Genomic DNA, 55,221 nt, shown 5'->3' with positions numbered 1-55,221 from the left:
GTCCGTGCATTGGAAACGAACGGCTATTGTAAAGCTCGGCTCAACGGTAGAGCAGAAGTGCCACCAGACCCAGCGAGCCGACGACGATGCGCCACCAGGCAAAGGGTGCAAAACCGCGTCGCGAGACGAAGTCTAGCAGCGAGCGTACGACGAACAGGCCGGAGACGAAAGCGGCGATGAAGCCTACGGCAATCAGCGCACTGTCATCGAAGCTCAGGGCATCTCGGTTCTTGTAGAGATCGAGCACAAACGCGCCGAGCATGGTCGGCATCGCCAGGAAAAACGAGAATTCGGCAGCGGAGCGCTTGTCCGTGCCCATCAACAGCGCGCCGACAATGGTGGCGCCGGACCGGGAGGTGCCCGGAACCATCGCAAGGCACTGGAACAGACCGATCTTGAAGGCAAGCGACGGCGGATAATCCATGATGTCGGTATATCTGGGCTTCAGCGGCATCCGGTCGACGGCCAGCAATATGACGCCGCCGATAACCAGCACGATACAGATGAGGACAGGTGTTTCGAACAGCACCGTCTTGATGAAGTCATGCGCCAGAGCGCCGATCACCGCCGCTGGCAGGAAGGCGACAGCGACGGCCAGCACGAAGCGGCGCGCCTTGGCACTTGTTGGCATCGCCATGGCGATCGACACAAGCTTCTGAAAATAAACAAGAAGGATAGCAACGATCGCGCCGAGCTGAATGAGAACGGCAAAGGTGTTGCCCGGCGATTTGAAGCCGAGAAAATGCCCGGCCAGCAGCACATGCGCCGTTGAGGAAACGGGAATGAACTCCGTAAGACCCTCGATAATGCCCAGCAAAAGCGCGCTGATGATCGATTGGTCACCCATGAGGTATCCTTTTTTCAGGGGGAAGCGGGAATGGAAAGCAATTGCGTTAAACTTGTTTTAAAGTAGCCAAGCTCTTATAGCGTCTTGATGAAGCGAAACTGAAAAAGTTTTCCGTCAATTGTCGATCATGACAACCAATCGTAAAAATTGAGTACCGATGCCAACTCTCTATCACTCTCCCATGTCGACCGCATCGCGGTTCGTTCGTCTGATCCTTTCGGAATACGGGTTCCAGACCGATCTCGTGGAGGAGCAGCCGTGGGAAAGAAGGCGGGAGTTTCTGGCCCTGAATCCGGCGGGCACCCTGCCGGTCTATCTCGATGACAATATGCGCTCTCTCAGCGGTCCCTACGTGCTCGCCGAGTTTCTCGACGAAACGCACGGGGTTTTGAAGCGTGACCGGCGATTGCTGGCGGAAGACCCGTTTCAGCGGGCGGAAATCCGCCGCTTGACCGAGTGGTTCCTGCAGAAGATGGAAAACGATGTGACCCGACCGCTGGTGCGGGAGCGGGTTTATAAATTGCAGATGACGGCGGCGCAGGGTGGTGGCCCCCCGGATTCCAAGCTTCTGCGCACCGCGCGTAACAATGTTCGTCAGCACATCAAATATCTGGAATGGCTGGCGGGTTCGCGGACGTGGCTCGCCGGCGACCGATTGAGTTATGCCGATCTGGCCGCGGCTGCTTCTGTTTCGGTGCTGGATTATCTCGGCGAAATCAACTGGCTTGAAGCGCCCATTGCCAAGGAGTGGTATCAGCGGCTGAAATCGCGCCCGTCCTTCCGGCCGTTCCTCAGCGAGCGCATTCCGCGCCTTGCCCCCTCCTCCCACTACGCCGATCTGGATTTCTAAGTTTCGGCCTCCCGGTTATTTGCTGCGGCGTGTAGCTACGCATATATATGTCGCAGAGTAACCCGCAGGAGAAACGACCATCGACGTTGCCAGCGACAAGCAGCGGATACGCGCTCGCAAACTGACGGACTTCGTTCGTCAGGAGGCGCTTTCGCTCGGCTTCGATCTCTGTCGTATCACCGCGCCGGACAGCATTCCGCTGGCACCAGGACGGCTGAGGCAGTTTCTGGATAAGGGCTATCATGGCACGATGGCGTGGATGGAGGAGACCGAGGCCCGTCGCGCCGAGCCGAAAACGCTGTGGGGCGACGTGCGCTCCATTGTCATGTTCGGGCTGAATTACGGGCCTGAAGAAGATCCTCGCGGCGTTCTGTCCAAAGCCGACAAGGCAGCCATTTCGGTCTATGCCCGCAACCGCGACTATCACGACGTCATAAAAGGGCGACTGAAAGAAATCGCCACCCGTTTTGCCGCGCGCGCCGGCGAGGACGTGAAGGTCTTCGTTGACACTGCGCCGGTGATGGAAAAACCGCTTGCCGCAGCCGCGGGGCTCGGCTGGCAGGGCAAACACACCAATCTGGTCAGCCGCACCCATGGTTCCTGGCTGTTTCTCGGCAGCATGTTCACCACCGCCGAGCTTTTTCTTGATGAGGCCGAGAAGGACCATTGCGGCTCCTGTCGCGCCTGTCTCGATGCCTGTCCGACGGCCGCCTTCCCCGCCCCCTACCAGCTGGACGCCCGCCGCTGCATCTCCTACCTCACCATTGAGCACAAAGGCGTCATCCCGCACGAGTTCCGGCCGATGATAGGCAACCGCATCTATGGCTGCGACGATTGCCTTGCCGCCTGTCCCTGGAACAAATTCGCGGCCAGCGCCTCCGAGATGAAGCTGCAGGCGCGCGAGGATTTGAAGGAACCTTCCATCGCCTTCCTGCTGACGCTGGATGACGCTGCCTTCCGCAGCTTCTTCAGCGGCTCACCGGTCAAGCGCATCGGGCGTAACCGCTTCATCCGCAACGTTCTGATAGCTGCTGGAAACTCGCGCGACCGGCAATTCGTGCAGCAATGCAAGTCTCTCGCCGAAAAAGACCCGGCACCGGAGGTGCGCGGCATGGCCGCATGGGCTTTGTCGCAGCTTATGGACAGCGAGGAATTCCGTGCATACTCTGCCGGCCGCGCCCCGGAGCCTGATCCGGAGGCTGAAATGGAATGGCAACTGGCAGAGGCGTGACCCATGCATGTGATGATTTTCGGCGCAGGATATTCGGGCAAGGCCATCGCAAACGCGCTGAAAACCGAAGCTGCAACGATATCGGGCACCACGCGCAGCACGGACAAGTTCGCAAGCCTTGCTGCAACTGGCATGACACCCTTCCTGTTCGACGGTGCCCATCTTAATGACGATCTCATCGCCACAATGGCCAATGTCACCCATCTCGTGCAGTCCATCGCGCCGGGGAAGGATGGAGATCCACTGCTTGCGCTTTTGGGCGACGACCTGAAACGGCTTCTGCCCAAGCTTGAATGGATCGCTTATCTTTCCACCGTTGGCGTCTATGGCGACCATGACGGCGCATGGGTGGATGAGGAAACCCCGTGCCGCCCGGTGTCCGCCCGGTCAGTGGAACGCGTTGCTGCCGAAACCGCCTGGGCTGCGGCTGCTGAAAAAGCGGGGGTGCCGCTTGCCATCTTGCGCCTTTCGGGAATTTACGGCCCCGGACGCAATAGTTTCATGAATTTCGAAAAGGGAACGGCGCGCAGGCTGGTAAAGAAAGACCAGGTGTTCAACCGCATCCGGGTTGAGGATATTGGTGCGGCCCACGCCTTTCTGGCGCGGAGAAATGAACGCGGCGTCTTCAACGTGACGGATGATGAACCCGCCCCGCCGCAGGATGTGGTGAGCTTCGCCGCCACGTTGATGGGCGTCGAGCCGCCTCCCGAACAGGCATTCGAGACCGCCGATCTGACGCCGATGGCACGCTCCTTCTACGGCGAGAACAAGCGCGTTTCCAACGCCAGGATACGTGGCCTCGGTTTCGATTTCAGCTTCCCGGAGTACACAATCTCCCTGACACAATTGTGGGAAAGCGGCCTCTGGCGGGGCTAAAAATCCCCCATTTAAAAGCGATGAAAAATCCTTCCAAACCCGTTTTTGAGGATGGTTTTGGTGGTTTTTCAGTCAATTAAGCTTTTATTAACCATGCAAAAATCGCTAAAATCATAGCCATTAGAAAAATATTTCACTCACATTTCGTGAACTGGATTCACGAAGGCGTGACTTGTAACAGCATTTCCATTGAGCATTGATTCTGCGTCATTTTTTCCACTTTTCAACAATAAGGCACCGACGACACCTTTCCGGCTAACGATCACGAATGTTACGACCTGTAACACTTCGTGATTTGAGATCAGCTTTTTTTCGCCATTTTTCCCTCGCCCTACAATCTCGCATTCAAACGCGTTCAGGCCAGACAATGGCCGTTTAGCAAGGGCACAATCAATCGGCGCGGGGCCGATTTTCAGGGAAGCACAGTTTGTTGAATATCCGTCGTATAACTTTCACCGTCGCAACTATAGCCGCCTGTTCCATCATTGCGCCTCTTCAGGCGAATGCGGCAAATGGTTGTGGAGGGGCATCGTGGTATGCGTTGAGCTCCAAGACTGCTTCGGGCGAGCGTATGAACGCCGCCAACATGACCGCCGCTCACCGCTCGCTGCGGTTCGGCACCAAGGTCAAGGTTACCAATGCCCGTAACGGCAAGGCCGTTGTGGTACGCATCAATGACCGCGGTCCGTTCATCAAGGGTCGCGTTCTCGATCTTTCCAAGGCCGCTGCCAAAAACATCGGCATGATCAGTTCCGGCACCGCCAAGGTCTGCTACGAGGTCGTCAGCGCCGATTGAGCCTTGCCCTTGCCGCCATTCGCGTCTACCAACCGGGCTAATCAGCAAAATGAGGTAGACAATGCGTTTGGGCGGGCGTTTGGCCGGAGCAATCGAAGTTTTGGCGGATATTGAGGGACGCAGGCGTCCCGTTGCCGATGCTCTGAAGGACTGGGGACTTGCCCATCGTTTCGCAGGTTCGGGTGACAGGGCCGCGATCGGCAACATCGTCTATGACGCGTTGCGCATGAAACTGTCACACGCCTGGCTGATGGATGACGACAGCGCCGCCTCGCTTGGTTATGCAGTTCTGCTGCGCCAATGGGGCAAGAGCTTTTCGGAACTTGCGGCGGAATTCGACGGCGACAAATTTGCCCCTGCCGCGCCTGATGAAGAAAAGCAGAAGGCCTTTCTCTCCCGTTCTCTCGCCGATGCACCAGCCCATATTCAGGGCGACATTCCCGAATGGGTTCAAGCATCCTTCGAGACGGCGTTCGGAGAGGGCTGGCTTGCCGAGGCACAGGCGCTGAACCAGCGCCCGACACTTGATCTGCGGGCCAACACGCTGAAGGCCACTCGCGACAAGGTGCTGAAGGCGCTGGAAGAGAGCGGTGCGGAAGCAACGCATATCGCCCGTCAGGGTGTCCGCATCCCCGCCGGCGAAGGCCCTTCCCGCCTGCCGAATGTGACCGCAGAACTGTCCTTCCAGAAAGGCTGGTTCGAAGTTCAGGACGAGGGATCACAGATCGTTGCCGATCTTGCCGGCGCGCATGAAGGCGAACAGATACTCGATTATTGCGCCGGTGGCGGCGGCAAGACGCTGGCCATGGCCGCCAGCATGAACAACAAGGGTCAGGTTCACGCCTTCGACGCGGATCGCAAGCGGCTCGCGCCGATTATCGAGCGGCTGAAACGAGCCGGCACGCGCAATGTACAGGTTCATGACCGCGCAGCCGGACTTGTCCCGTTTCATGAAAAATTCGATCGCGTTCTGGTGGACGCCCCCTGCACTGGCACCGGAACATGGCGCCGGCGGCCCGACACCAAATGGCGGCTGACGACACGCAATCTGGAAGAACGGGTACAGCAGCAGGGCGAGGCCCTTTCGCAGGCCAAGGGTTTTGTACGCCCCGGCGGCGAGCTGCTTTATGTCACTTGCTCGGTTCTGCCCGAGGAAAACGAGCAGCAGGTCACGCGCTTCTGCGAAGAAAATCCGCAATTCTATATCGGTTCGGCACTGGATCGCTGGCAGACGACTTTTGGCGGCAATGCAAACAAACCGCATTCCTCTGACGGCAAGACAGTGACGCTGACGCCTGCAACTACAGATACGGATGGTTTCTTCTTCTGCGTAATGAAACGCAAAGCGTGAAACAGGTTTTGCACGCGCTGATTTTACTTCGAAAAATACCGAGTAGCTTGTTTCAAAGCATTCTAAACTAGAATATTTGACACAAGTTTGCGATTGGGTCAGAACTCGCTTGCCGCAGCGTGAGGTTATTTCACGCCTGCCCAAGGAGAGGGATCATGATCCGCAAAACCATTCTCAGCGCGTCTTTCGCGCTTCTGGCCGCATCCGCGACCTTCACCGCGCTTCCCGCCAGCGCTGCGACCGACGCCGCCGCTGTCGTCAAGCATTACGCCGACGTCGCGCATGCGAAATACGAGGATTCGCTGACCACGGCGAAGGCGCTGGACAAGGCAATCGATGCGCTGATCGCAACACCGAGCGAAGGAACGCTGAAAGCTGCACGTGAAGCGTGGATCAAGGCGCGCGTTCCCTACCAGCAATCGGAAGTCTACCGGTTCGGCAACCCTGTGGTCGACGCCTGGGAAGGCAAGGTAAACGCCTGGCCGCTGGATGAAGGCCTGATCGACTATGTCGACGGTTCCTACGGCACCGAGAGCGACGAGAACGAGCTTTACGTCGCAAACATCATCGCCAATCCGAAGATCAAGATCAGTGGCGAAGATGTCGATACCTCGAAGATCGCCCCCGAACTGATCGAAAGCCTGCACGAGGCGGGCGATGTCGAAGCCAATGTGACGACCGGTTACCACGCCATCGAATTCCTGCTCTGGGGCCAGGACCTGAACGGCACCGGACCGGGTGCGGGCAACCGCCCCTATACCGACTACGACAAGAAGAATTGCACGAACGGCAATTGCGACCGCCGCGGCGATTACCTGAAGTCCGCCTCCACCCTGCTGATCAAGGATCTTCAGGAAATGGTGGACGCCTGGGCGCCGGAAGGCGAAGCCACCAAGACAGTGGAAGCCGACCCGAAAGCCGGCCTGACCGCCATTCTCACCGGCATGGGCTCTCTTTCCTATGGCGAGCTGGCAGGGGAGCGCATGAAGCTCGGCCTTCTGCTGCACGATCCGGAGGAGGAGCATGATTGCTTCTCAGACAATACCTATAATTCGCATCTTAACGACGCCATCGGCATCGCATCTGCCTATACCGGCGAATATACCCGTGTGGATGGAACGAAGATGACCGGCGCCTCGCTGTCGGAGCTGGTCGGCGCCAAGGACAAGGCGCTGAACGACGAGATGACGGCGAAGCTGAACAAGACGCTCGACGCCATGCATGCCATGGAAAAGCGTGCCCAGACGGTCGAGGCCTACGACCAGATGATCGGCGAAGGCAACAAGGAAGGCAACGCCGTGGTTCAGGCTGCCATCGACGGCCTTCTCGACCAGACGAAAACCGTCGAACGCGTGATTGCGGCACTCGATCTCGGCAAGATCGAACTTGAGGGTTCCGCCAGCCTCGATAATCCGAACGCCGTCTTCAAATAAGAGCCAATGCGGGCCGCAGATCGCTGCGGCCCGCCATTCCCATGCTTTCCATGAAGTCATCGCTGCCGCGGATCCGCAAGCCGTTCTACTTCGCCGGGGCAGCCTGCCTTGTGGCATCGATGGTGCTTGCCGCGCCGCTTCGTGACGATCTGACGGAAAAAGACCAAAGCCGCGTTCAGGTTGTCACCGCGCCGACGATGGATTTTACCATGCCGGAGCCCTTCGAGGCCATGTCCGGCGGGGCAACGACCAGCACCCATAAAGCCGATAGCGGCGCGTTTTCGCATCCATCCGCAACAATGCCGTTTGAGCGAAAACAGGATTTCAAGCTCGGCAATGCGCTGTTCCAGAAGCTCTGGGTGTCTTCCCCCTCCTCCACGCAAGCCTCAGACGGGTTGGGGCCGCTCTATAACGCCCGATCCTGCCAGGCCTGCCATGTGAAGGACGGCAGAGGCCGACCGCCACTTGTCGGCGAAGATGCCGTCTCCCTGTTTTTGCGGCTGGCCCGGCCTGCCCGCAACGAGGCGGAACGGGCAGCGATTGCGCGCCACGAGGTGTTGAATTTTCCCGACGAGACCTATGGCCGGCAGCTTCAGAACGTTGCCATTCCCGGCCTCGCCGCAGAGGGCAAACCTGTCGTCACCTATATCGAAAAGCCCGTGCGGCTGGCCGACGGCGAGGTGGTGATGCTGCGCAAGCCAGACTATGCCGTGGCAGGCCTGCACTATGGCCCCCTGGGCGTCGATACGACTTTGTCGGCGCGGATTGCAATGCCAACCCTTGGGCTTGGGCTGATCGAGGCCATTGCCGATGCCGATATTCTGGCCGGCGCCGATCCGGATGACAAAAATGGCGACGGCATTTCCGGGCGCCCTGCTTTTGTACGGGATCACCGGACCGGCGAAGTGAAGCTCGGCCGATTTGGCTGGAAAGCCCAGAACGCCAGCGTCCGCGACCAGAGCGCCAGCGCCTTCTCCCACGATATCGGCATTTCCACGCCGGATACACCGAACGCCTATGGCGATTGCACCGACGTTCAGAAAGACTGTCTTGCCATGCCGACCGGCGTGCAGCCACGGCTTGGGCCAGTGGAAGCGCCGGACCCCATCCTCGATCTCGTGACCTTTTACACCGAAAACCTTGCAGTGCCGCAGCGCCGCGATGTGGGTGATCCCACCGTGTTGCGGGGAAAGCAGCTTTTTTACGCATCTGGCTGCACATCCTGCCATACACCGAAATTCGTCACCCGCCGTGACGCTGCCGACCCCATGCAGTCTTTCCAGCTGATCTGGCCCCATTCGGATTTTCTGCTGCACGACATGGGAGAGGAGCTTGCCGATGGCCAGCAGGTGGGCGAAGCAAACGGGCAGGAATGGCGAACCCAGCCGCTCTGGGGTATCGGTCTGACGCAAAGCGTGAATGGCAACGGCTTTTACCTGCATGACGGGCGGGCGCGCAGCCTGACAGAAGCGATATTATGGCACGGCGGCGAAGCGCAAAAAGCGCGCGATGCCTTTGCCGCCTTGCAAAAATCCGACCGGCAGGCTTTGCTGGCTTTTCTGGAGTCCCTTTGATGAAAAATGCCATGCGAAAAATACCCGGTCTCATCTCCGTGCTGCTGCTTTTGGGCATGCGGCCCGCAATGGCGCAGGATGTGGAGCTGATGCCGCCGCCACCACTCGACCCCGTACAGGTCCGGGGCGTGATGGAAAAAGCGGTGAACGGTTTCATCCGTCCCGGCTATGAGCACTTCCGGCAATCAGCAGAGAAGCTGGAAGGCAGCATGAAGGCGTTCTGCGCCGCCCCTTCCAAGACGACGGATGAGGCGGCCAAAGCGGCCTTTGCCGATACGGTCTCCAGTTGGTCAACCATCGAGATCGTTCGGGTCGGTCCGGTGATCGAGCACAACCGCTTCGAACGTGTGCTCTATTACCCAGACAAGAAGGGTCTTGGCCTGAAACAGGTACAGCGTTACCTTGCGGAAAAGGACGAAAGCGTCACCAGCGCCGAGAGCCTGAAGGGCAAGAGTGTCGCAGCGCAGGGCCTCGGCGCGCTGGAATTCGTGCTCTATGGCACCGACGCGGGTGACCTGTTCGACAAGAAGGGCGATTTCCGTTGCCGCTATGGCGCGGCGATTGCCGGCAACGTTGCCAATGTGGCGGCGGAGCTTTCCGACAGCTGGAACGCACCTGACGGCGCGCAGAAAAACTGGACGCAGCCCGGCGCGGATAATCCCGTCTTTCGCGATGAGCGTGAGGCGCTGGTTGCGCTGCTTGGCATTCTCGTACACGGCGCCGAAGCAATCCGCGACCAGCGCATAGAGACGTTCTACAAGGGGCCGGACAAGGCGAAGTTTCCCCGCACGGCGATCTACTGGCGGTCCGGCCTGACGTGGAAAAGCATTGCCGCAAACATCAAGGCCGTTCAGACCCTCCTGCACACGGCCGATATGGTAGAACTCGTGCCACCCGACCAGCGCTCCATCGTCAACTCCATCGATTTCATCGCCAAATCGATGATCCGCATTGCCGGAACGATTGATACCAACGTGGAAAAGGCGCTTGATGACGACCAGCAACGCGCCAAGGTGGATTACCTGCTGCTGAACGGCAAAGACCTGATCTACCGCCTCAACGACCAGTATGGCGGCGCAATCGGTCTCAGCTCCGGCTTTTCCTTCGCCGACGGAGACTGAGGCGGTGACATCAGGCAAAAAGCCGACGCTCATAGACCGGCGCAGCTTCATCAAGGCGGCGGGCATTCCGTTCCTTGCGACGCTCGCTCCCGGCTCGCTGCATGCGCTTGAACGCGCCGACGCTGTCTTCGCTTCCGCTTTTCGCGCCCATGACGGTTCCTACGGCATTGCGACTGTGAGCGAACGCGGCGAGATCATCGACCGTGTTGCGCTCCCAGCCCGCGCCCATGGAATGGCAACGAGCCATGCGACCGGCATGACAGTGGCCTTTGCGCGCCGGCCCGGCACCTTCTTCATGGCCTTTGACCCCGCGCGACGCCGCGAACCTGTCGTGATGCACACGCCGGAAAACCGCCACTTCTACGGCCACGGACAATTTTCTCCCGACGGTGCGATCCTCTACGCCAGCGAAAACGACTTCGATGGCAATCGCGGTGTTATCGGGCTTTACGATGCCCGCAACGGATTTGCCCGCATCGGTGAATACGACGCCCACGGCATTGGCACCCATGACATGACCGTGAGCGACGATGGCAGGCTGATCGTGATCGCCAATGGCGGCATCGAGACCCACCCGGATTTCGGCCGAACCAAACTCAATGTCGACAGCATGCAGCCGTCGCTCGTGCTTCTGGACGCCGCCAGCGGCCAGTTGATCCAGAAACATACGATGCCAGACCAATTGCGACAGCTTTCCACCCGCCATGTCGATCTCGGCGATGACGGGCGTGTCTGGTTCGCCTGCCAATATGAGGGACCACGCAACGATCTTCCGCCGCTTGTTGGCCATTTCTCGAAGGGCGAGGACCTTGCCTTCGTCGATCTACCAGAGCAAACGACGGTGCGCCTTGCCAATTATGTCGGTGCCATCGCGGTCAACCGGCGCGATGGCCTGGTGGGCCTGAACTCACCCAATGGCAACGCGGCCGTGACGCTGGATGCGAAAACCGGGCGTGTTGTATCCGAGACGACCGTGCGGGAGGCTGCGGGCGTTGCCCCCGCCATAAAGGGCATTGCGGTTTCTTCCTATGACGGATTTTTCGAGGCTATTCGCAGCGACGTGGCGTGGGACCAGCATATCGTGCGTATTTCAAGCTAAAATACTGAAAATGCACCGGAACAAAAAAGACCAAAAAGCATTTGAGGCGTCATGAAAAACCTGTCCGTGTATATCATTTTCGTGGTTGTGGTTGTTGCGCTGGGTGCGCTCATCGGCATCAACAACGTGCCGGGCGAATGGTACCAGTCGCTTCAGAAGCCGCCCTTCAACCCGCCCAACTGGATATTCGGCCCCGTTTGGACGACGCTCTACGTGATGATCGGCATTGCAGGCGCGCGAACATGGATCGTGAGACCGGCGGGCACGCGCATGCGTCTCTGGTTCACGCAGCTGGTGCTGAATTTCCTGTGGTCGCCCATCTTTTTCGGCATGCAAAGCCCGACAGGCGCGCTCGTCATCATCGTGCCTATGCTGATCTGCATTCTGGCTTTCATTGCGCTCACCTATAGTCGCGACCGCATCTCCATGTGGCTTTTCGTGCCCTACGCCCTTTGGGTCGCCTTTGCCACGCTGCTGAATGCCAGCATCGCCGTGCTGAACTAATTGCTCCTGCGGCACTTGCCTTGCCTGCCGCCACACGCCATGTCAGTTTGCGGTGAGGACAAAAGCAGGCAGGTAAGCCAATGGAGATCACGGATCCCGGCGATTTTCGTCAGCGGATAGAAACAAGCTTTGCGCGGCAGGGTGTGGTGCAGGCAATCGGTGCGCAGATAAGCCGCATCGAACACCGTCTGGTGGAAATCGAGCTGCCGTTTCATGAAAAGCTGACACAGCAGCACGGCATATTGCATGCCGGTGTCATTGCCGCCGGCCTGGATACCGCGTGCACCTATGCCGCCTATACGATCATCGAGCCGGAAGCCTCGCTGCTGACAATCGAGTTCAAGGTCAACCTCATGTCGCCCGGGCGCGGCGAGCGGTTCCTGTTTCGTGGCGAAATCATCAAGCCGGGCAACAACCTGATCGTTGCCGATGGCCGCGCTTACGCCCTTTCCGACGGGCCGGCGAAGCTCATCGCCTCCATGACAGGCACGATGATGGTGGTAAAGGGCCGCGAGGATATTACCGGATGAGCTACCGGCTTTTGCATGTTGCAGACAAATCCATACTTTTCGTCATGGCGGCTTCCGCCGAATACGGCCCCCACCTGCAGGCGCGCATCGCGCCCTTGATGACCGGCGTCGGCCCGGTCGAGGCAGCGATTTCGGTCACGGCAATTCTTGCCGGTCTCGATGCGGCGGACCATCTGCCTGACCTTGTCGTTTCGCTCGGCTCCGCCGGCTCGCGGACGCTCGACCAGACTGGCATCTATCAGGCGATTTCTGTTGCCTATCGCGACATGGATGCCTCAGCCTTCGGTTTTGAAAAGGGTCGCACGCCGTTTCTCGATCTGCCGGCCGAGGTGGCCTTGCCCCTGCGCATACCCGATATTGCCGAGGCGCGGCTTTCCACGGGCGCCAACGTCGTCTCTGGTGCCGCCTATGGGTCGATCGATGCCGATATGGTGGAAATGGAAACCTATGCCGTGCTACGGGCCTGCCAGCGCTTCGGCGTGCCGCTCATCGGCCTGCGCGGTATTTCCGATGGCAGGGAAGATGTGAACCATGTGGACGACTGGACGGAATACCTGCATATCATCGATGAAAAGCTCGCAGACGCCGTCGACAGGCTTTGCCGCGCTATCGAAGACGGTGCGATCACCCTTTGAACCTCGCGATTTTAGTAAATTTCCGCTGTTAGATGCCCGCTTCCGGGTTGCCTAAAGCCGCCATTTTCTTTAAAGGCTCGCCATGACCCAGATAGCCCATCCCGACAGCATTCTCATCATCGATTTCGGCAGCCAGGTGACGCAGCTGATTGCGCGCCGCATCCGCGAAGCCGGGGTCTATTGCGAAATCCACCCGTTTCAGAATGCCGCAGAGGCGTTTGAGAAGCTCCAGCCCAAGGGCGTGATCTTCTCCGGCGGCCCCGCATCTGTAACGGCGGAAGGCAGCCCGCGTGCGCCGCAGGCGGTGTTCGACAGCAAGGTTCCGATCCTCGGCATCTGCTACGGCCAGCAGACGCTCTGCACCCAGCTTGGCGGCGTTGTCGAGGGCGGTCACGCGGCGGAATTCGGGCGCGCCGATATCGACATCAAAAAGGCAAGCCCTCTGTTCGACGGTTTCTGGGAACAGGGCAAGAGCTATCCCGTCTGGATGAGCCACGGCGACCGCGTGACGAAACTGCCGGAGGGTTTCGAGGTTATCGCAACCTCTGAGAACGCACCCTTCGCCATAGCTGCCGACGAGACACGCCACTATTACACCACCATGTTCCACCCGGAAGTGGTGCATACGCCAGATGGTGGCAAGCTGCTCTCCAACTTCGTGCACAAGATCGTCGGTCTTAAATCCGATTGGACGATGGCAGCCTATCGCGCCGAGATGATCCGCAAGATCCGCGATCAGGTCGGCACCGGGCGCGTGCTCTGCGCACTCTCCGGCGGCGTCGATTCCTCGGTTGCGGCGATCCTCATCCATGAGGCGATCGGTGACCAGCTGACCTGCGTTTACGTTGATCATGGCCTGATGCGGCTTGGCGAAAGCGAGCAGGTCGTCGGCATGTTCCGCGATCATTACAATATTCCGCTGGTACATGTGGATGCCGCAGACATGTTCCTGGGCCAGCTTTCTGGCGTCTCCGACCCGGAAGTGAAGCGCAAGACTATCGGCCGTTTGTTCATCGAGGTCTTCGAGGCGGAAGCTGCCAAGATCGCAGCAGACGGCAAGGGTGCTCCGAATTTCCTCGCGCAGGGCACGCTTTACCCTGACGTCATCGAGAGCGTTTCTTTCTCCGGCGGTCCTTCCGTCACCATCAAGAGCCACCACAATGTCGGTGGCCTTCCCGAGCGCATGAACATGCAACTGGTGGAGCCGCTGCGCGAGCTCTTCAAGGACGAGGTGCGTGCGCTTGGCCGTGAACTTGGCCTGCCGGATAGCTTCATCGGGCGCCATCCCTTCCCCGGCCCGGGTCTGGCGATCCGTTGCCCCGGTGCGGTCACCCGCGAGAAGCTCGATATTCTGCGCAAGGCAGATGCGATCTATCTCGACGAAATCCGCAAGGCGGGTCTTTACGACACCATCTGGCAGGCCTTCGCAGTGCTCCTGCCGGTGCAGACCGTGGGCGTCATGGGTGACTACCGCACCTATGACTTCGTCTGTGCGCTCCGCGCTGTGACCTCCGTGGATGGCATGACGGCGGATTTCTACCCCTACGACATGAATTTCCTCGGCCGCGCCGCGACCCGCATCATCAACGAAGTCCGCGGCATCAACCGTGTCGTCTATGACGTGACGAGCAAGCCGCCCGGCACGATCGAGTGGGAATAAAACGAAGGCGGAGCAATTCCGCCTTTTGTTCCTCTTTTGTTCTTTATTTTATCACCGCGCAATGATAGGTTTCCGGCCTTGGTATAAGGCTGTGGAGCATCGTCATGGAGTGCGAGTTGGCGGACGAAAGAGCCTTAAGGCAGCTTTGTTTTGATGGGCTGGAGCCGCAGAAAATACGGCGCATCAATCCGCGCTTTCGAAACAAGCTCCTGCTACTGCTGAAGCCACCACGGCAATTGGCGGAAAGAATTTTTGTCGATGCGTCGCATCATGCCATGGGTCGGACAACCCGCGAGGCATATCCCGCCGAGCTTCTGCACATAACCCTGCTGTGTTTGGGATGTTTCGAGACAATCCCTCACGGACTGACAAGCAGGCTGAAGGCAGCAATGGGTGCTGTAAACGCGCGGCCTGTTCCGGTCACCCTGGACGGAAGCGCGCTTTTCGGCAGTCGCAATAGTCTGGTGCTGCGAAACGGTGGTGATCTGCCGGAGATCAACGCTCTGGTGAAGCTGCTGCAACGCGCGCTTCGACAGGCAAACCTTCCCTATATCGCGGCACCATCCTTCACGCCGCATATCACGATGATTTATGGCTGTGGGAAGATAGAGCCGATGCCGGCCGGAAAACCCTATAGCTGGCTTGCGGGTAATTTCGAGCTTGTTTTCAGCCATAATGGCGAAACGCGACATGAGTCCCTTGGACGCTTCGCACTCTCCGCAAAAGCAGATCGTTATGAGCCGCTCGAAAGCCAGCTGCATTTACCGGATAAACTGATCGGTCCGAGAAAACGGCCGAACCGAAAGCAGGCGGAACGCTAAGGCCCGCCAACATATACGCACGAGCGAGGCGATGTCGCCTCGCTGCAAACGATAATCAGCTTAGAGCTGAACCTTGTCGAAAGCCTTGCCGTCGATGCCAAGCGCTTCGAGGTCGGCGCGGGCCGGCTTGCGATGCGCGCGAACAGCGGCCGAAACCGAAAGTGCGGCACCGAGAACGGCGAAAGTTTCGCCAAAGAAGTTACGCGATGTCTTTGCAACCTGACGCATTTTTCTCTCCATCTTTGATGCCCAGATAATGGGCATTTTTGGCCGCTGCTACAACTCATGATGTAGCAGGGAAGCCATGCAGCTTTGCTCGCGCTCGTTTGAATGTCAGACACTGCATTTTTGCATGGCTAGAATTCCGTGCTTCAGGCTGCGGGTTGAATACGGCGCATTATTTGTTATGCCGGAAGTTCAAGACAAAGAGGCGGCAACATGACGGTCACCATTTACGGCATCAAGAACTGCGACACGATGAAAAAGGCCAGAAGCTGGCTGGAAGCCAACGGTGTCGACTATTCTTTCCATGACTACAAGACGGCCGGCATCGACCAGGCTCATCTCGAAACATGGTGCGATGCCGCGGGCTGGGAAACGGTTCTGAACCGGGCCGGCACCACCTTCAAAAAACTGGACGATAGCCAGAAAGCCGATCTTACCCGCGAAAAGGCCATTGGCCTGATGCTGGAGCAGCCCTCCATGATCAAGCGACCGGTACTGGAGGTAAAGGAGACGATAACCGTCGGTTTCAAGCCGGAAACCTATCAGTCCCTCTTTGCGTGAGCGCAGGCCACCATGTCCAAGACAACCCGCGCTACGCAGATGCTAACCAAGGCCGGTGTGAACTTCACCACAGTTACCTATGACTACGACCCGAATGCCGACCGGATCGGCCTGCAGGCGGCCGAAGCTATCGGCGAACCGCCACATCTGGTTCTGAAAACACTGATGGCCGAGCTGGATGGCAAGCCGGTCTGCGTCGTCGTCCCGTCCGACCGGGAAGTGAGTATGAAGAAGCTCGCCTCTGCCTTCGGGGGGAAATCTGCCAGCATGATGAAGCCCGCCGATGCGGAGCGGGCAACCGGTTATCATGTGGGCGGCATCAGCCCTTTTGGACAGAAGAAACAGGTTCCGACCGCCATAGAGGCTGGGGCCATGACCCATTCCTATGTCTACATGAATGGTGGCCAGCGCGGTTTGCAGGTAAGGCTTTCCCCCGGCGACGCGCAGGCGGCGCTGAAAGCCGTTGTCGCACCTTTGGTGGCCGATTGACATCTCGACACAGCTTTGAAAGCATTTGGCTTTCGAAGCGAATGGGCTATGGTCGGCGCCTCCGATTGAAATATACGAAGGCAGATCATGACTGTTTCCCCCATCGATCCCGTCAAACTCGAGAAACTGGCTGAAGTCGCCGTCAAGGTCGGCCTGCAATTGCAGAAGGATCAGGATCTGGTGATCACCGCTCCGCTGGCGGCGTTGCCGCTGGTGCGGTTTTTGACCAAACACGCCTATCTTGCCGGCGGCGGGCTGGTCACCACCTTCTATTCCGACGAAGAAACCACGCTTTCCCGCTACCGCCACGCCAGCGACGCCAATTTCGACCGGGCTTCCGGCTGGCTCTATGACGGCATGGCCAAGGCCTATGCCAATGGCGCGGCGCGGCTTGCGATTGCCGGCGACAACCCCATGCTGCTGGCCGAACAGGATCCCGCCAAGGTGGCGCGCGCCAACAAGGCCAATTCCACGGCCTATAAGCCGGCGCTTGAGAAGATTTCCAACTTCGATATCAACTGGAACATCATCTCCTATCCAAACCCGTCCTGGGCAAAACAGGTCTTTCCCGGCGTGACGGAAGACGAAGCGGTTCGCAAGCTCGCGGACGCCATCTTCGCCGCTTCGCGTGTAGATCTCGCCGATCCGGTCGCGGCATGGGCGGAGCATAACGCCAATCTCGCCAAGCGTTCGGCATGGCTGAACGGTGAACGTTTCCCGTCGCTGCATTTCACCGGTCCCGGCACGGACGTGAAAATCGGCCTGGCGGACGGCCACGAATGGCATGGGGGCGCCTCCACCGCCAAGAACGGTGTCACCTGCAACCCGAACATTCCGACGGAAGAAGTGTTTACCACGCCGCATGCGCTGCGCGTGGATGGCTACGTGTCCAGCACCAAGCCGCTTTCACATCAGGGAACGCTGATCGACGATATCCAGGTGAAGTTCGAAGGCGGCCGCATCGTGGAAGCCAAGGCTTCGAAGGGCGAAGCCGTGCTGAACAAGGTGCTCGATACCGACGAGGGTGCGCGGCGTCTGGGTGAAGTGGCGCTGGTGCCGCATTCCTCGCCGATTTCGGCAAGTGGCATCCTGTTCTACAACACGCTGTTCGACGAAAACGCCTCCTGCCACATCGCGCTCGGCCAATGCTATTCGAAATGCTTCGTTGATGGTGCTTCGTTGTCGCAGGACCAGATCAAGGCGCAAGGCGGCAATTCCAGCCTGATCCACATCGACTGGATGATCGGTTCCGACAAGGTGGATATCGATGGCGTGAAGCCGGATGGCTCCACAGTTCCGGTGATGCGCAAGGGCGAATGGGCCTGAGCTATTTCGGCAGCTGGCTCCGCTGACTGAGCCAGATGCTGAAAAGCACTGCAACGAAGCCGACGATTTGCGCTGGCGTGAGGCTTTGGCCGAGCGCCAGCCAGCCGAGCAGGGTCGCAACGACGGGGCTTAGGAAACCGAGCGAGGCTGCAGCCGAGGGTTCGATGCGGGCGAGACCCCGGAACCACAGGAAATAGGTCAAGGCGGCACCAATAATGCCGAGATAGGCCATACCGAGAATATTGGCCGCGGTAGGTGCAGGCTGGGCCGGTTCCAGTAAATATGCGACCGGCAGAAGCAGAATGCCTCCAGCCGTCAATTGCCAGGCCGTAAAGGTGAGGTTCGACACCGGCGGTCGCCATTTGCGGGTGAGCACGGTTCCAAAGGCCATGGATACGGCGCCTGCAAGACCCGCAGCCACGCCGACGGCATCCAGCGCGGCAGCACCCGGCGCCAAAACCAGAAGTGCGACGCCTAAAATACCCAGAAGACCAGCGACAATGGCCAGCGGCCGGACCGGAGCGGCGAGAAACAGCCGCGAAAGGCCGATGACGATCAGGGGTTGGATCGCACCCACAGTCGCAGCCACTCCACCCGGCAGCCGGTAAGCCGAAACGAAAAGCATCGCCCAGAAAAACGAGAAATTCAGCGCACCTAGAATAAGGCTGCGAGACCACCAGATGCCCTCCGGTAGTTTTCTGACCAGAAGCAGCAGCAATATGCCGGCCGGCAAGGCGCGCAGCATCGCAACATGGAATGGATATCCATGCGGCAGGAATTCGGTGGTGACGAAGTAGGTCGTCCCCCAGATGGCGGGGGCAAGTGCCGTCACCAGCACATCGGCGGCATAGGTGGTGTTTTTCTTCATTTCAAGAATCTCTACATCAAGATAAATACAACTTAGCCAATTTTATCTTGACGTCAAGATATCAGTTGTTATGCCTTGGTGATGAACAAAGAACCGATTGATCACGTCGATCACATTCTAGCGCAATGGCACAAGGAGAGGCCCGATCTCGATGTCGAGCCCATGGGGCTGCTTGGGCGCTTGAAACGGCTAACCACGCATCTCGGCCGCGAGGTGGAGGCGGTGCTGCTGAAACACGGCCTCTCCTCTTCCGCTTTTGATGTGCTGGCGACATTACGGCGCGCGGGCGCGCCCTACCGGCTTTCGCCCGGTGATCTGCTGGCCATGACAATGGTAAGCTCCGGCACGATGACCAACCGGATCGACCAGCTGGAAAAAGCGGGTCTGGTGGAGCGCATCCACAACCCGCAGGATCGTCGCAGCGTGTTGATATCATTGACGGAGCGGGGATTTGCCATTGTCGAGGACGCGGTCAGCGCCCATGTCGAGAACCAGCAACGGCTGGTCGCACAGCTCAGCGAAGAAGAGCGCAACGCGCTGAACAAGCTTGTGAAGCGGTTTCTACAGGGATTTGAAGCTTAGGTTCCCTAAAAAGCGGACAGGAACCAGCAATCGCGCAGGCTATGGCGCTTGTTTCGGCGATAAAAATCCTATAAGCAATTTTCCGTTAACCTGTCCTACAGGTTGGAGGAACGATTGTATAAGCCCATTTCGCAGGAAACCGATCTCGTCAGCAGCGCGATTGGCGCAATCACGCGCCACATTCGCGAAAACGAACTTGCCCCCGGAGCGAAGCTGCCCAGCGAGCTTTCGCTCTCGCAGCAGCTCGGTGTCTCGCGCACCGTGGTTCGCGAGGCTTTCCGGTCCTTGTCGGCCATGCGGCTGATCGATGTCAGCGTCGGCAAGCGCGCCACGGTGGCGACGCTGGATCATGGCGCGATGTCGCTGATGTTCGAACATGGCATTCACACCGAGCAGATCAACATCCAGCAGATTTACGACGTGCGCCGCACCATCGAAGTCAGAACCGTGACGTTGGCGGCGCTGCGGCGAACGGATGCGGAGGCGCTCACCGTTCTCGACCACGCCAACAATATGGAGCGGGACTTTGGTAATAGTGACAGGGTCATGGAACACGACCTTGCCTTTCACCTTGCCGTTGCCAGAGCCTCCAAGAACCCGGTTTTCGAACTCATTCTCGGCGCCTTTCAGAATGTGACGCGCCAGACATGGCCGATCGGCTGGAAGAGCCGCAAATCCGACGCGCAGCGTCATGCCGCGACTGAACTTCATATCGCCATCGGACAGGCCATTGCCGCGGGCGACCCGCAAACGGCCTCAACACTTATGGCGCGGCATTTCGATGAAAGCGTGCATGCGCTTCTGGCCGCCGGCATCGCCTGATTTTTCAAACGCAGTTCCAGACCGAAAACTGCCTGCCTCTGGAGGAGACACTTCATGAAAATTACGAAACTCGAAACCGTCCGCGTGGCGGAACGGGCAAACCTGCTCTGGGTTCTGGTCCACACGGATGAGGGCATTACCGGACTTGGTGAAACCTTCTACGGCGCCGAGACGGTTGAAACCTATGTGCACGAATATATCGCACCCCGCGTGATCGGCCGCGATCCGCTGCAGATCGACCTTCTGGCACAGGACCTTGTCGGTTATCTCGGCTTCCGTTCATCGGGTGCGGAAGTACGCGGCAATTCGGCCTTCGATATCGCGCTTTGGGATATTTTTGGCAAGGCCACCAACCAGCCTATTGCGCAATTGCTTGGCGGCTTCAGCCGCAGGGAAATCCGCACGTACAATACCTGCGCGGGCACGGAATATATCAAGAAGGCGACCGGCCAGCAGACGGCCAATTACGGCCTGTCCGGCGGCAAGGATTATGACGATCTGAACGGCTTCCTGCACCGGGCGGACGAGCTTGCCCATTCGCTGCTGGAAGACGGCATCACGGCCATGAAGATCTGGCCTTTCGATGCGGCGGCGGAAAAGACGCGCGGCCAATATATCTCGATGCCTGACCTGAAAAGCGCGCTCGAGCCGTTCGAGAAAATTCGCAAGGCAGTCGGCGACAAGATGGATATCATGGTGGAGTTTCACTCCATGTGGCAGCTTCTGCCCGCCATGCAGATCGCCAAGGCGCTCACCCCTTACCAGACCTTCTGGCACGAAGATCCGATCAAGATGGACAGCCTTTCCAGCCTGACGCGTTATGCCGCCGTTTCACCCGCGCCGATTTCCGCATCGGAGACGCTCGGCTCACGATGGGCTTTCCGAGATCTCCTGGAAACTGGCGCCGCCGGCGTGGTGATGCTTGACATCAGCTGGTGTGGTGGACTTTCCGAAGCGCGCAAGATCGCTTCGATGGCCGAAGCCTGGCATCTGCCGATTGCGCCGCATGATTGCACCGGCCCGGTGGTACTCTGCGCCTCCACGCATCTGTCGCTCAACGCACCGAATGCGCTGGTTCAGGAAAGCGTGCGCGCCTTCTACAAGACCTGGTACCGCGATCTCGTTACCGCATTGCCGGAAGTTAAAAACGGCATGATCACCGTGCCGCCGGGTGCCGGCCTTGGCATGGAGCTGCATCCCGATATTGAAAAGACCTTCACCGTCAGCCGTCGTTTTTCAGACGCGGCGTCGATCTGATCAGAACAGACTGCCCTGATTTCCCGGGTCCGAAGAGGCCGGTTTCACCGGCTTCTTTTTGGGAGCGGCAGGCGTGGGAACGTCAGATGTTGGAGTAGCCTCGCCTGTCGTCAGGGCGGCCACGCGACCGTCGGCGAACTCCATAGACACCATAGCGCCGGACGCGATGGCAGCAGCCCGGGTCAGGGGCCGGTTCTCCTCGTCGCGGATGACAGCATAACCGCGGTTCAACACATTCTTATAGGACAGCGACTGCAGGATGCGGTCATGGGCAGCAAGGCCCGAGCGGTTCTGCGCCATGCGGTGAAGCACGGCGGTATCGGCACGTCGCGTTGCGGTGACGACCCGTTCCTTCTGCCTCTCCAACTGGCCGAGCAAGCGGGCTGGCAACGAACGCAGCGCGGAATCGGTCGAGGAAATTCTCGACTGTGCCTGCAACAGGCGGCGCTCCACAAGCGCCTCGGCCCTCTGCATGCGTTCCGTAACACGCTGGCGATGCTGCCGCAGACCATTCAGCAGGATTTCCGGCCTCAGACCCGAAGCAGAGCGTTCGAACGCGCGGCGCTTGTTCAGCGTCGTCATTTCAAGCCCGCGACCCAAACCGCTTGCGGCCTCGTCGAAACGACGGCGCGGCAGAGCCAGAAGCTGGTCAAGCGATGGCAGCGCACGCACCAGAGCACGCACGCCCTGTCGGCGATTGTCCATTTGGCGTGATACCGAGCCGGAAAGGCGCGCTGCAAGGCCGGAGAGCTGCGCCTCCAGTTCCGCACGCACCGGCACGGCCATTTCGGCGGCACCCGTCGGTGTCGGTGCGCGCACGTCGGCGGCGTAGTCGATCAGGGTCGTATCCGTCTCATGCCCCACAGCGGAAATCAGCGGGATTTCGCTCTCTGCAGCGGCGCGCACGACGATTTCGTCGTTGAAGCTCCAGAGATCTTCTAGACTGCCGCCACCACGGGCGACGATCAGCACGTCGGGGCGTGCAATCTCACCGCCGGGCTGAAGCGCATTGAAACCGCGAATGGCGTTCGCCACTTCCTCACCCGAGCCTTCCCCCTGCACCTTGACCGGCCAGACGACGACATGGACCGGAAAACGATCCGAAATGCGGTGGAGGATATCGCGAATGACTGCGCCCGTGGGCGATGTGACAACACCGATGACACGCGGCATGAACGGCAGGCGGCGTTTGCGTTCCGCATCGAACAGTCCTTCCGCCGCCAGACGCCGGCGGCGGTCCTCCAGCAAAGCCATCAGCGCGCCCGCTCCGGCCGGTTCCAGGCTTTCTATGACGATCTGATATTTCGAGGAGCCGGGAAAGGTGGTGACCTTGCCGGTGGCGATGACCTCCATGCCCTCTTCCGGGCGGAACTTCAGCCGCGAGAAAGTACCCTTCCAGATAACCGCATCGATGCGGGCGCGATCGTCCTTCAGGGAGAAATAGGCGTGACCCGACGAATGCGGACCCCGGTAGCCGGAAATCTCGCCGCGCACCCTCACCTGATCGAAAGCCGTCTCCACCGTTCGCTTGATGGAACCCGAAAGTTCGGAAACCGAGAACTCGGCAAGATTGCTCAATGCGGCATTGGAGAAAATATCGCTCATGCCCGTTTGTAACCAAAACCCGTCGATTCGGAAATGCCGGTACTGGCCGGGTCTATTTTAACGGCGGTGAAACCATATCCTCAACTAACGAGTTAGGAAAATGGGTGAGGGAGGAGAAAACAAGGGTTCGTTAGGGAAGAGGACGCTACGTCTTATCCCAGACCCGGCAACCAAAGAGGAGGCGGCATTCATGATTTTTCTTACCGCCACATTGCTCGGCGTAACCGCAGTTGCGTTGCGTTCGGTATTCAGCATCATTTTCATCTGCCTGATGGTTATCGGCGCCTATGGTGTCGCACTGGCGATTTCTGCAACAGCCGTGCCGCTGATGTCGCTGCTCCTGGCGCTTGCCGGTTATAATTTCGGCGTTGTGAGTGTGGTCATCGGCCTTCTCGTGCTGCAACGTCCGCGCTCCACCCAGCCGACGCTTTAAAGCACACGGCCTTGCGGCTTCGCCACTTCGCCCTGAGCGAGGTTTACGGACTGGCTGTAGACCTTTCCATCTCTTTTCTGCTGATTTTTTATATCGGCATCGACCCGCTTGCCGCCCGTCTTCCGGGCGCTTTGGCAGGGCTTGCGACGAGTTGGAGGCTAAACCATTCGAATGGCGATGGCCGCAATGAGCTGAACGGCTTTCTGTTGAACGCCGTCACGCTTATCTCCCGCATGGTTGGCGTCGGGCTGTTCGCCCTGCTGCAATGGCGCAATCCACTCGTGCAGCCGCTGGTCCCGCTTGCTTTTTCGGCACTCGCGGCATTGGTGCTGGCGCTTTACGGCTATAGGCGGCTTCAAAAGCAGCGTGCGGATCAGGATTAAACCGTCTCCCAACCGTCCTTTTCCGCCGCACGGTAGATGGCATCGATGAAAAGCTGGTTCTTCCTCGAGCTTTCCAGGGTGACGACCTCGCCCTCACCTTTCACCGCGCGGGCAAAGGCCTCCGCCTCCAGCTTGTACTGGCGACTATCCTGAAACCGGAAGACTTGCGACTGGTTATGGCCCTGGTTGGTCAACTCGATTTCCTCCGCGCCCCAGCGATTTGCATTGAAGGGAGATTTGATCTCGATGTACCCGTCCGTGCCATGGAAAACCATCAGCTGGCGGGCGGCAAGCTGGGTTGCCAGATAAAAGCTCAGTTCGAAGCCGCCGAAATCGGCCCTGACGCTGGAATAGATATCGGTGCCGAATTCCTTATCACGCTCGACGCTCGCCTGTACGCGCTTCGGCTCGGCACCCGTGGCAAAACGGGTGACGATGGTCGGGTAGACGCCGATATCCGGCAAGGCCCCGCCGCCCAGTTCGGGAATATTGCGCATATTGCCGGGATCGCGGTTGAAGTAGCTGAAAGCGCCCTGCACATGCTTCAGCGTTCCGATTGCACCTGATGCCAGCAATTCCTTCACCTTGGCCCAAACAGGAGAATAGGTGACCATGAAAGCCTCCGACACGACAACGCCATTGTCGTCCCGCGCCGCGATGATGGCGTCGATCTCTTCAGCCTTGAGTGCGATCGGCTTTTCACACAGCACGTGTTTGCCGGCATTGGCAGCTTTTATGGTCCATTCCACATGTTGCGAGGTGGGAAGCGGAATATAGACGGCATCGATGACATCGGACGCAAGCATTTCCTCATAGGAGCCGAAGGCATGCGGGACGGAAAAACGATCTGCAACCGCGCGCGCCTTGGCATGATCGCGGCTGGCGATGGCGCTGACCACACAGTTCCGCGCATCCTGTATCGCCGGAATGACGTGATCCTGAGCGATTTTCGCCGTTGAAATTATTCCGAAGCGCAGCATCTCATTCTCCCACTCTGTAATTCCGGGAAACTTACCATTGTCGCGACGCCTGGCAAGTCGCACGAAACGTAACTGCAAACGCTATGGCCGGATTCGTCCTTCCTTTGTCGGTTTCCATGCTTTTATCCAGCCTTTCAAAGGTGAATTATGCTATGCATGAACCCAATGGAGAATCATGAAATGTCCTCCTCTCACACAGCACTCCTTGTCATCGACGTTCAGGAATCCTTCCGGCACACCCCCTATTTCGAGGAAAGCGAACTTCCCGCCTATCTGGAAAAACAGCAGGCACTGATCGACGGCGCCAAGGCATCTGGCATTCCAATCGTGCAAATCTTTCATGTCGATGGCGACCGGGCCTTTGCAGAGGAGAGCGGCTATATTCGCGCGCTGGAAGGTGTGCGCATTACCCCTGACGTCACCTTTCGCAAGAACCGCCACTCTGCTTTCGCCGGCACCGGCCTCGATATCTGGCTGACGCAAAAGGGTATCAACCGGCTGATCGTATCCGGCATCCGCACCGAACAGTGCTGCGAAACGACCACACGGCATGCATCGGACCTCGGTTACACAGTCGATTACGTCACCGAGGCGACGCTTACCTTTCCAATGACGCACGCCTCGGGCACCGTGTTCAGCCCTGATGATATTCGCACCCGAACCGAGCTGGTGCTGGCCGGTCGCTTTGCGCGTATCGCAACCGTCGGCGACGTTCTCGAAACGGTACGAAAGGCCGCCTGATGGACAATGGCGGCACGCGGACCATTCCCTTTTTTACGCTTGTGCCGCCACACGCGCTGTTGCTCGACATTGCCGGCCCGCTGGAGGTGATCCGTTATGCCAACGCGGAACAGCGGGACATCCATTTCGACTGCCGTTACATCGCGGAACATGACCAGCAGCAATCCTCCATCGGCCTTGGGCTTTGCGGGCTGGAGGCCTTGCCCGAGAGCCTGCCGGACAATGCTTTCCTGCTGATTTCCGGCAGCATCTCCCGATTCGACAACGCGCCCGAGATGCGACGGGAGCGGCAGGCGCTGGTGGCATGGTTGCGCCGCGCAGTGCGCGCGGACACCACAGTCATTTCCATTTGCTCCGGCGCACTGCTGGCGGGCGAAGCCGGACTTTTCGACGGGCGGAGCTGTACGACACATGCGGATTGCGTCGAAGCGCTGCGCCGCACCGCACCGCTGTCGCAGGTGGCCGAAAACCGTCTTTTCGTAGAGGATGGCAACCGCTTCTCCAGCGCTGGTATTTCCACCGGCACCGACCTCATGCTGCATGTCGTTTCCCGACTGACATCGCCTGCGGTCGCGGCGCGCATTGCCAAAAACATGGTCGTTTATCTCAGGCGCAGCGGCAATGATCCGCAAATCTCCCCCTGGCTTACCGGCCGCAACCACATTCACCCCGCCATTCACCGGGTGCAGGACCGGGTGATGACTGAGCCGGCTCAGGACTGGTCGCTGGAACGGCTGGCCGATATTGCCGCACTCAGCGAGAGGCACCTGTCCCGCCTGTTTCGCGAGCATACCGGCATCAGCGTCATCGACTACGTCAACCTGATGCGGGTCAATCTCGCCCGCGACATCCTTGCAAACAGCCGTCTGGATATGGAGACAATTGCGGAGCGGGCGGGCTTTGCCTCCGCCCGGCATTTGCGGCGCGTGTGGCAACAGCACAATCACCTCCCGCCCAGCCACTATCGCGGCTTTCAGGCCTGATCTCACCCGCTTTTGCCCGTTGCCTGATGAATGCCATCAAAGGAATTGAATGGTTATGCCGGCAAGCAGTTGATAACCTTGCCGCCAAAGACAGCAACAGGAGCATTCCCCGTGGAAAAACGAAGCCTTGGCCGCACCGGCCTCTCCATCGCCCCGATCGTCTTCGGCGGCAACGTGTTCGGCTGGACAGCGGACGAGAAGACTTCCTTTGCCCTGCTCGATGCATTTTTCGACGCCGGGTTCAACGCCATCGACACGGCAGACGTCTATTCCGCCTGGGTGGACGGGCATGAGGGCGGAGAGTCGGAAGCCATCATCGGAAAATGGCTGAAACAGTCGAGCGTCAAGCGTGAGGACGCGGTGATCGTTACCAAGGTTGGTTTCGACAATCGCGGTCAGAAGACAGGCCTCAGCGCCAAATGGATCGCAGAGGCTGTCGACGCCTCGCTGAAGCGGCTGCAAACCGACTATATCGATCTCTACCTCGCCCATAAGCCGGACGCGGATGTGCCGCTGGAGGAAACGCTTGCAGCCTTTGCAAAGCTGAAGGAACAGGGAAAGATACGCGCCATCGGGTGCTCCAACTATTCGGTGAGCCAGCTTCAGGAAGCGCTGGACACGGCCGCGAAGAACGATCTGCCCCGTTACGATGTGCTGCAGCCCGAATATAATCTCTACAACCGTGCGGATTTCGAAGGCCCGCTTGCCGATCTTTGCGTCGCCCAGGAAATTGGTGTCATCAATTATTATAGCCTCGCGGCCGGGTTCCTCACCGGGAAATATCGCGCCAAGGCGGATACCGAAGGCGTCGCCCGCAGCTACCGGGTGGGTGAATATGTCAACGCCCGTGGCCTTGCCGTTCTGGGCGCCATGGATGCGGTTGCCGTGGAAACCGGAGCCAGGCTTGCCGATATCGCGCTGGCGTGGCTATTGCGGAAGAAGGCCGTGACGGCACCGATTGCCAGCGCCACCAGCCTGTCGCAACTCGAAAGCTTCAAACGCGCCGTCAATCTCAAGCTGACGGATGAGATGATGACGCTGCTCGACAAGGCGGGCGCGTGACATGGATCTTGTAATTCGCGACGCGGAGCCGGAAGACCGGGCAGAATGGCTGCGCCTGTGGAACGACTATCTCGCCTTCTATAACGTACACCTTGCCGAGGAAGTTACGGACCATACATGGGCGCGTATCCTCGATCCGGCATCACGCGTTTCCATGCGCGTGGCTCTTCTGGGCGACAGGATGGCCGGTTTCGCCATCCATCACTTCCATGATTCCACCTGGGTGAAAACGCCCGACTGCTATCTGGAAGACCTGTTCGTTGACGGCGCGATCCGTGGCAAGGGAACAGGCCGGGCGCTGATGGATGACCTCATTGCCATATGCAAGGAAAAGGGCTGGTCCCGGCTTTACTGGAACACTGACGAGCACAATCACCGTGCCCAGAAGCTTTACGACAGCTACGTCAAAAGCGACGGCCATATCCGCTATCGCATCAAGTTCTGATCACCCTCTGAAGCGGAAGAAATCCACGAAAGCCCTTAGCGCCGGGCGCATCTGCCGGCGCGAGGGGTAATAGATATAAAAACCATCAAAGGGCGCGCACCAGTCCTCCAGCACCCGGACCAGCCTGCCTTCCTTGATGTCGTCTTCTACGCGCTGTTCGAAAACGAAAGCCAGACCCGCGCCGTCAATCGCCGCCCGGCGAATAAGGCTCTGGTCCGACAGGATGAGCGGCCCCTGCACATCGACCACCAAAGGTCTGCCGTCCTTTTCCAGCTCCCAGCGGTAGAGCAGACCACTGGAGAAGCGACGGAGAATACAGCGATGCCCCATCAAATCCCTCGGCTCACGGGGCGGGGGATTTTCTTCGAAATAGGTGGGGGCGCCGACGATCGCGCCACGCCATGGGCCGCTCGCCTTCACGGCAATCATATCCGCTTCAAGATTCTCGCCGAGCCGCAGACCGGCATCGAAACCTTTTGCGACAATATCCTCGAAGCGGTCATCGGTCGAAATCTCCAGCGAGATATCTGGATATAGCCGCAGGAACTCGCCAAGCCGGGGCATGATCAGGTCCTCCGCCGCAAGTCTCGGCAGGGTTATCCGCAACGGTCCGGCCGGCCTTCCGCCATGCTCGGCAAGCGTATCGATGACGGCATCGATTTCAGCAAGGGCCGGCCCAAGCGTCTCGAGAAGCCGCCTGCCCTCCTCTGTCGGCGAAACGCTGCGGGTGGTACGATGCAGCAGGCGCAGGCCAAGGCTTGCTTCGAGCGACGATACTGCATGGCTGACGGCGGAAGGCGCAATGGCAAGTTCGGCGGCAGCTTTACGAAAGCTGCGGCCTTCGGCAACGGCAGCGAGGACAGCGAGTTGGGAGAGTTGCACACGGTTCATTGTTCTAAATAATAGAACAACCCGCAACGATTTGCAGCGATTATTTTTGCCGTCTTAGGGCGCTATCTTCTCATCACGCCCCTGACAACGGGCGGTTCCTCATGGAAGGACGAACAGATGAAAAAAAGAACTCTCGGAAACAACCTTTCCGTTTCGGCGCTTGGCCTCGGCTGCATGGGCATGACCCATGCCTATAGCCCGACCGGCGACGAAAATAGTGCAATAGCGACGCTGCACCGCGCCGTCGAACTCGGTGTCACTTTTTTTGACACGGCAGAGGTCTATGGGCCTTACAACAACGAAATCCTCGTCGGCAAGGGTTTGAAGCCCTATCGCGACAAGGTGGTCATTGCTACCAAGTTCGGTTTCAAAATCGACGCTAGCAAACCCGCAGGCCAGATGATGGTGGGCACCGACAGCCGCCCGGAAAATGTGCGCGCCGTCGCCGAAGCCTCTCTCAAACGCCTAGGCGTCGACACCATCGACTTGTTCTATCAGCATCGCGTCGATCCGGATGTTCCAATCGAAGATACGGTCGGCGCCATGGCGGAACTGGTGCGGCAGGGCAAGGTGAAACATCTAGGCCTTTCGGAAGCGAGTGCCGAAACACTTCGCAAGGCGCATTCCACTCACCCGATCGCTGCCATACAGAGCGAATATTCGTTGTGGACCCGCGATGTGGAGGAAAACGGCGTGCTGGAAACCTGCCGGGAACTCGGTATCGGTTTCGTCCCCTTCAGCCCGCTCGGGCGTGGTGCCCTGACGGGCGCGCTGAAGTCGCTCGACGGACTTGCATCCGACGATTTCCGCCGCGGCCTGCCGCGCTTCCAAAGTGAAAACTTCGATGCCAATCTGGCGCTCATCAAGCTTCTGGAAGATATGGCTGCCGAAAAGGGTGTTACCGCCGGGCAACTGGCGCTGGCCTGGGTGCTGGCGCAGGGTGACTTTATCGTTCCGATCCCCGGTACGACGAAAATCGCCAATCTTGAGACAAACGTGGCGGCAGCGGATGTATCGCTGACGGCAGAAGAAGTCGCCAGCCTTGGCGCGTTGCTTTCTCCAGCAAAGGTTGCCGGCCAACGATATCCCGAGCGTATGTCCCAGATGGCGAACCGCTAAAAACAAAAAAGCCGAGGCGACTGCCTCGGCTTTTTCAATTCATGGAAACAGAGCTTTACGCTCTCAGCACGCCGCCCGTCGATTTCTCGACATTACCGACGATCTTTGCGGTCAGCGCCTCGAAATCCTCGTCCGTCAGCGTCTTGTCGACCGGCTGGATCTGAACTTCAATGGCGATGGACTTTCGGCTTTCGCCAAGCGATGCCCCTTCGAAGACGTCAAAGACATTGACGCCGGTGATCAGCTTCCGATCAGCGCTTGTTGCAGCCTTGATGATGGCGCCTGCCTCGACCGACTTGTCGACCACGAAGGCGAAGTCGCGCTTGACCGCCTGGAAGGGCGAAAGCTCAAGGGCCGGCTTTGTGCGGGTCGCCTTCTTCTTCGGCTCCGGCATGGCGTCGAGATAGATCTCGAAACCGCTATAGACACCGGAAACATCCAGCTCTGACAGAGTCTTCGGGTGGAATTCACCGAAATAGCCGAGCACGACCTTCGGACCCATCTTGATGGTGCCGGAGCGGCCAGGGTGATACCAGCCGGGAGCGCCGGCCTCGATCTGCACATTGGCCATCGGCAGGCCGCAGGCTTCGAGCACCGAAAGCGCATCGGCCTTGGCGTCATAGACATCCACCGGCTTGCCGCCGCCCTTTGTGGCATTGGACCACATGCGGCCGCTTCCTGCGAGCGAGGCCGTGCCACGGCGTACACCGCCGGCAACACGGCGCTGGGTGTCTGGCGTGTCACCCTCATAGGTGCCGGAGACCTCGAAGATTGCCACATCGCCATGGCCCTTGTCGGCATTGCGCTGTGCTGCGGTCAGAAGGCCCGGCAGAAGCGAAGGACGCATATCCGACATATCGGCCGCGATGGGGTTGGCCAGTTTCAGAGCGGGCGAACCGCCACCGAAAAGCTTCGCGTGAGCTTCCGGGATGAAGGACCACGTGACGGCCTCCAGCATGCCACGGCTGGCAAGCGCACGGCGCGCGGTGCGGGTGCGCACCTGCAGCGTCGTCAAGATGCGGCCGTTGACGGCACCGAAGCTCTCCAGCGGTTCCGGCTTGATGTTGTCGACGCCATGAATGCGCATGACCTCTTCCACCAGATCGGCCTTGCCGTCGACATCCGGGCGCCAGGACGGCACGGTGACGGAAACACGCTCGCCCGTTCCCTCGATGCCGAAACCGAGACCCTTTAGAATGGCCAGGCTTTCTTCCGCCGAAACTTCTAGGCCGGTCAGACGCTTCACTTCCGAGAGCGGAAAATCCACGACCTTGGGCTGATGCCCCTTGTAACCGACGACCTTGGCTTCGCCGGCAACGCCGCCGCAGAGTTCCAGAACCAGTTCGGTGGTGCGTTCCAGACCCGGAACCATATATTCCGGATCGACGCCGCGCTCGAAGCGATAACGGGCATCGGTGATGATGCCGAGCGAACGGCCGGTCTTGGCGATGTTGATCGGATCCCAGAGAGCGGACTCGATCAACACGTCAACGGTGTTTTCATCACAGCCGGAGTGTTCACCGCCCATGACGCCGCCGATGGACTCGAGGCCCTTTTCGTCGGCGATGACGACATTGTTCGGGCCGAGCTTGTATTCGCGCTGATCAAGCGCGAGGATCGTCTCACCCTCTTTCGCACGGCGGACCGTCAGGTCGCCCTTGACCTTGGCGGCATCGAAGACGTGCATCGGCCGGCCCTGATCGAAGGTCATGTAGTTGGTGATGTCCACGAGCGCATTGATGGGACGCAGGCCGATCGCCATCAGACGCTGCTGCATCCACTTCGGGCTCGGGCCGTTCTTCACACCGCGCACGATGCGCAGCGAAAAGCCGGGGCAGAGCGCCGCGTCATCCAGCTCCAGCTTCACGTCGACCGGGGTTGAGCCTTCGACCTTGAAGGACGGCGCTGGCTTGGTCTTGAGCTTGCCGAGACCGGAAGCGGCGAGATCGCGCGCGATGCCATAGATCGAGGTGCAATCCGGGCGGTTTGGCGTCAGATTGATCTCGATGACCGGATCGTCAAGTCCGGCATAGGTCGCGAAAGAAGTGCCGACCGGCGCGTCTTCCGGCAGATCGATGATGCCGTCGTGATCGTCGGAAATGTTCAGCTCTTTTTCGGAGCACATCATGCCGTGGCTTTCGACACCGCGTATCTTGCCGACGGCAAGCGTGACATCGATGCCCGGCACGTAAACGCCAGGACGCGCCAGCGCACCGACAAGGCCGGCGCGCGCATTCGGTGCGCCGCAGACGATCTGCACTGGCTTGCCGTCACCGGCATCCACCATCAACACCTTGAGGCGGTCGGCCTCGGGGTGTTTTTCGGCGGAGACGACCTTGGCAATGACGAAAGGCTTATAGGCCGCCTTGTCGTCGACGTCCTCGACCTCAAGCCCGATCGCCGTCAACCGTTCGCAAATCTCGTCCAGCGTCGCATCCGTTTCGAGATGCTCTTTCAGCCAGGAAAGAGTGAATTTCATGTCTTTGCTCCTTGGCTAACCGGATTAAACGCTCAAACCGCCGAACAGCGTCGGCATGTCGAGCGGGCGGAAGCCGTAGTGGTTCATCCAGCGGACATCGGCGTTGAAGAAATCACGCAGGTCCGGCATGCCGTATTTCAGCATGGCGATGCGGTCGAGGCCCATGCCCCAGGCAAAGCCTTGATATTCATCCGGGTCCAGACCGCCGGCGCGCAGCACATTCGGGTGCACCATGCCGCAGCCAAGGATTTCCATCCAGTCGTTGCCTTCGCCGAACTTGACGATCGGGCCGGAGCGGTCGCACTGAATATCCACCTCGAAGCTCGGCTCCGTGAAGGGGAAGAACGACGGGCGGAAGCGCATGACAACGCTATCCACCTCAAAGAAGGTCTTGCAGAACTCTTCAAGTACCCAACGCAGATTGCCAACATGCGCCTTCTTGTCGATCACCAGACCTTCGACCTGATGGAACATCGGCGAATGGGTGGCATCGGAATCCTGACGATAGGTCTTGCCCGGAATGACGATGCGGATCGGCGGCTTCTGGCTTTCCATGGTGCGGATCTGCACCGGCGAGGTGTGCGTGCGCAGCACCTTGCGCTCGCCGTTTTCATCCGGCTGGAAGAAGAAGGTGTCATGCATTTCGCGGGCCGGATGGCCTTCGGGGAAATTCAGCGCCGTGAAGTTGTAATAGTCCGTTTCGATATCCGGACCTTCGGCGATCGAGAAGCCCATATCCGCAAAGATCGCGGTGATTTCATCGACGATCTGGCTGATCGGATGAATGCGGCCGCGCTCGGTCGGAGACTGGCGGACCGGCAGGCTGACATCAAGTGTTTCCGCCTTCAGGCGGGCGGCAATCGCGGCATCTTTCAGGCCACTCTTGCGTTCACCGATCAGGTCGGTGATTTCAGTCTTGAGCTGGTTGATGGCAGCGCCTCGGGTCTGGCGCTCTTCCGGCGTCATCGACCCCAGCGTCTTCAGAAGCTCCGAAACCGAGCCCTTCTTGCCAAGCGCGGAGACGCGCACGGCTTCGATGGCCGGCTCATCGGCGGCGGCGGCGATCTCCGACATCAGTTGCGATTTCAAGGTATCAAGTTCAGTCATCTTTTCCTGCCTTGCCGGTATTTTTAACAGCGGCTTCGGGGTTCACAGCATTCATCAGATAGTCGGTCGCCATGATAAAGCGTCGCAGATCACTACCCATCCGCACGCGCCCGATCAACCGGGCAAGCGGTAAAAATCGCCCCAGAATGCCGATCAGACGGCACAATTCTTCAAGCGCCCGCGGCGGGGCGTTTTCACGCCAGCGGGCAAAGGCGGCGTCGCAGGTTTTCGGCGCATCGCAGGCGCGGGTCGCGATCTGCAAAAACAGCAGCCAGATATCGCGAGCCTGCGCCGTCTCCAGCGGCATGACCTCCTGAGGGCGCTCCTCGAAATCCATGAAACCGATACGGTCGTCTTTTAAAAAGAAGTCACGCACATGCGGGCGGCCGTGGCAGAGGCCCGCCGCATGCAGCTCGCCAAGCGCTTCTGCGGATTTCACAAGCAAGGCGTCATGTTGCACCGGATCGGACGCCTTTAGCGCATCCATCCGCTCCATGAGCGTCGGACCGACATCTCCCAACACCATTGCTGTGCGCGACGAGTAGATCAGCGGCGGAACCGGGAAACCGCCTTGCTGGAACTGCTGCAACGTTTCCAGCTCTCGCTGCATGAGGCCGGCGCCGTCCAGCGGTTCAGAAGGGCGAAGAAAAGCATAAGGCAGAAGTTTTGACAGCAGCTTCTGCATTTTCATCCACCACGTCACACGTTCCGTGCCCTGCCGTTTGATCCACACCGTCAATTGCGAGAGCTCGACCTTTTGAATGCGCCGGTCACTTTTCAGGAGGACGCGCATCAGGGTTGCGATGTCGTCATCGTCGAGATGAACGCGAAAGCCTTCTGCTTCCACAACCTCAATTTTATTGACCAGCATTTCCGTCCACCAAGGATTTCGCTTCAAACGGCGTGAATACTCCAACTCTTCTAAATTTCTAAATTAAAAAACGCCGATAGAGCTGTATCAGAAACTGAAAACGAAAAACCCGCGCCGGAGGACCGGCGCGGGTTTCAAATGAACAACAGATTGTCCGCGCCGTAATTACTTTACAGCGGTTTCAAACTCGTTGGTCGTACCAGCTTCCTTGAGGTACTCAAGAGCCTTCTTCGCGGTCTCGACGAGCACGCCGAATGCTGCCGGCTCATGGATAGCCATGTCGGACAGAACCTTGCGGTCAACTTCGATGCCAGCCTTGTTAAGGCCGTCGATGAAGCGGCCGTAGGTCAGGCCGAATTCGCGAACAGCAGCGTTGATACGCTGGATCCACAGAGCGCGGAAGTTGCGCTTGTTGACCTTGCGGTCGCGGTAAGCGTACTGCTTGGAACGATCCACAGCAGCCTTTGCTGCGCGGATGGTGTTCTTGCGGCGGCCGTAGAAGCCCTTGGCTGCCTTGAGTGTCTTGGTGTGCTTGGCGCGGGAAGTTACGCCACGTTTTACGCGTGCCATGTCATGATCTCCTTAAAGTGTCCAAAAGTGCGGAAAAGTCTCAGAGACCGTTCGGCAGGTAGTTCTTGACGACTTTTTTGCCGTCAGCTTCGGCGAGAACCATGGTTCCACGCGCGTCGCGAATGAACTTGTTGGTACGCTTGATCATGCCGTGGCGCTTACCGGCGGCGGCTGCAACAACCTTGCCGGTGGCGGTGATCTTGAACCGCTTTTTTGCAGCGGACTTCGTCTTCATCTTGGGCATTTTGCTACTCCGTGTTTTTGTATCGAAACAGGCAGACGAGGCCTATTTCAAGCTATTCAGGAACGGCCTCGGCATGCCCTGCCGGACCGTTCGGACGCGCGCTTATAACCGCAGTCGGTTAAAAGCGCAACGGGGAATACGAACTTCCCCTTGCGGTGGTGCTTCATGCCGCCCGGGCGGCGTGCGCGAAAGAGTTATTTCGGCGCGAGAACCATCATCATCTGACGGCCTTCCAGCTTCGGCTCGGCTTCAACCTTGGCAATCGCCTGGGTATCTTCCTTCACCTGGAGGAGAAGCTTCATGCCGAGTTCCTGGTGGGCCATTTCGCGGCCGCGGAACTTCAGCGTCACCTTCACCTTGTCACCTTCGTCAAAGAAACGGTTCATCGCCTTCATCTTCACGTCATAGTCATGCGTGTCGATGTTGGGGCGCATCTTGATTTCCTTGACCTCGACGATCTTCTGTTTCTTGCGCGCTTCAGCGGCTTTTTTCTGGGTCGAGTATTTAAGCTTGCCGAGATCGAGGATCTTGCATACCGGCGGTTCAGCGTTCGGCGAAATCTCAACGAGATCGAGACCGGCATCCTCCGCCATTTTCAAAGCCTGGTCCGTCGGCATGCTACCGAGGTTCTGGCCCTCTTCATCAATAAGCTGAACTCTGGGAACCCGGATTTCCCGGTTGGAGCGCGGGCCCTCCTTGACGGGGGCATCGGCTTTGAAAGGTCTGCGAATGGTCGTATTCTCCTGATCTGTTTCTGGATCACATCGGCAAAAAACAGCTTGTTTGGTACAAGCGGCGGAAATGTCGTTATTGCCGTGGCGAAGTCAATAGCATATCTGCCCGAAAAGATCACCTGTTGTCACGGTTTTTGCAAATACGCCGCCTTTGTTGCGCGAAATTCAGGAGAATTGCATATACATGACAGAACAAGCCGCTGAATTCCTGCGTGTAGGCATGGGCGACGACGCCCGCGACATCGCCGTCCTTCATCGCCCGGCAACTTCACGAGAAGATGCATCCACGCTCGTCTGGCTCGGCGGTTACCGTTCCGACATGACGGGAACCAAGGCGGTGGAACTCGACCGCTTTGCAGCGGAAAACGGCATTGCGTGCCTGCGGCTCGATTATTCCGGGCACGGCGCTTCCGGCGGAGACTTTAAAAAGGGCACGATTTCAAGATGGCTGGAAGAGGCACTTGCCGTCGTGCGCGAAAAGGCGCCATCGCGCGTCGTCCTTATCGGTTCGTCGATGGGTGGATGGATTGCGCTGCGCATGGTCGAGGAACTGCGCAAGGCTGGCGGCACGCCGTCCGTCGCTGGTCTGGTCCTCATTGCGCCAGCCCCCGATTTCACGGCGGACCTGATAGAGCCGAGCCTCACGGATGCGGAAAAACGGTCGCTTGAAGAAAAAGGTTATTTCGAGGAACATTCGGAATACAGCCCCGAGCCAAACATCTTTACGCGCGCGCTGATGGAAGACGGGCAGCAGAACCGCGTCCTCACCGGCATCATTACCACGGGCTGCCCGGTTCACATCCTGCAGGGAATGCGCGATCCCGATGTTCCCTATCAGCATGCGCTGAAGCTCCTCGAACATCTTCCTGCCGACGACGTCGTCTTGACGCTGATCCGCGATGGCGACCACCGGCTGTCCCGGCCGCAGGATATCGACAGGATGCTGGCTGCCGTCAAAGCCCTTGCAACATAGGCATTTGCGCAACGATCTTAACCATATTTAACGAGTCTTGCGCGCCGCCGATGGCTAGTGATTGACTCCTGACCCCCAACCCTCTTAACTTTTCATTAAGAATTAAGGGACGGGTTTCATGATGAACGCACCGCTGGCGCGTGCGCTGCTGTTTGCAGTTGCCGCCGGGCTATTGACTGCTGCCTCCGCCGTGGCGGAAACCAAGGGAAGCCCTTCCATGGTGACGGGCGGGATCACATCCCAGCCAATCGGCCATTATGAGTTCTGTCAGAAATACGCGAGCGAGTGCAACATTCGAAGCAAGCTGACGCCGCCGCCACGCGTCACCGAGTATGGCTGGGGTGTGGTTCGCGAGATCAACACATCCGTCAACACCTCGATCGTCGCCATGACCGACATGGAAATCTACGGCAAGGAAGAAGTCTGGGAATATCCCACGACCGCTGGCGATTGTGAGGACTTCGTGCTGCTGAAGCGCAAGAAGCTGATCGAGCGTGGGTTTTCCGTTGCTGACCTGCTAATTACTGTCGTGCGCAAGCCTGATGGCGAGGGCCACGCCGTGCTGACGCTCCGCACCACGGATGGCGATTACATTCTCGACAATCTCACAGACGACGTGAAGCTCTGGACCGACACCAACTACACTTATCTGAAGCGGCAGGCGTCCTTCAATTCGGGCCGCTGGGTTTCCATCGAGGATGGCCGCGACGTTCTGGTCGGCGCATTGCGCTGATCGACAGATATTATAGGCTCAATGCAGAAAGCCCGCAGCAAACGCTGCGGGCTTTCTTATTCACTAGGCGTTGCCGATGATGATACCGGCGGCCAACACCAGCGAACCGCCGAGCACTACCTGAAACACTGCCCGCAGGAACGGCGTTTCCATGAAACGGTTCTGAATAAAGGCGATGGCCCAGAGTTCCACGAAGACGACGACCGCGGCGATGGCCGTTGCTGTCCAGAAATGCGGAATGAGATAGGGCAGCGCATGGCCAAGGCCACCAACGGCCGTCATGATGCCTGAGGCGAGACCGCGCTTTACCGGAGAGCCACGACCGGAAAGCTTGCCATCATCATGGGCCGCCTCGGTGAAGCCCATGGAAATACCCGCGCCAACGGAGGCCGAAAGGCCGATCAGGAAGGTTTGCCACGTATCCTGCGTGGCGAAGGCGGCTGCGAAGATCGGCGCCAGCGTCGATACGGAACCATCCATCAGTCCCGCAAGACCCGGCTGCACGAAGGTCAGAAGAAATTGCCGCTTTGCGGTTTCCGCCTCTTCTGTCTTGCCGTTTTCGTCGAGATGTTTCTCTTCCAGCATCTGTGCGATGTCTTCGTGACCACGCTCCGCCTCGGCCAGATCGCCGAGCAGCTTGCGGGTCGAGGCATCGCTGGTTCGCTTGACAGCCTCGTCGTAAAAACGGATCGCCTGGGCCTCCATCAATTCCGCCTGCGCACGAATTTTGTCGAGCGACAGGTTCTTCACCAGCCAGTCCGGCGTGCGCTCGTAAAAGCCACGCACATGCTCACGGCGGATCAGGGGGATCGTTTCCCCAAATCGCCTGCGGTGCATGTCGATCAGCACGTTTCGATGCTGCTGCTCCACCTCGGCCATATCATCGAAGATTTTTGCGGATTGCGGATATTGCGCGCGCAGATGATCGGCATAAGAGCGGTAGATGCGGGAATCGTCTTCTTCGGACGAGATGGCAAGTGCGAGGATTTCCTGTTCGCCAAGCGAGGAGAACGGGCGTTTGGACAGGGAAAAAAGACTGCGGAACATGGCTGGAACCTCTTTAGAATAATTCTAAATACATCCTGGTCATGTCACAATCAAGCCTTTTAGAATTATTCTAATATGCCAAAGGGTCGCATTGCGGAGTGTCGAAGAGCCACGTAGGTTCTGCCGCAAAAGGAAGCACAATGCAGGACCAGATCGCGGCAAAGGCCGCCCACAACGCGGAAATTCAGAACAGGGCGGAAAAGGCCATGGCGGCTATCGGCATCGACGCCGGTTTCGTCGACCTGCTGGTCGAGACATTTTACGGCCGCGTTCTGGAACATCCCACGCTGGGCCCTGTCTTCGATGCGCGGCTTTCCGGGCGCTGGCCGGAGCATATGGCCAGGATGAAACAGTTCTGGGCCGCCGTGGCCTTCAAGAATGGCGGCTACGGCGGCAAGCCGGTGCAGGCGCATCTTGGCGTAAAAGGCATGTCGGCGGAACTGTTCCCGCAATGGCTGGCGCTTTTTTCGGCCACCCTTGACGATATCGCGCCGAGCCCACAAGCCCATAGCTGGTTCATGGAAACTGCGGAACGCATCGCAAAAAGCCTGACGCTTTCGCTGTTTTATAATCCTGCAATGGATGATCCGGCGTTAAAACGCATGCATCCTTAGTCCCATCCGGGCGATGATAGCAGGCCCGGCAAGTTCAAATATTCCCCTTGATGGCCGCAAGGATAAATGTTTAGTAGCCAGTGGGAGGCGTACCGTACGGTTCGCCTGTAATATGCAGACATATCAGGGCTTATCGACATGGATCGCAGATCATTTATTCGCAAGGCGGGCGCTGTTGGTGCCGGTGTTACCGCAACCGTGCTGGCCGCTCCGGCCATTGCGCAGGAAAACCCCAAAATCACCTGGCGCATGACGTCGTCATTCACCAAGGGCCTCGACATTCTATTCGGTGCCGGCCAGATCGTCGCCGATCATGTCAAGGAAGCATCCGGCGGCAACTTCGTCATCCAGCATTTCGCCGGTGGCGAAATCGTGCCGGCGCTGCAGGCAGCGGATGCGGTGACCGCCGGAACCGTCGAAATGGCGCATACCTGCTCGTACTACTATGTCGGCAAGGACCCGACCTTTGCGCTCGGGACCTCGGTTCCCTTCGGTCTCAATGCACGCCAGACGAATGCATGGTTCAACCAGGCGGGCGGCAACGAGTTGCTCAATGAGTTTCTTGCCCAGCACAATATCTACTCGATCCTGCTCGGCAATACCGGCGCCCAGATGGGCGGCTGGTTCCGCAAGGAAATCAACACCATCGATGACCTGAAGGGCTTGAAAATGCGCATTGCCGGCCTGACCGGCCAGGTGATGCAGAAGGTTGGCGTGACACCGCAGCAGATCGCCGGCGGCGATGTTTACGCCGCTCTCGAAAAGGGCACCATCGATGCAACCGAATTCGTCGGTCCCTATGACGACCAGAAGCTCGGCTTCTACAAGGTTGCGAAATATTACTACTACCCCGCATGGTGGGAAGGTGGCCCAGCCGTTCATGCTTTCGTGAACCTGCAGAAGTTCAACGAGTTGCCGGAGAACTACAAGCGTATTCTGAAAGACGCCTGCGCCGCCGGCAGCGCCAGCATGCTGGAGCGTTATGACGCGCGCAATCCGAAGGCTCTGAAGGAACTCGTGGCGCAGGGCGCCATCCTGCGGCCGTTCAGCCAGGAAATCCTCGACGTCTGCCACAAGGCGGCGCAGGATACCTATGCCGAGATTTCGGCCAAGAACGAGAGCTTCAAGAAGATCTACGATAGCCAGCAGGCGTTCAAGAAAGACGCCTATCTCTGGGCACAGATCGCCGAATATACCTATGACACCTATATGATGATCCAGCAGCGCAACGGCACGCTCTGATCCTCATTTCAGTATCTTCAAACGGCCATCCGGCATCTGCCGGGTGGCCGTTTTTGTATTCGATACCAGCTTCCACACCTCGCGTTCACGCCAGTCCACCGGGCTCATGCCGGTGACGCGGCGAAATTCCCGGTTGAAGTTGGATTTGGTCTGAAAGCCGGAAGACAGCATGATCGCAGTGACCGACTGATCCGTCTCCTCCAGCAGCCGGCAGGCTTCGCGGATGCGCAGCTGGTTGACATATTGCGAGACGTTAACGCCGAGCGAGCGATTGATGGCGCCCGAGATTTGCCGACTCGGCAGACCGAGACGTTTTGCGAGCCGTGACAGGTTTAGGTTCTCATCGCGGTAGAGCGTGTGGGTCTCCATCAAGCGATCAAGCCTTTCGACAACGTCCCGGTCCTGTTGTGAAGGCGCCGGCAAAGACAACTCCGCAGCAGGCTGGGCAGCCGTTTGCGGCGCTTTGCTTTTGCCGGCAAGTGCAGCCATGAGACCGATCAGCAGAAGCCCGAGAAGATTGGCATTGCTGACAAGTGCGGCGACATTTTCTCCATGCGCCCACTCGAAATCGAAAAACACCAGAAGATCGAAGAACGCGGAAACGCAGAGAGCGACCGCGGCGACAATGAGCGCCTTATGCGCAGATGCGACGCTGGCAAATTGCGCCTCGTCCAGCCCATCCGGCCCTTTTCTTGCCAAAAGAAGCAAGGCAATGGCGTGCCCGACAAAAATCACGATCAGCGCAAAATCGATCGCAACAGGAAGGACGAATTCCAGAAAGACGACGAAGAAAGGTGAAAGCACAAGACTGGCAAACATCGCCCTCCTGCTTTCAACTCCAACGCCCATCAGTCCGCGAAAGGCGATGTAGACGAGAGGCGGCAAGCAGGCAGCCAGAACAGGCAAAACATAACGCGCTTCGCTCACACCATATCCCCAGCGCAAGCCGACAAGAACGGACTGCACGGCGCAAAGCGCGATGAGCGCCAGAAACGCCCGGTTGGTTCGCATATCCTCTGCGCCTCGAAAGAAGACGATGAACATGACGACCAGCAGAAGTGCGACGACAAAAGGCAAGGGAATGAAAAGCACGGATAACGATCCCGAAGCGAGGAATTACCACCCATTCATGGACCAGATCGCGTTTCGGCACGACCTTTAACGCGATCAAGGACGCATTTATTCACCCTAAAAGAAAAACGGGAGCATCCACCTTGTCAAACGGAGAGGCTCTCATGACACTGAAAAACACCCTTGTCGCACTTCTTATGTGCGCGGCTTTTTCCCCGCAGGCATTTGCCGCAGAGGATGTCGGGCTTACAAGCATCCCTGTTCCTTCCAAGGCCCGCAACACAAACCTTGACGTTACGATCTGGTATCCGGCCAAAGGCGGAGACGGCACACCGGCGCTTTCCTCCGAGAACCGTATCTTTCAGGGAACGGCGGTTCGGAAGGACGCGACCATCAAAGACGGCCATTTCCCCCTCGTGTTGATTTCGCACGGGTCCGGCTCGCGCGCTGAAGGCATGGCCTGGATCGCCGCGAAACTCGCCAGCGAAGGTTTCATCGTCGCCGGAACCAATCATCCCGGCACGACCAGTGGTGACTCGACGCCTGCCGATACGCCGAAAATCTGGGAACGGACGAACGATCTATCCACAATCGTCACGGCCTTGACGACGGACGGCACGTGGTCGGGTGCAATCGATGCGCAACGCATCGGTGTTCTCGGCTTTTCGCTGGGCGGTAGCGCAGCGATGGAGATTGCAGGTGCACGCGCCGATCTTGACGCCTATGTGCGCTATTGTGAAGAGAATGCAGCAATGATGGATTGCCAGTGGTTTGCCGGCGGCCGGGCCTATGTCAATAACGAGCCGGTCAGCGTACCGAAGCTCGATCTCAGAACCATCGACAAGGCCCGTTTCGAGCAGCAGAACCGCGATCCACGCATCCGTTCCGCCGTGTTGGTCGATCCGGGTCTGGCACTGGCTTTCCAGCCGGACAGCCTGAGACAAATCGATATTCCGCTGACCTTCATCAATCTTGGCAGCGAAGGTAAAATACCGCCCGCTGTCCTTGCCGACGAGCTTGCAGCACAAGTGCCTGCCTCTACTTACCGACAGGTCGACGAGGCCAACCATTTTAGCTTCCTGCCCCTTTGCAAGCCGGATGCCGATGCGTTTCTCAAATCCGTTGGCGAGCGCGATCCGATCTGCGAACCGGCCGGGCCCCGCGACCGTAAGGATATTCATGCACAGCTGGAAACGATGATCGTCAACGCCTTCAACCGCACGCTGAAGCCGGGTCAATAACCAGAAGAACCTAGCCGATCCTTTTGTAAAACAGGGTCGTGCCGCAATAACGCCCGTCAGGAAAAAGCGCATAGTCGGGGATGACGCCGACGCGTTCCCAACCAAGACGGGGATAAATTGCCTCCGCATCGCTACCCGTGGCCGTATCCAGCACCAAAAGGGTACGGCCACGTTTTGTCGCTTCCTGCTCCACCTTTTCCATGAGCTTCCGTGCAAGTCCCAGCCCGCGTGCCGACCGATGCACAAGAAGCTTCATCAGATCACCGCGATGTGGCTGGTTGGGCTTGGAGGCCAGACCGACCTGCACCGTGCCCACCACTTTATCGTTTACTTCCGCCACCACATGAATGGTGCCGCCTGCTTCCACGGCATCGGCTACCTCCCGCCAGAACGGCTCGGCATCTTTTGGGGAGAAAGGCAGCATGAAACCGACAGACGCGCCGCCATTAACGCAGTCGGCGATAACGTCACAAAGTTCGGGCAAGGCATTGATCGTCTCTGCCCGGTTCAATACGCGGATGGTGGCCATTAATAACTCCTGTCGGGGAAAATCAGCGCTGTCTTTGATCCAGCACGACGGCATAACGGGCAGGTTTTTCTGAGGGATTGTGGAAGACATGTCCCTCACCCACCGGCATGAAAAGGCAATCGCCGGGTTCCAGCCGGTGCACGTCTCCACCACTCGTCATCTCCAGCACACCGTCAAAAAGCCAGACATATTGCGTCATTCCGCGGCTTGCCGCATGCGGCGGGAAACCGACAAGTGCGCCCGCCGGGAACTCGACCTCGACAATATCGACATCGGAACCGACGCGTGGCGGAGAGATGGCACGGCGCACATAACCGGTCTCCGGGTCTTTCCAGAGCTGCTGGTCACGCTTTTTCACCAGCGGTGAAACAGCCTCTTCGTCTTCGGCGAAAAAGCCGGAGAGCGACAGGCCTAGCGCTGCGCAGATGCGGGCAAGAAGCGAGGCTGTGGGGCTCGCCTCGCCACGTTCGATGCGGGAAATCATGGCGCGGCTGACGCCGGATTCGGCGGCGAGCCGGTCCAGGGTCAAACCATTTTCAGCGCGCAACGTCTTGATGCGGTCGCCGATAGAGCGTTCGAGAATATGATCTTCGTTTTCCATCATGCGAGAATACATTCTCACATGATGGAGTCAATATCTACCATAATGGAAATTACGATCGCTTTTTTACCGCGGGTTCGGCGCGCGGCAAAGATGCATCAGGCACCGACCTGGGCGATCCAATCGTTCAGATTATAGTAGTTCGTTACTCGACTAACTTTTCCATCCTTCAGGTCAAAGAATGCACCAGCCGGCAGGACGTATGTCTGGCCATCGGCTTCCGGCAGGCCTTCATCGGTTGCGAGATATTCCCCGTTCACGATGAATTCCGCAGAGGCGCGCTTACCGTCCTCGCTCGCCATGATGACCATGTCGGTGAGGTTTTCCTTATAGCAGCGGTTCATGTGCTGCATGAAGGACGCAAAAGCCGGCTTTCCGGTCTGACGCTCGCCCTGATTGATGTCATGTACCACCTCGTCGTGAAGAAGCGCCAGAAAGGCATCCATGTCCTGACGGTTGAAGGCATCGTAGTAGGCGCGGATGGTCTCAGTGGCGGTCATCGTCTTCTCCGTTCAATGCTTGCGCAGGGTTTCCATGACGGTATAACCAGTGCAACCGAAAGTGAAAATGCCCATGACCGTCGAAATCAAGTCTCTTTCCGGCATCGAGGCCGCGCCCTATTTCGATGACCTTGCGCGCCTGCGGATCGAAGTGTTTCGCGCCTTTCCCTATCTCTATGACGGATCGCTGGATTACGAGCGCAAATATCTCGCCACCTATGCCGACACGAAAGGCGCGGTTTTCGTGCTGGCGCTGGATGGCGCACACGTGGTGGGCATGTCCACCGGCATGCCGATGGCGGCCGAGACCGACGAGGTGAAGGCGCCCTTCCTGAAGGCGGGTTACGATCTGGACCGGATATTTTACTTCGGCGAAAGCGTGCTTCTGCCCAGCTATCGCGGGCATGGCATCGGGGTGCGGTTCTTTGTGGAGCGGGAGGCGCATGCGAGCAAGCTCGGCTTCAACTGCTGCACCTTCTGCGCGGTCGAGCGCCCCGCCGACCACCCGCGCCGGCCATTGGATTACGTGCCGCTGAATACCTTCTGGGAAAAACGCGGCTATCGCCATCACCCGGAATTGCACACCAGCTTCACCTGGCGGGATCTAGACGAGAGCACCGAAAGCCCAAAGCCCCTGTCGTTCTGGATGAAGACCATTGCTGCCGAAGAGGAAAACAGATGACGAAACTCGCCGCCAGCCAATATGCCATCGAACTCATCGAGACATGGGAAGGCTATGCCGCCCATCTTTCCGCCATCGTGCGCGAGGCGAAAGAAAAAGGCGCCGAGCTGCTGCTGTTGCCGGAATATTCGGCCATGACGCTAACCGGGCAGTTGCCGCCCGATGCGCGCTCGGACCTGCACCGCTCCATCGAAGAGATACAGCCGCTCATCCCCTCATGGGTCGAGCTTTGCGAAGAGCTGGCGCGGCAACATCAAATCCTGTTTCAGCCGGGCAGCGCGCCAGTGAAAGACAAGGACGGCAAGTTCCGCAACCGCGCATGGCTGTTCGGCCCCAACGGACTGATCGGGTATCAGGACAAGCAGATCATGACGCGCTTCGAGCGGGAGCAATGGAACATCCATGCCGGCATCGAGGGCCTGAAAGCCTTCGAGACGCCGATCGGCAGGCTCGGCATCCTCATCTGTTACGACAACGAGTTCCCGATGCTTGGCCGGAAGCTGGCCGAGCTTGGCGTCGAACTGGTTCTCGCTCCCAGTTGCACCGATACGCTGGCCGGCGCCTACCGGGTGCGCATCGGCGCGCAGGCGCGGGCGTTGGAAAACCAATATGCAGTTCTCTCCTCCCCCACGGCGGGTGAGGCTCCATGGTCTCCCGCCGTCGATGAAAATCGTGGCCGCGCAGCACTTTACGTGCCATCCGACTATGGCATGCCGGCATCGGGTATCGTCGCGGAAAGCGAAAGCGATGCGGTGACACGCAGCACGTTGCTGATCGCCGATATCGACCTTGCTGCCGTGGCCAAGCTTAGAACCGAAGGACAAGTCGCCACCCGCCGCGACTGGCCGGAGCAGTTTGCGATCTGAAAAGCCCATTTTAAAGGGCTTTTAACCAAATTCCCGCTTTGCGGCATGAGAAGCCCCTGCTATAGCGCGGGGCATGAGCACAAATTCGACCCGCACACCCCTGGACCATATCCGCAACTTCTCGATCGTTGCCCACATCGATCACGGCAAATCGACGCTGGCCGACCGGTTGATCCAGTCGACAGGCGGCCTTGCCGAGCGCGATATGTCGGAACAGGTTCTCGATTCGATGGATATCGAACGCGAGCGCGGCATCACCATCAAGGCCCAGACCGTGCGCCTGCACTACAAGGCGAATAACGGCGAAACCTATGTGCTGAACCTCATCGACACGCCCGGTCACGTCGACTTTGCCTATGAAGTGTCCCGCTCGCTTTCGGCCTGCGAAGGTTCGCTACTGGTGGTGGACGCATCTCAGGGTGTGGAAGCCCAGACGCTGGCCAACGTTTATCAGGCGATCGACAACAATCACGAGCTGGTGACGGTCTTGAACAAGATCGACCTGCCGGCCGCCGAACCCGACCGCATCAAGGAACAGATCGAGGAAGTAATCGGCATCGACGCTTCCGAAGCTGTGTTGATTTCGGCCAAGACCGGGCTTGGCATCCCCGATGTTCTCGAAGCCATCGTCAACCGCCTGCCACCGCCCAAGAGCGAAGTCGGCGAGAACGGGCCGCTCAAGGCGCTGCTCGTCGACAGCTGGTACGACACCTATTTGGGCGTCATGGTTCTCGTGCGCGTCATCGACGGCGTGCTGACCAAGGGCCAGCAGATCCGCATGATGGGTTCCGGCGCGAAATACGGCGTCGAGCGCGTTGGCGTACTTACCCCGAAGATGGTCAATGTCGACAGCCTCGGCCCCGGCGAGATCGGTTTCATCACCGCCTCGATCAAGGAAGTCGCCGATACGCGTGTTGGCGATACCATTACCGACGACAAGCGCCCGACGGCGCAGGCCCTGCCCGGCTTCAAGCCAGCGCAGCCCGTGGTTTTCTGCGGCCTCTTCCCTGTTGATGCAGCCGACTTCGAAGATCTGCGCGCGGCGGTGGGCAAGCTTCGCCTCAACGACGCCTCCTTCTCCTTCGAAATGGAATCGTCTGCCGCTCTCGGCTTTGGTTTCCGTTGCGGCTTCCTCGGTCTGCTGCATCTTGAAATCATTCAGGAACGCCTCGAGCGTGAGTTCAATCTCGATCTCGTCGCCACAGCACCTTCGGTCGTCTATGAAATGACGCTGACGGATGGCACCGAGAAAGAGCTGCACAACCCGGCTGATATGCCTGATGTCGTGAAGATCAAGGAAATCCGCGAACCGTGGATCAAGGCGACGATCCTGACGCCCGACGAATATCTCGGTGGTATCCTGAAACTCTGTCAGGACCGGCGCGGCCTGCAGACGGAGCTGACCTATGTCGGCAACCGCGCGATGATCACCTATGAATTGCCGCTCAACGAAGTGGTGTTCGATTTCTACGACCGCCTGAAATCCATCTCGAAGGGTTACGCCTCGTTCGACTACAACATCATCGACTATCGCGAAGGCGATCTCGTCAAGATGTCGATCCTCGTGAACGGCGACCCGGTGGACGCACTCTCCATGCTGGTCCACCGCTCGGCGGCTGACCGGCGCGGACGCGGCATGTGCGAAAAGCTGAAGGAACTCATTCCGCCGCACATGTTCCAGATCCCGATCCAGGCGGCCATTGGCGGCAAGGTCATCGCCCGCGAAACCGTGCGCGCGCTGCGCAAGGACGTGACGGCGAAGTGCTACGGTGGCGATGCGACGCGTAAACGCAAACTTCTGGACAAGCAGAAGGAAGGCAAAAAGCGCATGCGCCAGTTCGGCAAGGTGGAGATTCCGCAGGAAGCTTTCATCGCTGCGCTGAAGATGAACGACGAATAAGCGGCCGCTAAATCGTCGCTGATTTGACAAGGGAGGCTCACGGCCTCCCTTTTTACTTTCACGGCAGCTGCTCAGGCATGCAGCTTCGCGCCCTTGGTAATCTTGTCGACGATTTTCTTGTCCGCCCTAAGCGCCATGCCGACGACCTTTGCATTGTCGGGAGAAAATTCCGAAAACACCTGGCGGTTGGCAACATCATGACCGGTTGCGAACATTTCCTCGATATAGAGCGATGTCGTGACCTCGCGTTCCAGGGATCGTTGATGGATTTTGCGCAGTGCCTCCTGATCCGTGGCCATGACGACTATCGGCTGGACGGACAGGGGATTGTAGACGTTACCCGCCCCGTCGCAGTATGGTTCCCCGATGATCTCTCTGGTCTGGGCGACGATGCCGGACATGAGAAATGCGGTGACATTCAGTTTTTGCCACACGGCAAGGTCATCACGAAGGATGACGGCGATCTTGGTATCAAACATGCGAACTCAATCTGGCTGTGGTTACGAAAGAGAAGCGACCCTAGCCCCTCAGGGCACGAGCGATCTTGAACGTTCGTGCAAATTCGAAGGGATCGTGCAGGCCCCTTCCAGCGAAGGGATCGAGCGCATCGAAGCGCGCTTTCACGGCAACGCCTATGCCCCCCATCGCCATGACACCTATGCGCTCGGTGTGACGCTTTCCGGCGTCCAGACCTTTTCCTATCGTGGCACATCGCATTTCAGCACGCCCGGAAAGGTTATCGTGCTGCATCCGGACGAAGTTCACGATGGTGGTGCCGGCACCGACGAAGGCCTGCGCTACCGTATGCTCTACCTTCCGCCGGAAAAAACCATGGAGGTGGCGACCGGATTTCACGCGCTGCCATTTGCAAAAAACCCCGTCATCGAAGACGATGAGTTCCGGCAATGCCTGATAGAGGCTCTCGGCAATCTCGAAGGCGAGCCGGACAATCTGCTCCTGACCGACTGGCAATCGAGACTTTCGGATCTGCTCTGGAAGCATTCGAACGGAAACCAGAGAACAATCAAGCGGCTTGACCGGATCGCCGTTTTCCGTTGCCGGGATTACCTGCTGGAGAACAGCGCGCTTGCCGTCAGCTCAGAGAAGCTGGAGCAAATAAGCGGGTTAGATCGCTTCACGCTCTTTCGGCACTTCCGCTCCCTGTTTGGCACGAGCCCGCACCGTTATCTCATCATGCGGCGTCTGCAAAAATGCAAGGACATGATGCGGGCGGGTGCGGGTCTTGCGGAAACGGCGTTTGCCTGCGGCTTTGCGGATCAGGCGCATTTTACCCGCCACTTCAAGAATGCCTTCGGAATGCCTCCGGGGCGCTGGCTAAGCCTTGTTTCGCACTGATCATTCCGGAAACATGATCGACCTGTGAGCCGCAGTCCCAGCCATGGCGCCATCCCCCACGGAAAGAGCGACCGAGCCGGCGGGCCTTGCCACATCACCGCAGGCGAAGATTCCGCGCACTGTTGTCTGTTTCACGGCATCTGTCACGATGCTTGAACCCATCGGCCCCTCTTCCACGGTGCAACCGAGCTTTTCGATCCAATCCGAGGCAATCCGCAATTTCGGTTGCGTGAAAAGACCGGCCAAAGCAATGCTGCACCCATCCGCAAGAACAACATCCGCATGCCCTGCGATCTCTCTGATACGCTCTTTTTCCACCCGAACGCCCCGGGCTGACAAAAGCGCACTCTGTTCGGCATCCGGCACGAATATACCGTTGGTAAAAAAGGTCGTTTCACCCCAGTCCGGAAGCATCAGTGCATGGTGGATGGCCAGCGGTGAGGCCGCGATGACGCCGATCCTGCGCTGATCCAGTTCGTATCCGTGGCAATAGGGGCAATGGAAGACGGCGCTGCCCCAGCGTTCCTTCAGCCCGGCTATATCAGGCAGTTCATCCGTAACGCCTGTGGCAAGGATTAGTCTGGCCGCCCTTTCGCGGCGATTGCCATCGATCTCGATGACGAAGTCATCGAATGATCCTTCGGCATTCGTTACCCTGCCCTTTGCCCAGTGTATCGTCGGGTAGCACTCGATCTGGCGGCGTGCCTCGGCGATGATGTCGCCCGGCGCCTTGCCGTCCTGTCCGAGAAAACCGTGGGAATGGCTGGCGAAGCGATTTCTCCGCTCACCCGCATCCACTACCAGGATGTTTTTTCTCGCGCGCCCGAGCTGCAAGGCGGCGGACAGGCCCGCATAGCTGCCGCCGATGATGATGACTTCGTATTTCATGATGGACCTATCGTTCACAGAGCCGGAAGCGCCCGTTCGTTTCACGATACTTATATTGTTACATGAATTTTAGAGTCAATAGTCACGCAACTTATATTGTTACGTCATATGCTAACTGGTAATGTCGCGAAAACCAGACGGATTTCACCGATGAGACACGACACGCGCCTTTCACGGCTGCTGCATATTTTGATCCATATGGAGAAACACGAGGGTGCGGCGACCTCGGAAAGCATCGCGGCGATGTTGCAGACGAACCCGGTGGTGGTGCGCAGAACCATGGCGGGCTTGCGGGAGCACGGTTACGTGTCGTCGGAAAAAGGCCATGGCGGTGGCTGGGTTCTGGCGCGACCGCTCAGCGAAATCACGCTGCTCGATATTTACCGGGCGCTTGGCGCGCCGGAATTGTTCTCGATTGGGCTGGCAGAAGATAATCCTAACTGCGTCATAGAGCAGGCCGTCAATGCTGCCCTTTTCGACGCCATGAGCGAGGCGGAGACCATTCTCCTGTCCCGCTTCGGAAACATTACGCTTTCCGCGCTGGCGGAGGAATCGATGAGCCGCTGGTCCAGATTGTCCAACCACCCCTCCGCGATGGATCAGCTCTAACGCCGCAGAGTTGGCGCAATAAAAAACCGCCTGCCGGAAGGCAGGCGGTTTTGTCATATTATCTAACCCATTACGGCTGCGTCTGCGTGCCGCCGGTATTCGGGCTTGCCGGTGCTGCATTGTTGGCAGGCGGTGTTGCCGGGACAGTCGGAGTCACGGGCGCCGGTGCCTGTTGCGTTGCCGCAGGCGGCATGGTCGAGGATGTCGTGGCCGGATCAGTGTTCGGGCCGCTCATCTGCGACCAGGCGAAAACGCCCACCAATGCGACAACGAGAATCGCCAGCCATGGCATCCAGGACGGAGACTTGCGGGCAAGCGGTTCATTGCTGATATTCAGTTCCGGACGAAGATCGCGGTCCGGGCGCGGATTGTTTGGATCGAATGTCATGGTATTTCCTCCTCTTCATTCTGAGAAGAAAACGGCGTTCACGGGATTTTGTTCCGATTCTCCTCGGCCAGCACAATTGGGCGACAATTACGCGCTCTGCCTGAGGGCATCTGCCAGCACCGCCATGACCTGAGGAGCGGCCATTTGCGACACATTGAAACGCATGAAAGCGGATGCGTTCTGCGCGGAGCTGAAAACATTGCCGGGTGCCAGCACCACCTGTTGCGCCAGTGCCCGACGTGCAACATCGGCGGCGTCGACCCCCTCCGGCAGGCGGCACCATAAGAACATGCCCGCCTGCGGTTCGATCCACGGCACACATCCAAGCGCTTTCAAACGCGCCGCCGCCTCAGGCACCGCCGCCGCGAGACGCTGTCGAAGAGCCTCGACATGCTTGCGATAACTACCGTCAGTCAAAAGCGACAGGATCAATGCAGCCGAAAAATTTGCTCCACCAAAAGCAGTGGCAATCTTGAGATCGGTCAGGGCTTCCACCCATGCCGGAGGCGCTGCGATGAAACCGCACCGCACGGAAGCAGACAGGGTTTTAGAAAAACTGCCGATCTGGACGACCCGGTTCAGACCATCGAAAGCAGCCAGCCGTGGTGCCGCCTGCGTTTCAAAATCGGCAAAAATATCATCCTCGATGATGGTGAGGCCCGCCTGTTCGGCCAGCATCAGCAGGCGATGGGCGGAAACGGCGGAAAGCCTTGCGCCTGTCGGATTATGGATCGCGGAATTAGTGATATAAAGGCGCGGCTGATGCTCTTTCAGTGCCTGCTCGAAAAGCGGCAGGTCCGGTCCAGCCGGCGTATAGGGCACACCAACGATTTTCACCCGATGCGCCCGCAAGAGAGCGCGGAAGTTAAAATAGCAGGGATCATCGACAATCACCGTATCCCCTGGCTGCAGTAGGAAACGACACAGGAGATCGATCGCCTGCGTGCCGGAATCGGTGAGCATGATCTGGCTGGCGCCCGCCTGTACGCCATGTTCGGCAAGTCTGCGGGACAAAAGCTGGCGTAGCGGCAACAGCCCCATTGGGCTCGCATAATCCGTCAGCAAGGAAGCATCCGCACGGGCAAGCGCCCTCACCGCCCGCCTTAGCGCTTGCTCCGGCATCCATGACGCTGGAAGCCAGCCGCAGCCGGGCTTGGCAAGCGCCGCCCCCTCGTCCAGCGCCTGGCGCGACACCCAGAGCGGATCCACCGCCCTGTCCAGCCGAGGCTCGATATCGGCCAGAGACAGGGGCGCGAGCGGACCCGCCACATAAAATCCCGAACCCGGTCGTGAGCTTATAGTGCCATCGGCAACCAGCCGGTCATAGGCCTCGACGACGGTTGATGTGGAGACCTGCATGGCCTTCGCAAGCGCTCGAACGGATGGCAACCTGGCGCCGGGAACGAGGCTTCGCGAAGCGATGCGTTGCCGCATGCTGGCCATCACCTGTTCTATGCGCGTTCCCGTCGCGAGGTGTCCGTCCACATTTCTCTCCAACCGTGCCACCCAAACAACCATAACAGTTTCTTGAAATTGTATATGACTGTCGCTGTTTTCACCAGCCGTTCCGGATCAAGTAAGGGAAATTGCAGGAGACGGTCATGGACAAGACGACAAGCGGTTGGCTAAGCGGCCTTATCGGCGTGGTGATATTCAGCGGCTCGCTGCCCGCCACGCGGGTTGCGGTAACGGGTTTCGATCCAGTGTTCCTGACCCTCGCCCGCGCCAGCATAGCCGGCCTTCTGGCGCTCGCTTTGCTTTTTGTGTTCCGGCAAAAACGCCCGGCGCGCGATGATATGGCATCCCTTTTCATCGTGTCCTTCGGCGTGGTGGTTGGCTTCCCGCTGTTGACTGCCCTCGCCTTGCGGCACATTACCTCGGCCCACTCCATCGTCTTTGTCGGGCTTTTGCCGCTCGCTACCGCGGTTTTTGCCGTGCTGCGTGGGGGAGAACGCCCGCGGCCCGCCTTCTGGTTCTTTTCCTGCCTGGGCAGCGTTCTCGTTGCCGGCTTTTCATTGTCGAATTCGCTGGCCTCCGGGCTCGGAGCATCACTTGCCGGCGATCTCTTGATGCTGGGCGCGATTATCGTCTGTGGGCTGGGATATGCCGAGGGTGCTGCCCTTTCCCGCAAACTGGGGGGCTGGCAGGTCATCTCATGGGCATTGGTCCTCTCCCTGCCTCTGATGCTGCCGCTTTCCTTCTTCACAGGGCCGCAAACCCTCGCAGGCATCGACCCGCAGGCCTGGGGCGGCCTTGCCTATGTCTCGCTGTTCAGCATGCTGATCGGCTTCATCTTCTGGTATCGCGGGCTGGCGCTTGGCGGAATTGCCGCGGTGGGCCAGCTGCAATTGCTGCAGCCGTTCTTTGGGCTGGTGCTTGCAGCAACCCTGCTTCACGAGGAGGTCAGCCCTGCGATGATCGCCATCACGCTCGTGGTGGTGCTCTGCGTTGCCGGCGCGCGAAAATTTTCGCGCTGACGCCCGCCCCGTCAACTCGAGCGGCGGTCTACCCAGCGATGCCAGGCATCCTCGCTGCCGTTGAAGACATTGAGATCGATGCGTCCATCGACACCATGCGACAGGCCGGAGCCGGAATATTGCCAGAACAACCACTTGCGGCCGGGATAGACCACGGACGGATGCTGGGCAACGGCGCGCAGCCAGAAGGGATAGTCCTGGAACTCGCCGGTCAGATTGTCCTTATAAAAATCGGGCGCCGTATAGATAATCGGACGCTGGCCGTAATGGCGCTCCAGCTTGTCCATGAACACGCGCATCTTTTCCAGAATACGCTCACGGGAATGGCGCATCTTGCAGCTCGATTCGCCGTTATATTCCACGTCGATCACCGGCGGCAGCGCATCCGGATCGCGCGGTACGTTGCGAATGAACCAATCCGCCTGCTCGCCGGCCGACCGGCACCAGTAGAAGAAGTGGTAGGCGCCACGACGGATGCCCGCTTCCTTTGCACGCTGCCAGTTGGTGCGGAACATCGGGTCAAGATGATCGCCGCCATCCGTCGCCTTGATGAAGGCGAAGTTGGCGCCGCGTGTGCGCAGCTGCGGCCAGTCTATATTGGCCTGCCAGCGCGAGACATCCACCCCGTGGACCTGAAAATGGCGCGGCTGGACCCTGCCGAAATTGATGGGTTTGGCATCGCTGAAGCTGGAGCGGAAAATGCGCGAACGGATCTGCGCACCGGCACTGGCCGCCGGGGCTGCAGCCATGGCCAATTGTACCGGACGCTCTGCCGGTCGTACCATTCCAGCCTGTGACGGTGACGGCAAACGGGTTTCAAGCGCGTTCTGCGGCACGGGCGCTCGTGGGGTAACGGCTGAAAAGGCCTTTGGCTCTTCGGGCACCGGCCCGCCCCATGCCAAAACTTCCTGTCGCGGCTGCGCCGTGATGGGTTGGCTGCCCACGCTTGCCTGCGGCACCGGCGCGGATGGCGTAACCGAACTCGTGGTTTCCTTCGACGGCAGGCCGGCCATCAGGCTTTCCGGCCCGGAACTGGACGTACAGCCACCAAGCAGAAGGCAACCGAAGAGAAGTGCTGGCACAGCCGATGAACGCATGAGAACCCGTACGCAAAACAATCCAGGGGCACTCTGACGCCGCCCGGGAACCTCGAAATACAATTGCTAACGGAAGATTATCAAAAAAGACTGAATCTTATCTTTACGCCGACACCTTCCAACGCGCCCGTCATTTCTGGCAGGAGAATGCCTCGAGGTTTCGCGAAACGGAGAGCTTCAGGCGGTCATCGTGCTCAGATCGACCGTATCGGCGCCGGGGGAATTTTTCTTGATCGATTCGATGGCGTGGATGGCCGATGCCTTGGCCTTGTATCCTTCGGACGAAAACATCGTTTCCCCGT

61 protein-coding genes (1 of these 61 only partly in view) are annotated in these 55,221 nt (G+C 58.8%); 38 read left to right on the top strand and 23 right to left on the bottom strand.

What is annotated here, in order from left to right; translation table 11 throughout:
- Positions 1-40 precede the first annotated feature (40 nt).
- Positions 41-847, bottom strand: coding sequence for an undecaprenyl-diphosphate phosphatase (locus tag ACZ5A6_RS14050; RefSeq protein ID WP_174060672.1), 807 nt, complete (start codon positions 845-847; stop codon positions 41-43).
- 157 nt (positions 848-1,004) lie between these two features.
- Here ACZ5A6_RS14050 and ACZ5A6_RS14045 point away from each other — a divergent pair, with 157 nt between their 5' ends.
- The 14 genes from ACZ5A6_RS14045 to ACZ5A6_RS13980 all read left to right on the top strand — a co-directional run bounded on the left by ACZ5A6_RS14045 (position 1,005) and on the right by ACZ5A6_RS13980 (position 15,328).
- Positions 1,005-1,697 (top strand): glutathione S-transferase family protein, encoded by a 693-nt coding sequence (locus tag ACZ5A6_RS14045; RefSeq protein ID WP_003514689.1) that lies wholly within the window; start codon positions 1,005-1,007, stop codon positions 1,695-1,697.
- A gap of 79 nt (positions 1,698-1,776) precedes the next feature.
- On the top strand, positions 1,777-2,928 hold the full coding sequence (gene queG / locus ACZ5A6_RS14040; protein WP_113291260.1) for a tRNA epoxyqueuosine(34) reductase QueG: 1,152 nt from the start codon (positions 1,777-1,779) through the stop codon (positions 2,926-2,928).
- A 3-nt stretch (positions 2,929-2,931) separates the two neighbouring features.
- A complete protein-coding gene (locus tag ACZ5A6_RS14035) occupies positions 2,932-3,804 on the top strand; it encodes an SDR family oxidoreductase (RefSeq protein ID WP_174060671.1) in 873 nt (290 codons plus the stop codon).
- Positions 3,805-4,231: 427 nt separating this feature from the next.
- Positions 4,232-4,600: a septal ring lytic transglycosylase RlpA family protein gene (locus tag ACZ5A6_RS14030; protein WP_013635343.1), complete on the top strand. Its 369-nt coding sequence runs from the start codon at positions 4,232-4,234 to the stop codon at positions 4,598-4,600.
- A 61-nt stretch (positions 4,601-4,661) separates the two neighbouring features.
- Positions 4,662-5,951, top strand: a complete 1,290-nt coding sequence (locus ACZ5A6_RS14025) for an RsmB/NOP family class I SAM-dependent RNA methyltransferase (RefSeq protein ID WP_013635342.1) — start codon at positions 4,662-4,664, stop codon at positions 5,949-5,951.
- 155 nt (positions 5,952-6,106) lie between these two features.
- A complete protein-coding gene (locus ACZ5A6_RS14020; RefSeq protein ID WP_113291262.1) occupies positions 6,107-7,384 on the top strand; it encodes an imelysin family protein in 1,278 nt (425 codons plus the stop codon).
- Between the two features lie 41 nt (positions 7,385-7,425).
- Positions 7,426-8,958 carry a di-heme oxidoreductase family protein gene (locus tag ACZ5A6_RS14015; protein ID WP_174060670.1) on the top strand — a complete coding sequence of 511 codons (1,533 nt, stop codon included), beginning with the start codon at positions 7,426-7,428 and terminating at the stop codon, positions 8,956-8,958.
- The gene (locus ACZ5A6_RS14010) at positions 8,958-10,079 is read left to right on the top strand and encodes an imelysin family protein (protein ID WP_111790114.1); all 1,122 of its coding nucleotides are present in this window, start codon (positions 8,958-8,960) and stop codon (positions 10,077-10,079) included. Before ACZ5A6_RS14015 ends, ACZ5A6_RS14010 begins: the two co-directional genes overlap by 1 nt.
- A 4-nt stretch (positions 10,080-10,083) precedes the next feature.
- Complete coding sequence (locus ACZ5A6_RS14005) at positions 10,084-11,178, top strand: DUF1513 domain-containing protein (protein WP_174060669.1); 1,095 nt, start codon at positions 10,084-10,086, stop codon at positions 11,176-11,178.
- 51 nt (positions 11,179-11,229) lie between these two features.
- The gene (locus ACZ5A6_RS14000) at positions 11,230-11,682 is read left to right on the top strand and encodes a TspO/MBR family protein (protein ID WP_003514671.1); all 453 of its coding nucleotides are present in this window, start codon (positions 11,230-11,232) and stop codon (positions 11,680-11,682) included.
- 80 nt (positions 11,683-11,762) lie between these two features.
- Positions 11,763-12,212 (top strand): PaaI family thioesterase, encoded by a 450-nt coding sequence (locus ACZ5A6_RS13995; protein WP_174060668.1) that lies wholly within the window; start codon positions 11,763-11,765, stop codon positions 12,210-12,212.
- Positions 12,209-12,847: a 5'-methylthioadenosine/S-adenosylhomocysteine nucleosidase gene (locus ACZ5A6_RS13990; RefSeq protein ID WP_013635336.1), complete on the top strand. Its 639-nt coding sequence runs from the start codon at positions 12,209-12,211 to the stop codon at positions 12,845-12,847. Before ACZ5A6_RS13995 ends, ACZ5A6_RS13990 begins: the two co-directional genes overlap by 4 nt.
- 82 nt (positions 12,848-12,929) lie before the next feature.
- The gene (gene guaA / locus ACZ5A6_RS13985; RefSeq protein WP_065661458.1) at positions 12,930-14,507 is read left to right on the top strand and encodes a glutamine-hydrolyzing GMP synthase; all 1,578 of its coding nucleotides are present in this window, start codon (positions 12,930-12,932) and stop codon (positions 14,505-14,507) included.
- 104 nt (positions 14,508-14,611) lie between these two features.
- A complete protein-coding gene (locus tag ACZ5A6_RS13980) occupies positions 14,612-15,328 on the top strand; it encodes a 2'-5' RNA ligase family protein (protein WP_065661459.1) in 717 nt (238 codons plus the stop codon).
- A gap of 60 nt (positions 15,329-15,388) precedes the next feature.
- On the opposite strand, the gene ACZ5A6_RS13975 is transcribed toward ACZ5A6_RS13980, so the two are convergent.
- Entirely contained in the window at positions 15,389-15,556 is a 168-nt protein-coding gene (locus tag ACZ5A6_RS13975) for a hypothetical protein (RefSeq protein WP_003503889.1), read from the bottom strand.
- A gap of 210 nt (positions 15,557-15,766) precedes the next feature.
- On the opposite strand from ACZ5A6_RS13975, the gene ACZ5A6_RS13970 reads away from it, so the two are divergent.
- The 3 genes from ACZ5A6_RS13970 (at position 15,767) to ACZ5A6_RS13960 (ending at position 17,929) form a co-directional block, all read left to right on the top strand.
- The gene (locus tag ACZ5A6_RS13970; protein WP_065661460.1) at positions 15,767-16,114 is read left to right on the top strand and encodes an ArsC family reductase; all 348 of its coding nucleotides are present in this window, start codon (positions 15,767-15,769) and stop codon (positions 16,112-16,114) included.
- Positions 16,115-16,126: 12 nt separating this feature from the next.
- Positions 16,127-16,603: a Cys-tRNA(Pro) deacylase gene (gene ybaK / locus ACZ5A6_RS13965; RefSeq protein WP_065661461.1), complete on the top strand. Its 477-nt coding sequence runs from the start codon at positions 16,127-16,129 to the stop codon at positions 16,601-16,603.
- 87 nt (positions 16,604-16,690) lie between these two features.
- Positions 16,691-17,929 carry an aminopeptidase gene (locus tag ACZ5A6_RS13960; RefSeq protein WP_464110964.1) on the top strand — a complete coding sequence of 413 codons (1,239 nt, stop codon included), beginning with the start codon at positions 16,691-16,693 and terminating at the stop codon, positions 17,927-17,929.
- Position 17,930: 1 nt separating this feature from the next.
- On the opposite strand, the gene pecM is transcribed toward ACZ5A6_RS13960, so the two are convergent.
- Positions 17,931-18,797, bottom strand: coding sequence for a 4-hydroxybenzaldehyde efflux transporter PecM (gene pecM, locus ACZ5A6_RS13955; RefSeq protein ID WP_174060667.1), 867 nt, complete (start codon positions 18,795-18,797; stop codon positions 17,931-17,933).
- Positions 18,798-18,878: 81 nt separating this feature from the next.
- On the opposite strand from pecM, the gene ACZ5A6_RS13950 reads away from it, so the two are divergent.
- From ACZ5A6_RS13950 to ACZ5A6_RS13940, 3 genes are all read left to right on the top strand, one after another.
- Positions 18,879-19,379: a MarR family winged helix-turn-helix transcriptional regulator gene (locus ACZ5A6_RS13950; protein ID WP_174060666.1), complete on the top strand. Its 501-nt coding sequence runs from the start codon at positions 18,879-18,881 to the stop codon at positions 19,377-19,379.
- 114 nt (positions 19,380-19,493) lie between these two features.
- Positions 19,494-20,201: a FadR/GntR family transcriptional regulator gene (locus ACZ5A6_RS13945; protein ID WP_112682591.1), complete on the top strand. Its 708-nt coding sequence runs from the start codon at positions 19,494-19,496 to the stop codon at positions 20,199-20,201.
- A gap of 54 nt (positions 20,202-20,255) precedes the next feature.
- Positions 20,256-21,458 (top strand): mandelate racemase/muconate lactonizing enzyme family protein, encoded by a 1,203-nt coding sequence (locus tag ACZ5A6_RS13940; protein WP_174060665.1) that lies wholly within the window; start codon positions 20,256-20,258, stop codon positions 21,456-21,458.
- On the opposite strand, the gene xseA is transcribed toward ACZ5A6_RS13940, so the two are convergent.
- Positions 21,459-23,063 (bottom strand): exodeoxyribonuclease VII large subunit, encoded by a 1,605-nt coding sequence (xseA, locus tag ACZ5A6_RS13935; protein ID WP_149909560.1) that lies wholly within the window; start codon positions 23,061-23,063, stop codon positions 21,459-21,461.
- A gap of 190 nt (positions 23,064-23,253) precedes the next feature.
- Here xseA and ACZ5A6_RS13930 point away from each other — a divergent pair, with 190 nt between their 5' ends.
- The gene (locus ACZ5A6_RS13930) at positions 23,254-23,496 is read left to right on the top strand and encodes a hypothetical protein (protein ID WP_038489554.1); all 243 of its coding nucleotides are present in this window, start codon (positions 23,254-23,256) and stop codon (positions 23,494-23,496) included.
- An 11-nt stretch (positions 23,497-23,507) separates the two neighbouring features.
- Positions 23,508-23,879 (top strand): hypothetical protein, encoded by a 372-nt coding sequence (locus tag ACZ5A6_RS13925; RefSeq protein ID WP_149909559.1) that lies wholly within the window; start codon positions 23,508-23,510, stop codon positions 23,877-23,879.
- Here ACZ5A6_RS13925 and ACZ5A6_RS13920 read toward each other — a convergent pair.
- Positions 23,876-24,859 carry a Gfo/Idh/MocA family protein gene (locus ACZ5A6_RS13920; protein WP_003514640.1) on the bottom strand — a complete coding sequence of 328 codons (984 nt, stop codon included), beginning with the start codon at positions 24,857-24,859 and terminating at the stop codon, positions 23,876-23,878. The genes ACZ5A6_RS13925 and ACZ5A6_RS13920 overlap by 4 nt on opposite strands.
- 180 nt (positions 24,860-25,039) lie before the next feature.
- On the opposite strand from ACZ5A6_RS13920, the gene ACZ5A6_RS13915 reads away from it, so the two are divergent.
- The 4 genes from ACZ5A6_RS13915 (at position 25,040) to ACZ5A6_RS13900 (ending at position 28,090) form a co-directional block, all read left to right on the top strand.
- Positions 25,040-25,600 (top strand): isochorismatase family protein, encoded by a 561-nt coding sequence (locus ACZ5A6_RS13915; protein WP_065661465.1) that lies wholly within the window; start codon positions 25,040-25,042, stop codon positions 25,598-25,600.
- Positions 25,600-26,583 carry a GlxA family transcriptional regulator gene (locus ACZ5A6_RS13910; RefSeq protein WP_174060664.1) on the top strand — a complete coding sequence of 328 codons (984 nt, stop codon included), beginning with the start codon at positions 25,600-25,602 and terminating at the stop codon, positions 26,581-26,583. Before ACZ5A6_RS13915 ends, ACZ5A6_RS13910 begins: the two co-directional genes overlap by 1 nt.
- Before the next feature lie 111 nt (positions 26,584-26,694).
- A complete protein-coding gene (locus ACZ5A6_RS13905) occupies positions 26,695-27,645 on the top strand; it encodes an aldo/keto reductase (RefSeq protein WP_025592187.1) in 951 nt (316 codons plus the stop codon).
- A gap of 1 nt (position 27,646) precedes the next feature.
- On the top strand, positions 27,647-28,090 hold the full coding sequence (locus ACZ5A6_RS13900) for a GNAT family N-acetyltransferase (RefSeq protein WP_003514632.1): 444 nt from the start codon (positions 27,647-27,649) through the stop codon (positions 28,088-28,090).
- Here the strand turns inward: ACZ5A6_RS13900 and ACZ5A6_RS13895 are convergent, their stop codons facing one another.
- Positions 28,091-28,981, bottom strand: coding sequence for a LysR family transcriptional regulator (locus ACZ5A6_RS13895; RefSeq protein ID WP_174060663.1), 891 nt, complete (start codon positions 28,979-28,981; stop codon positions 28,091-28,093).
- A 117-nt stretch (positions 28,982-29,098) separates the two neighbouring features.
- On the opposite strand from ACZ5A6_RS13895, the gene ACZ5A6_RS13890 reads away from it, so the two are divergent.
- Positions 29,099-30,100: an aldo/keto reductase gene (locus ACZ5A6_RS13890; RefSeq protein WP_013635323.1), complete on the top strand. Its 1,002-nt coding sequence runs from the start codon at positions 29,099-29,101 to the stop codon at positions 30,098-30,100.
- Between the two features lie 55 nt (positions 30,101-30,155).
- Here the strand turns inward: ACZ5A6_RS13890 and pheT are convergent, their stop codons facing one another.
- The 6 genes from pheT to infC form a co-directional block, all read right to left on the bottom strand.
- Positions 30,156-32,579, bottom strand: coding sequence for a phenylalanine--tRNA ligase subunit beta (pheT, locus tag ACZ5A6_RS13885; RefSeq protein WP_003514627.1), 2,424 nt, complete (start codon positions 32,577-32,579; stop codon positions 30,156-30,158).
- A gap of 24 nt (positions 32,580-32,603) precedes the next feature.
- Entirely contained in the window at positions 32,604-33,686 is a 1,083-nt protein-coding gene (pheS, locus tag ACZ5A6_RS13880) for a phenylalanine--tRNA ligase subunit alpha (RefSeq protein ID WP_003514626.1), read from the bottom strand.
- Complete coding sequence (locus ACZ5A6_RS13875) at positions 33,679-34,557, bottom strand: lipopolysaccharide kinase InaA family protein (protein WP_174060661.1); 879 nt, start codon at positions 34,555-34,557, stop codon at positions 33,679-33,681. The genes pheS and ACZ5A6_RS13875 overlap by 8 nt, the downstream gene beginning before the upstream one ends.
- Positions 34,558-34,722: 165 nt before the next feature.
- Positions 34,723-35,127, bottom strand: coding sequence for a 50S ribosomal protein L20 (gene rplT, locus ACZ5A6_RS13870; protein ID WP_003514622.1), 405 nt, complete (start codon positions 35,125-35,127; stop codon positions 34,723-34,725).
- A 40-nt stretch (positions 35,128-35,167) separates the two neighbouring features.
- A complete protein-coding gene (rpmI, locus tag ACZ5A6_RS13865) occupies positions 35,168-35,371 on the bottom strand; it encodes a 50S ribosomal protein L35 (protein ID WP_003493355.1) in 204 nt (67 codons plus the stop codon).
- Positions 35,372-35,565: 194 nt separating this feature from the next.
- Entirely contained in the window at positions 35,566-36,102 is a 537-nt protein-coding gene (infC, locus tag ACZ5A6_RS13860; RefSeq protein WP_060641871.1) for a translation initiation factor IF-3, read from the bottom strand.
- Between the two features lie 187 nt (positions 36,103-36,289).
- Here infC and ACZ5A6_RS13855 point away from each other — a divergent pair, with 187 nt between their 5' ends.
- Both ACZ5A6_RS13855 and ACZ5A6_RS13850 read left to right on the top strand, forming a co-directional pair.
- Entirely contained in the window at positions 36,290-37,078 is a 789-nt protein-coding gene (locus tag ACZ5A6_RS13855) for an alpha/beta hydrolase (protein WP_174060660.1), read from the top strand.
- Positions 37,079-37,196: 118 nt separating this feature from the next.
- Positions 37,197-37,811: a transglutaminase-like cysteine peptidase gene (locus ACZ5A6_RS13850; RefSeq protein WP_003514617.1), complete on the top strand. Its 615-nt coding sequence runs from the start codon at positions 37,197-37,199 to the stop codon at positions 37,809-37,811.
- Positions 37,812-37,874: 63 nt separating this feature from the next.
- On the opposite strand, the gene mbfA is transcribed toward ACZ5A6_RS13850, so the two are convergent.
- On the bottom strand, positions 37,875-38,858 hold the full coding sequence (mbfA, locus tag ACZ5A6_RS13845; protein WP_003514615.1) for an iron exporter MbfA: 984 nt from the start codon (positions 38,856-38,858) through the stop codon (positions 37,875-37,877).
- 140 nt (positions 38,859-38,998) lie between these two features.
- On the opposite strand from mbfA, the gene ACZ5A6_RS13840 reads away from it, so the two are divergent.
- A complete protein-coding gene (locus ACZ5A6_RS13840; RefSeq protein ID WP_097101164.1) occupies positions 38,999-39,472 on the top strand; it encodes a group III truncated hemoglobin in 474 nt (157 codons plus the stop codon).
- 138 nt (positions 39,473-39,610) lie between these two features.
- Complete coding sequence (locus ACZ5A6_RS13835; RefSeq protein ID WP_013635316.1) at positions 39,611-40,714, top strand: TRAP transporter substrate-binding protein; 1,104 nt, start codon at positions 39,611-39,613, stop codon at positions 40,712-40,714.
- Between the two features lie 3 nt (positions 40,715-40,717).
- Here ACZ5A6_RS13835 and ACZ5A6_RS13830 read toward each other — a convergent pair whose 3' ends face one another.
- Positions 40,718-41,806 carry a helix-turn-helix transcriptional regulator gene (locus tag ACZ5A6_RS13830; RefSeq protein WP_162711103.1) on the bottom strand — a complete coding sequence of 363 codons (1,089 nt, stop codon included), beginning with the start codon at positions 41,804-41,806 and terminating at the stop codon, positions 40,718-40,720.
- Positions 41,807-41,949: 143 nt separating this feature from the next.
- On the opposite strand from ACZ5A6_RS13830, the gene ACZ5A6_RS13825 reads away from it, so the two are divergent.
- Positions 41,950-43,026, top strand: a complete 1,077-nt coding sequence (locus ACZ5A6_RS13825) for an alpha/beta hydrolase family protein (protein ID WP_065659790.1) — start codon at positions 41,950-41,952, stop codon at positions 43,024-43,026.
- A gap of 10 nt (positions 43,027-43,036) precedes the next feature.
- Here ACZ5A6_RS13825 and ACZ5A6_RS13820 read toward each other — a convergent pair whose 3' ends face one another.
- The 3 genes from ACZ5A6_RS13820 to ACZ5A6_RS13810 form a co-directional block, all read right to left on the bottom strand.
- Positions 43,037-43,555, bottom strand: a complete 519-nt coding sequence (locus ACZ5A6_RS13820; RefSeq protein WP_065659789.1) for a GNAT family N-acetyltransferase — start codon at positions 43,553-43,555, stop codon at positions 43,037-43,039.
- 22 nt (positions 43,556-43,577) lie between these two features.
- The gene (locus ACZ5A6_RS13815) at positions 43,578-44,159 is read right to left on the bottom strand and encodes a helix-turn-helix domain-containing protein (RefSeq protein WP_065659788.1); all 582 of its coding nucleotides are present in this window, start codon (positions 44,157-44,159) and stop codon (positions 43,578-43,580) included.
- A 95-nt stretch (positions 44,160-44,254) separates the two neighbouring features.
- The gene (locus tag ACZ5A6_RS13810) at positions 44,255-44,656 is read right to left on the bottom strand and encodes a ketosteroid isomerase-related protein (protein WP_003514602.1); all 402 of its coding nucleotides are present in this window, start codon (positions 44,654-44,656) and stop codon (positions 44,255-44,257) included.
- A 73-nt stretch (positions 44,657-44,729) separates the two neighbouring features.
- Here ACZ5A6_RS13810 and ACZ5A6_RS13805 point away from each other — a divergent pair, with 73 nt between their 5' ends.
- The 3 genes from ACZ5A6_RS13805 (at position 44,730) to lepA (ending at position 48,104) form a co-directional block, all read left to right on the top strand.
- Entirely contained in the window at positions 44,730-45,338 is a 609-nt protein-coding gene (locus tag ACZ5A6_RS13805; protein WP_065659787.1) for an acetyltransferase, read from the top strand.
- Entirely contained in the window at positions 45,335-46,204 is an 870-nt protein-coding gene (locus ACZ5A6_RS13800; RefSeq protein WP_065688412.1) for a carbon-nitrogen hydrolase family protein, read from the top strand. The genes ACZ5A6_RS13805 and ACZ5A6_RS13800 overlap by 4 nt, the downstream gene beginning before the upstream one ends.
- Before the next feature lie 61 nt (positions 46,205-46,265).
- Positions 46,266-48,104 carry a translation elongation factor 4 gene (gene lepA / locus ACZ5A6_RS13795; protein ID WP_025592156.1) on the top strand — a complete coding sequence of 613 codons (1,839 nt, stop codon included), beginning with the start codon at positions 46,266-46,268 and terminating at the stop codon, positions 48,102-48,104.
- 71 nt (positions 48,105-48,175) lie between these two features.
- Here lepA and ACZ5A6_RS13790 read toward each other — a convergent pair whose 3' ends face one another.
- Positions 48,176-48,583, bottom strand: a complete 408-nt coding sequence (locus ACZ5A6_RS13790) for a DUF2000 family protein (protein ID WP_174060659.1) — start codon at positions 48,581-48,583, stop codon at positions 48,176-48,178.
- 94 nt (positions 48,584-48,677) lie between these two features.
- Between ACZ5A6_RS13790 and ACZ5A6_RS13785 the strand changes: the two genes are divergently transcribed.
- Positions 48,678-49,460 (top strand): AraC family transcriptional regulator, encoded by a 783-nt coding sequence (locus ACZ5A6_RS13785; RefSeq protein WP_065703665.1) that lies wholly within the window; start codon positions 48,678-48,680, stop codon positions 49,458-49,460.
- Here ACZ5A6_RS13785 and ACZ5A6_RS13780 read toward each other — a convergent pair whose 3' ends face one another.
- Positions 49,461-50,348, bottom strand: coding sequence for an NAD(P)/FAD-dependent oxidoreductase (locus ACZ5A6_RS13780; protein ID WP_112290998.1), 888 nt, complete (start codon positions 50,346-50,348; stop codon positions 49,461-49,463).
- 150 nt (positions 50,349-50,498) lie between these two features.
- On the opposite strand from ACZ5A6_RS13780, the gene ACZ5A6_RS13775 reads away from it, so the two are divergent.
- Positions 50,499-50,957 carry an Rrf2 family transcriptional regulator gene (locus ACZ5A6_RS13775; RefSeq protein ID WP_174060658.1) on the top strand — a complete coding sequence of 153 codons (459 nt, stop codon included), beginning with the start codon at positions 50,499-50,501 and terminating at the stop codon, positions 50,955-50,957.
- Positions 50,958-51,027: 70 nt separating this feature from the next.
- On the opposite strand, the gene ACZ5A6_RS13770 is transcribed toward ACZ5A6_RS13775, so the two are convergent.
- Entirely contained in the window at positions 51,028-51,345 is a 318-nt protein-coding gene (locus ACZ5A6_RS13770) for a hypothetical protein (protein WP_003514590.1), read from the bottom strand.
- Positions 51,346-51,432: 87 nt separating this feature from the next.
- Complete coding sequence (locus tag ACZ5A6_RS13765; RefSeq protein ID WP_162697973.1) at positions 51,433-52,830, bottom strand: aminotransferase-like domain-containing protein; 1,398 nt, start codon at positions 52,828-52,830, stop codon at positions 51,433-51,435.
- 116 nt (positions 52,831-52,946) lie between these two features.
- On the opposite strand from ACZ5A6_RS13765, the gene ACZ5A6_RS13760 reads away from it, so the two are divergent.
- Positions 52,947-53,822, top strand: coding sequence for a DMT family transporter (locus ACZ5A6_RS13760; protein ID WP_174060657.1), 876 nt, complete (start codon positions 52,947-52,949; stop codon positions 53,820-53,822).
- 11 nt (positions 53,823-53,833) lie between these two features.
- On the opposite strand, the gene ACZ5A6_RS13755 is transcribed toward ACZ5A6_RS13760, so the two are convergent.
- Positions 53,834-54,919 carry a glycoside hydrolase family 25 protein gene (locus ACZ5A6_RS13755; protein ID WP_035251997.1) on the bottom strand — a complete coding sequence of 362 codons (1,086 nt, stop codon included), beginning with the start codon at positions 54,917-54,919 and terminating at the stop codon, positions 53,834-53,836.
- 177 nt (positions 54,920-55,096) lie between these two features.
- Positions 55,097-55,221: the 3' portion of a YegP family protein gene (locus ACZ5A6_RS13750; protein WP_003514584.1), read on the bottom strand. It continues 64 nt past the right edge of the window; 125 of the gene's 189 nt are visible here — the last part of the coding sequence; its start codon lies off the right edge, out of view; the stop codon is at positions 55,097-55,099.

It is taken from the genome of Agrobacterium sp. 6Ca8 (assembly GCF_055382765.1).
The sequence above is the reverse complement of the archived record's forward strand: the minus strand, read 5'-3'. Positions and strand labels throughout refer to the sequence as shown.

Bases quoted from the DNA above. Each gene is read 5' to 3' on its own strand.
- ACZ5A6_RS13770 (WP_003514590.1), bottom strand. From the start codon at position 51,345: ATGACATTCGATCCAAACAATCCGCGCCCGGACCGCGATCTTCGTCCG.
- ACZ5A6_RS14045 (WP_003514689.1), top strand. From the start codon at position 1,005: ATGCCAACTCTCTATCACTCTCCCATGTCGACCGCATCGCGGTTCGTT.
- xseA (WP_149909560.1), bottom strand. From the start codon at position 23,063: ATGAGCGATATTTTCTCCAATGCCGCATTGAGCAATCTTGCCGAGTTC.
- ACZ5A6_RS13790 (WP_174060659.1), bottom strand. From the start codon at position 48,583: ATGTTTGATACCAAGATCGCCGTCATCCTTCGTGATGACCTTGCCGTG.
- ACZ5A6_RS14025 (WP_013635342.1), top strand. From the start codon at position 4,662: ATGCGTTTGGGCGGGCGTTTGGCCGGAGCAATCGAAGTTTTGGCGGAT.
- ACZ5A6_RS13930 (WP_038489554.1), top strand. From the start codon at position 23,254: ATGATTTTTCTTACCGCCACATTGCTCGGCGTAACCGCAGTTGCGTTG.
- ACZ5A6_RS13950 (WP_174060666.1), top strand. From the start codon at position 18,879: ATGAACAAAGAACCGATTGATCACGTCGATCACATTCTAGCGCAATGG.
- ACZ5A6_RS13890 (WP_013635323.1), top strand. From the start codon at position 29,099: ATGAAAAAAAGAACTCTCGGAAACAACCTTTCCGTTTCGGCGCTTGGC.
- ACZ5A6_RS13780 (WP_112290998.1), bottom strand. From the start codon at position 50,348: ATGAAATACGAAGTCATCATCATCGGCGGCAGCTATGCGGGCCTGTCC.
- ACZ5A6_RS13850 (WP_003514617.1), top strand. From the start codon at position 37,197: ATGATGAACGCACCGCTGGCGCGTGCGCTGCTGTTTGCAGTTGCCGCC.
- ACZ5A6_RS13840 (WP_097101164.1), top strand. From the start codon at position 38,999: ATGCAGGACCAGATCGCGGCAAAGGCCGCCCACAACGCGGAAATTCAG.
- ACZ5A6_RS13960 (WP_464110964.1), top strand. From the start codon at position 16,691: ATGACTGTTTCCCCCATCGATCCCGTCAAACTCGAGAAACTGGCTGAA.
- ACZ5A6_RS13760 (WP_174060657.1), top strand. From the start codon at position 52,947: ATGGACAAGACGACAAGCGGTTGGCTAAGCGGCCTTATCGGCGTGGTG.
- rplT (WP_003514622.1), bottom strand. From the start codon at position 35,127: ATGGCACGCGTAAAACGTGGCGTAACTTCCCGCGCCAAGCACACCAAG.
- ACZ5A6_RS13940 (WP_174060665.1), top strand. From the start codon at position 20,256: ATGAAAATTACGAAACTCGAAACCGTCCGCGTGGCGGAACGGGCAAAC.
- ACZ5A6_RS13970 (WP_065661460.1), top strand. From the start codon at position 15,767: ATGACGGTCACCATTTACGGCATCAAGAACTGCGACACGATGAAAAAG.
- ACZ5A6_RS13775 (WP_174060658.1), top strand. From the start codon at position 50,499: ATGAGACACGACACGCGCCTTTCACGGCTGCTGCATATTTTGATCCAT.
- ACZ5A6_RS13995 (WP_174060668.1), top strand. From the start codon at position 11,763: ATGGAGATCACGGATCCCGGCGATTTTCGTCAGCGGATAGAAACAAGC.
- pecM (WP_174060667.1), bottom strand. From the start codon at position 18,797: ATGAAGAAAAACACCACCTATGCCGCCGATGTGCTGGTGACGGCACTT.
- ACZ5A6_RS13875 (WP_174060661.1), bottom strand. From the start codon at position 34,557: ATGCTGGTCAATAAAATTGAGGTTGTGGAAGCAGAAGGCTTTCGCGTT.
- rpmI (WP_003493355.1), bottom strand. From the start codon at position 35,371: ATGCCCAAGATGAAGACGAAGTCCGCTGCAAAAAAGCGGTTCAAGATC.
- ACZ5A6_RS14010 (WP_111790114.1), top strand. From the start codon at position 8,958: ATGAAAAATGCCATGCGAAAAATACCCGGTCTCATCTCCGTGCTGCTG.
- pheS (WP_003514626.1), bottom strand. From the start codon at position 33,686: ATGACTGAACTTGATACCTTGAAATCGCAACTGATGTCGGAGATCGCC.
- ACZ5A6_RS13920 (WP_003514640.1), bottom strand. From the start codon at position 24,859: ATGCTGCGCTTCGGAATAATTTCAACGGCGAAAATCGCTCAGGATCAC.
- ACZ5A6_RS13915 (WP_065661465.1), top strand. From the start codon at position 25,040: ATGTCCTCCTCTCACACAGCACTCCTTGTCATCGACGTTCAGGAATCC.
- ACZ5A6_RS14050 (WP_174060672.1), bottom strand. From the start codon at position 847: ATGGGTGACCAATCGATCATCAGCGCGCTTTTGCTGGGCATTATCGAG.
- guaA (WP_065661458.1), top strand. From the start codon at position 12,930: ATGACCCAGATAGCCCATCCCGACAGCATTCTCATCATCGATTTCGGC.
- ACZ5A6_RS13980 (WP_065661459.1), top strand. From the start codon at position 14,612: ATGGAGTGCGAGTTGGCGGACGAAAGAGCCTTAAGGCAGCTTTGTTTT.
- ybaK (WP_065661461.1), top strand. From the start codon at position 16,127: ATGTCCAAGACAACCCGCGCTACGCAGATGCTAACCAAGGCCGGTGTG.
- ACZ5A6_RS13990 (WP_013635336.1), top strand. From the start codon at position 12,209: ATGAGCTACCGGCTTTTGCATGTTGCAGACAAATCCATACTTTTCGTC.
- ACZ5A6_RS14015 (WP_174060670.1), top strand. From the start codon at position 7,426: ATGCTTTCCATGAAGTCATCGCTGCCGCGGATCCGCAAGCCGTTCTAC.
- ACZ5A6_RS13805 (WP_065659787.1), top strand. From the start codon at position 44,730: ATGACCGTCGAAATCAAGTCTCTTTCCGGCATCGAGGCCGCGCCCTAT.
- pheT (WP_003514627.1), bottom strand. From the start codon at position 32,579: ATGAAATTCACTCTTTCCTGGCTGAAAGAGCATCTCGAAACGGATGCG.
- ACZ5A6_RS14020 (WP_113291262.1), top strand. From the start codon at position 6,107: ATGATCCGCAAAACCATTCTCAGCGCGTCTTTCGCGCTTCTGGCCGCA.
- ACZ5A6_RS14035 (WP_174060671.1), top strand. From the start codon at position 2,932: ATGCATGTGATGATTTTCGGCGCAGGATATTCGGGCAAGGCCATCGCA.
- ACZ5A6_RS13810 (WP_003514602.1), bottom strand. From the start codon at position 44,656: ATGACCGCCACTGAGACCATCCGCGCCTACTACGATGCCTTCAACCGT.
- ACZ5A6_RS13825 (WP_065659790.1), top strand. From the start codon at position 41,950: ATGACACTGAAAAACACCCTTGTCGCACTTCTTATGTGCGCGGCTTTT.
- ACZ5A6_RS13900 (WP_003514632.1), top strand. From the start codon at position 27,647: ATGGATCTTGTAATTCGCGACGCGGAGCCGGAAGACCGGGCAGAATGG.
- ACZ5A6_RS13815 (WP_065659788.1), bottom strand. From the start codon at position 44,159: ATGATGGAAAACGAAGATCATATTCTCGAACGCTCTATCGGCGACCGC.
- ACZ5A6_RS13895 (WP_174060663.1), bottom strand. From the start codon at position 28,981: ATGAACCGTGTGCAACTCTCCCAACTCGCTGTCCTCGCTGCCGTTGCC.
- ACZ5A6_RS13800 (WP_065688412.1), top strand. From the start codon at position 45,335: ATGACGAAACTCGCCGCCAGCCAATATGCCATCGAACTCATCGAGACA.
- ACZ5A6_RS13835 (WP_013635316.1), top strand. From the start codon at position 39,611: ATGGATCGCAGATCATTTATTCGCAAGGCGGGCGCTGTTGGTGCCGGT.
- ACZ5A6_RS13855 (WP_174060660.1), top strand. From the start codon at position 36,290: ATGACAGAACAAGCCGCTGAATTCCTGCGTGTAGGCATGGGCGACGAC.
- ACZ5A6_RS13975 (WP_003503889.1), bottom strand. From the start codon at position 15,556: ATGCGTCAGGTTGCAAAGACATCGCGTAACTTCTTTGGCGAAACTTTC.
- mbfA (WP_003514615.1), bottom strand. From the start codon at position 38,858: ATGTTCCGCAGTCTTTTTTCCCTGTCCAAACGCCCGTTCTCCTCGCTT.
- ACZ5A6_RS13755 (WP_035251997.1), bottom strand. From the start codon at position 54,919: ATGCGTTCATCGGCTGTGCCAGCACTTCTCTTCGGTTGCCTTCTGCTT.
- ACZ5A6_RS13820 (WP_065659789.1), bottom strand. From the start codon at position 43,555: ATGGCCACCATCCGCGTATTGAACCGGGCAGAGACGATCAATGCCTTG.
- ACZ5A6_RS13910 (WP_174060664.1), top strand. From the start codon at position 25,600: ATGGACAATGGCGGCACGCGGACCATTCCCTTTTTTACGCTTGTGCCG.
- ACZ5A6_RS14000 (WP_003514671.1), top strand. From the start codon at position 11,230: ATGAAAAACCTGTCCGTGTATATCATTTTCGTGGTTGTGGTTGTTGCG.